Origin of the sequence: Brevibacillus halotolerans, assembly GCF_026891775.1 — a bacterium.
Classification (GTDB): domain Bacteria; phylum Bacillota; class Bacilli; order Brevibacillales; family Brevibacillaceae; genus Brevibacillus_B; species Brevibacillus_B halotolerans.
Window position 1 is genome coordinate 1 of sequence record NZ_JAPTNK010000026.1, and the last position, 49,718, is coordinate 49,718.

General features: G+C 37.3%; 54 protein-coding genes and 3 pseudogenes. 13 read left to right on the top strand and 44 right to left on the bottom strand.

The features are described from left to right. Positions 1 to 619: 619 nt before the first annotated feature. The 3 genes from O0550_RS22240 to O0550_RS22250 form a co-directional block, all read right to left on the bottom strand. Positions 620 to 1,291 (bottom strand): hypothetical protein, encoded by a 672-nt coding sequence (locus O0550_RS22240; protein ID WP_258427238.1) that lies wholly within the window; start codon positions 1,289 to 1,291, stop codon positions 620 to 622. Positions 1,292 to 1,452: 161 nt separating this feature from the next. Beyond that, a complete protein-coding gene (locus tag O0550_RS22245; protein ID WP_258427239.1) occupies positions 1,453 to 1,641 on the bottom strand; it encodes a hypothetical protein in 189 nt (62 codons plus the stop codon). Between the two features lie 208 nt (positions 1,642 to 1,849). Continuing rightward, positions 1,850 to 2,170, bottom strand: a complete 321-nt coding sequence (locus O0550_RS22250) for a hypothetical protein (RefSeq protein ID WP_258427240.1) — start codon at positions 2,168 to 2,170, stop codon at positions 1,850 to 1,852. Positions 2,171 to 2,307: 137 nt separating this feature from the next. Here O0550_RS22250 and O0550_RS22255 point away from each other — a divergent pair, with 137 nt between their 5' ends. Continuing rightward, positions 2,308 to 3,204: a hypothetical protein gene (locus tag O0550_RS22255; protein ID WP_258427241.1), complete on the top strand. Its 897-nt coding sequence runs from the start codon at positions 2,308 to 2,310 to the stop codon at positions 3,202 to 3,204. Between the two features lie 25 nt (positions 3,205 to 3,229). Next, entirely contained in the window at positions 3,230 to 3,703 is a 474-nt protein-coding gene (locus O0550_RS22260) for a hypothetical protein (RefSeq protein ID WP_258427242.1), read from the top strand. 93 nt (positions 3,704 to 3,796) lie between these two features. On the opposite strand, the gene O0550_RS22265 is transcribed toward O0550_RS22260, so the two are convergent. Then, positions 3,797 to 4,963: a flagellin N-terminal helical domain-containing protein gene (locus O0550_RS22265; RefSeq protein ID WP_258427243.1), complete on the bottom strand. Its 1,167-nt coding sequence runs from the start codon at positions 4,961 to 4,963 to the stop codon at positions 3,797 to 3,799. A gap of 293 nt (positions 4,964 to 5,256) precedes the next feature. Here O0550_RS22265 and O0550_RS22270 point away from each other — a divergent pair, with 293 nt between their 5' ends. From O0550_RS22270 to O0550_RS22285, 4 genes are all read left to right on the top strand, one after another. Further along, the gene (locus O0550_RS22270; protein ID WP_258427244.1) at positions 5,257 to 5,856 is read left to right on the top strand and encodes a hypothetical protein; all 600 of its coding nucleotides are present in this window, start codon (positions 5,257 to 5,259) and stop codon (positions 5,854 to 5,856) included. Next, positions 5,857 to 6,519 (top strand): hypothetical protein, encoded by a 663-nt coding sequence (locus O0550_RS22275; protein ID WP_258427245.1) that lies wholly within the window; start codon positions 5,857 to 5,859, stop codon positions 6,517 to 6,519. It begins immediately after the preceding gene. A gap of 11 nt (positions 6,520 to 6,530) precedes the next feature. Next, positions 6,531 to 7,961 (top strand): RCC1 domain-containing protein, encoded by a 1,431-nt coding sequence (locus O0550_RS22280; RefSeq protein ID WP_258427246.1) that lies wholly within the window; start codon positions 6,531 to 6,533, stop codon positions 7,959 to 7,961. 460 nt (positions 7,962 to 8,421) lie between these two features. Then, positions 8,422 to 9,693: a DNRLRE domain-containing protein gene (locus tag O0550_RS22285; protein WP_258427247.1), complete on the top strand. Its 1,272-nt coding sequence runs from the start codon at positions 8,422 to 8,424 to the stop codon at positions 9,691 to 9,693. 532 nt (positions 9,694 to 10,225) lie between these two features. On the opposite strand, the gene O0550_RS22290 is transcribed toward O0550_RS22285, so the two are convergent. From O0550_RS22290 to O0550_RS22300, 3 genes are all read right to left on the bottom strand, one after another. Further along, entirely contained in the window at positions 10,226 to 10,465 is a 240-nt protein-coding gene (locus tag O0550_RS22290) for a hypothetical protein (RefSeq protein ID WP_003344663.1), read from the bottom strand. 80 nt (positions 10,466 to 10,545) lie between these two features. After that, positions 10,546 to 11,265, bottom strand: coding sequence for a hypothetical protein (locus O0550_RS22295; RefSeq protein WP_003344665.1), 720 nt, complete (start codon positions 11,263 to 11,265; stop codon positions 10,546 to 10,548). Between the two features lie 220 nt (positions 11,266 to 11,485). After that, on the bottom strand, positions 11,486 to 12,148 hold the full coding sequence (locus O0550_RS22300; RefSeq protein ID WP_003344667.1) for a polymorphic toxin type 44 domain-containing protein: 663 nt from the start codon (positions 12,146 to 12,148) through the stop codon (positions 11,486 to 11,488). A gap of 76 nt (positions 12,149 to 12,224) precedes the next feature. Here O0550_RS22300 and O0550_RS22305 point away from each other — a divergent pair, with 76 nt between their 5' ends. Continuing rightward, positions 12,225 to 12,578 carry a DUF5412 family protein gene (locus tag O0550_RS22305; protein ID WP_003344669.1) on the top strand — a complete coding sequence of 118 codons (354 nt, stop codon included), beginning with the start codon at positions 12,225 to 12,227 and terminating at the stop codon, positions 12,576 to 12,578. 331 nt (positions 12,579 to 12,909) lie between these two features. Here the strand turns inward: O0550_RS22305 and O0550_RS22310 are convergent, their stop codons facing one another. From O0550_RS22310 to O0550_RS22320, 3 genes and pseudogenes are all read right to left on the bottom strand, one after another. Continuing rightward, positions 12,910 to 13,083 carry an aspartyl-phosphate phosphatase Spo0E family protein gene (locus O0550_RS22310; RefSeq protein ID WP_003344670.1) on the bottom strand — a complete coding sequence of 58 codons (174 nt, stop codon included), beginning with the start codon at positions 13,081 to 13,083 and terminating at the stop codon, positions 12,910 to 12,912. Between the two features lie 271 nt (positions 13,084 to 13,354). Then, positions 13,355 to 13,480 carry a hypothetical protein gene (locus tag O0550_RS22315; protein WP_003344672.1) on the bottom strand — a complete coding sequence of 42 codons (126 nt, stop codon included), beginning with the start codon at positions 13,478 to 13,480 and terminating at the stop codon, positions 13,355 to 13,357. Positions 13,481 to 13,496: 16 nt separating this feature from the next. Next, positions 13,497 to 14,785 (bottom strand): annotated as a pseudogene (locus tag O0550_RS22320) (helix-turn-helix domain-containing protein). A gap of 258 nt (positions 14,786 to 15,043) precedes the next feature. Here O0550_RS22320 and O0550_RS22325 point away from each other — a divergent pair. Genes O0550_RS22325 through O0550_RS22335 form a run of 3 tightly spaced genes read left to right on the top strand, consistent with a single transcriptional unit; the run spans position 15,044 to position 16,570 of the window. Then, positions 15,044 to 15,430 (top strand): hypothetical protein, encoded by a 387-nt coding sequence (locus tag O0550_RS22325; RefSeq protein WP_003344676.1) that lies wholly within the window; start codon positions 15,044 to 15,046, stop codon positions 15,428 to 15,430. A 16-nt stretch (positions 15,431 to 15,446) separates the two neighbouring features. Further along, positions 15,447 to 16,223: an N-acetylmuramoyl-L-alanine amidase gene (locus O0550_RS22330; protein WP_258427248.1), complete on the top strand. Its 777-nt coding sequence runs from the start codon at positions 15,447 to 15,449 to the stop codon at positions 16,221 to 16,223. 32 nt (positions 16,224 to 16,255) lie between these two features. Beyond that, the gene (locus O0550_RS22335; RefSeq protein ID WP_022586231.1) at positions 16,256 to 16,570 is read left to right on the top strand and encodes a phage holin, LLH family; all 315 of its coding nucleotides are present in this window, start codon (positions 16,256 to 16,258) and stop codon (positions 16,568 to 16,570) included. Between the two features lie 132 nt (positions 16,571 to 16,702). Here the strand turns inward: O0550_RS22335 and O0550_RS22340 are convergent. From O0550_RS22340 to O0550_RS22380, 9 genes and pseudogenes are all read right to left on the bottom strand, one after another. Then, positions 16,703 to 16,966, bottom strand: a pseudogene (locus O0550_RS22340) (peptidylprolyl isomerase); the annotation flags it as partial. Between the two features lie 188 nt (positions 16,967 to 17,154). After that, positions 17,155 to 18,390: an SH3 domain-containing protein gene (locus O0550_RS22345; protein ID WP_258427249.1), complete on the bottom strand. Its 1,236-nt coding sequence runs from the start codon at positions 18,388 to 18,390 to the stop codon at positions 17,155 to 17,157. A gap of 8 nt (positions 18,391 to 18,398) precedes the next feature. Further along, a complete protein-coding gene (locus tag O0550_RS22350) occupies positions 18,399 to 18,569 on the bottom strand; it encodes a hypothetical protein (RefSeq protein ID WP_258427250.1) in 171 nt (56 codons plus the stop codon). A gap of 46 nt (positions 18,570 to 18,615) precedes the next feature. After that, the gene (locus O0550_RS22355) at positions 18,616 to 19,134 is read right to left on the bottom strand and encodes a hypothetical protein (RefSeq protein ID WP_258427251.1); all 519 of its coding nucleotides are present in this window, start codon (positions 19,132 to 19,134) and stop codon (positions 18,616 to 18,618) included. Between the two features lie 900 nt (positions 19,135 to 20,034). After that, a complete protein-coding gene (locus tag O0550_RS22360; protein WP_258427252.1) occupies positions 20,035 to 20,346 on the bottom strand; it encodes a hypothetical protein in 312 nt (103 codons plus the stop codon). A 523-nt stretch (positions 20,347 to 20,869) separates the two neighbouring features. Continuing rightward, entirely contained in the window at positions 20,870 to 21,037 is a 168-nt protein-coding gene (locus O0550_RS22365; RefSeq protein WP_258427253.1) for a hypothetical protein, read from the bottom strand. 329 nt (positions 21,038 to 21,366) lie between these two features. Further along, the gene (locus tag O0550_RS22370; RefSeq protein WP_258427254.1) at positions 21,367 to 22,257 is read right to left on the bottom strand and encodes a hypothetical protein; all 891 of its coding nucleotides are present in this window, start codon (positions 22,255 to 22,257) and stop codon (positions 21,367 to 21,369) included. Between the two features lie 164 nt (positions 22,258 to 22,421). Further along, entirely contained in the window at positions 22,422 to 22,595 is a 174-nt protein-coding gene (locus O0550_RS22375) for an aspartyl-phosphate phosphatase Spo0E family protein (protein ID WP_258427255.1), read from the bottom strand. Positions 22,596 to 23,041: 446 nt separating this feature from the next. After that, the gene (locus O0550_RS22380; protein WP_396125775.1) at positions 23,042 to 24,334 is read right to left on the bottom strand and encodes a helix-turn-helix domain-containing protein; all 1,293 of its coding nucleotides are present in this window, start codon (positions 24,332 to 24,334) and stop codon (positions 23,042 to 23,044) included. Between the two features lie 208 nt (positions 24,335 to 24,542). Between O0550_RS22380 and O0550_RS22385 the strand changes: the two genes are divergently transcribed. After that, entirely contained in the window at positions 24,543 to 24,701 is a 159-nt protein-coding gene (locus O0550_RS22385) for an S-layer homology domain-containing protein (protein ID WP_233882732.1), read from the top strand. Between the two features lie 32 nt (positions 24,702 to 24,733). Then, positions 24,734 to 25,048 carry a phage holin family protein gene (locus O0550_RS22390; protein WP_258427257.1) on the top strand — a complete coding sequence of 105 codons (315 nt, stop codon included), beginning with the start codon at positions 24,734 to 24,736 and terminating at the stop codon, positions 25,046 to 25,048. A gap of 130 nt (positions 25,049 to 25,178) precedes the next feature. On the opposite strand, the gene O0550_RS22395 is transcribed toward O0550_RS22390, so the two are convergent. The 25 genes and pseudogenes from O0550_RS22395 to O0550_RS22515 all read right to left on the bottom strand — a co-directional run bounded on the left by O0550_RS22395 (position 25,179) and on the right by O0550_RS22515 (position 48,593). Further along, positions 25,179 to 25,613: a peptidylprolyl isomerase gene (locus O0550_RS22395; protein WP_003344681.1), complete on the bottom strand. Its 435-nt coding sequence runs from the start codon at positions 25,611 to 25,613 to the stop codon at positions 25,179 to 25,181. 72 nt (positions 25,614 to 25,685) lie between these two features. After that, positions 25,686 to 25,868: pseudogene (locus tag O0550_RS22400) on the bottom strand (peptidylprolyl isomerase); the annotation flags it as partial. A 193-nt stretch (positions 25,869 to 26,061) separates the two neighbouring features. Next, entirely contained in the window at positions 26,062 to 27,378 is a 1,317-nt protein-coding gene (gene lysA / locus O0550_RS22405; protein WP_003344685.1) for a diaminopimelate decarboxylase, read from the bottom strand. A 212-nt stretch (positions 27,379 to 27,590) separates the two neighbouring features. After that, positions 27,591 to 29,060 carry a spore germination protein gene (locus O0550_RS22410; RefSeq protein WP_258427258.1) on the bottom strand — a complete coding sequence of 490 codons (1,470 nt, stop codon included), beginning with the start codon at positions 29,058 to 29,060 and terminating at the stop codon, positions 27,591 to 27,593. Next, positions 29,047 to 29,628, bottom strand: coding sequence for a stage V sporulation protein SpoVABEA (gene spoVAEA, locus O0550_RS22415; protein WP_096887393.1), 582 nt, complete (start codon positions 29,626 to 29,628; stop codon positions 29,047 to 29,049). Before spoVAEA ends, O0550_RS22410 begins: the two co-directional genes overlap by 14 nt. A gap of 26 nt (positions 29,629 to 29,654) precedes the next feature. After that, positions 29,655 to 30,005, bottom strand: coding sequence for a stage V sporulation protein AE (gene spoVAE, locus O0550_RS22420; RefSeq protein WP_003344690.1), 351 nt, complete (start codon positions 30,003 to 30,005; stop codon positions 29,655 to 29,657). Between the two features lie 2 nt (positions 30,006 to 30,007). After that, a complete protein-coding gene (spoVAD, locus tag O0550_RS22425) occupies positions 30,008 to 31,036 on the bottom strand; it encodes a stage V sporulation protein AD (RefSeq protein ID WP_003344692.1) in 1,029 nt (342 codons plus the stop codon). Between the two features lie 15 nt (positions 31,037 to 31,051). Next, complete coding sequence (gene spoVAC, locus O0550_RS22430) at positions 31,052 to 31,537, bottom strand: stage V sporulation protein AC (protein WP_003337795.1); 486 nt, start codon at positions 31,535 to 31,537, stop codon at positions 31,052 to 31,054. Positions 31,538 to 31,680: 143 nt separating this feature from the next. Next, positions 31,681 to 32,097: a stage V sporulation protein AB gene (locus tag O0550_RS22435; protein WP_003337796.1), complete on the bottom strand. Its 417-nt coding sequence runs from the start codon at positions 32,095 to 32,097 to the stop codon at positions 31,681 to 31,683. Then, positions 32,094 to 32,708, bottom strand: a complete 615-nt coding sequence (locus tag O0550_RS22440; RefSeq protein ID WP_003337798.1) for a stage V sporulation protein AA — start codon at positions 32,706 to 32,708, stop codon at positions 32,094 to 32,096. Before O0550_RS22440 ends, O0550_RS22435 begins: the two co-directional genes overlap by 4 nt. Positions 32,709 to 32,788: 80 nt before the next feature. Further along, the gene (gene sigF / locus O0550_RS22445; RefSeq protein ID WP_003337799.1) at positions 32,789 to 33,544 is read right to left on the bottom strand and encodes an RNA polymerase sporulation sigma factor SigF; all 756 of its coding nucleotides are present in this window, start codon (positions 33,542 to 33,544) and stop codon (positions 32,789 to 32,791) included. Between the two features lie 10 nt (positions 33,545 to 33,554). Continuing rightward, entirely contained in the window at positions 33,555 to 33,995 is a 441-nt protein-coding gene (gene spoIIAB / locus O0550_RS22450) for an anti-sigma F factor (RefSeq protein ID WP_035319027.1), read from the bottom strand. A gap of 2 nt (positions 33,996 to 33,997) precedes the next feature. Further along, positions 33,998 to 34,348 (bottom strand): anti-sigma F factor antagonist, encoded by a 351-nt coding sequence (gene spoIIAA, locus O0550_RS22455; RefSeq protein ID WP_003337801.1) that lies wholly within the window; start codon positions 34,346 to 34,348, stop codon positions 33,998 to 34,000. Between the two features lie 136 nt (positions 34,349 to 34,484). Then, a complete protein-coding gene (locus O0550_RS22460; RefSeq protein ID WP_035319029.1) occupies positions 34,485 to 35,654 on the bottom strand; it encodes a D-alanyl-D-alanine carboxypeptidase family protein in 1,170 nt (389 codons plus the stop codon). Between the two features lie 157 nt (positions 35,655 to 35,811). Further along, positions 35,812 to 37,863 (bottom strand): methyl-accepting chemotaxis protein, encoded by a 2,052-nt coding sequence (locus O0550_RS22465; protein ID WP_258427259.1) that lies wholly within the window; start codon positions 37,861 to 37,863, stop codon positions 35,812 to 35,814. A gap of 329 nt (positions 37,864 to 38,192) precedes the next feature. Continuing rightward, entirely contained in the window at positions 38,193 to 39,152 is a 960-nt protein-coding gene (locus O0550_RS22470; protein WP_031308890.1) for an ABC transporter ATP-binding protein, read from the bottom strand. A gap of 31 nt (positions 39,153 to 39,183) precedes the next feature. Beyond that, positions 39,184 to 40,179: an ABC transporter ATP-binding protein gene (locus O0550_RS22475; protein WP_003337805.1), complete on the bottom strand. Its 996-nt coding sequence runs from the start codon at positions 40,177 to 40,179 to the stop codon at positions 39,184 to 39,186. A gap of 11 nt (positions 40,180 to 40,190) precedes the next feature. After that, positions 40,191 to 41,105 (bottom strand): ABC transporter permease, encoded by a 915-nt coding sequence (locus O0550_RS22480; protein WP_003337806.1) that lies wholly within the window; start codon positions 41,103 to 41,105, stop codon positions 40,191 to 40,193. A 7-nt stretch (positions 41,106 to 41,112) separates the two neighbouring features. Then, positions 41,113 to 42,045 (bottom strand): ABC transporter permease, encoded by a 933-nt coding sequence (locus O0550_RS22485; protein ID WP_003337807.1) that lies wholly within the window; start codon positions 42,043 to 42,045, stop codon positions 41,113 to 41,115. A gap of 506 nt (positions 42,046 to 42,551) precedes the next feature. Continuing rightward, positions 42,552 to 43,031, bottom strand: a complete 480-nt coding sequence (locus O0550_RS22490; protein WP_003337808.1) for an Lrp/AsnC family transcriptional regulator — start codon at positions 43,029 to 43,031, stop codon at positions 42,552 to 42,554. Between the two features lie 551 nt (positions 43,032 to 43,582). Continuing rightward, positions 43,583 to 44,719, bottom strand: coding sequence for a M20 family metallopeptidase (locus O0550_RS22495; protein WP_258427260.1), 1,137 nt, complete (start codon positions 44,717 to 44,719; stop codon positions 43,583 to 43,585). A gap of 18 nt (positions 44,720 to 44,737) precedes the next feature. Then, positions 44,738 to 45,544, bottom strand: a complete 807-nt coding sequence (locus O0550_RS22500; RefSeq protein WP_003344711.1) for an ABC transporter permease — start codon at positions 45,542 to 45,544, stop codon at positions 44,738 to 44,740. Continuing rightward, positions 45,541 to 46,383 carry an ABC transporter permease gene (locus tag O0550_RS22505; protein ID WP_258427261.1) on the bottom strand — a complete coding sequence of 281 codons (843 nt, stop codon included), beginning with the start codon at positions 46,381 to 46,383 and terminating at the stop codon, positions 45,541 to 45,543. The genes O0550_RS22500 and O0550_RS22505 overlap by 4 nt, the downstream gene beginning before the upstream one ends. A 2-nt stretch (positions 46,384 to 46,385) precedes the next feature. Further along, a complete protein-coding gene (locus O0550_RS22510; protein ID WP_031308891.1) occupies positions 46,386 to 47,495 on the bottom strand; it encodes an ABC transporter ATP-binding protein in 1,110 nt (369 codons plus the stop codon). A 9-nt stretch (positions 47,496 to 47,504) separates the two neighbouring features. Continuing rightward, complete coding sequence (locus tag O0550_RS22515; protein ID WP_258427262.1) at positions 47,505 to 48,593, bottom strand: ABC transporter substrate-binding protein; 1,089 nt, start codon at positions 48,591 to 48,593, stop codon at positions 47,505 to 47,507. A gap of 216 nt (positions 48,594 to 48,809) precedes the next feature. Here O0550_RS22515 and O0550_RS22520 point away from each other — a divergent pair, with 216 nt between their 5' ends. Continuing rightward, on the top strand, positions 48,810 to 49,565 hold the full coding sequence (locus tag O0550_RS22520; protein WP_258427263.1) for an IclR family transcriptional regulator: 756 nt from the start codon (positions 48,810 to 48,812) through the stop codon (positions 49,563 to 49,565). Positions 49,566 to 49,718 lie beyond the last annotated feature (153 nt).

Below are 49,718 nucleotides of genomic sequence, written 5' to 3' on the forward strand. Positions count from 1 at the left end.
ATTATGAATCTGCAAAGCTTGCGCTTTTTACATATATAGAAGGTTGGTATAACCGAACCCGAATACATGGTAGTCTAGGCTACAAAACACCTCAAGAAGTAGAAGACTTGCAAAGAAAAGCATCCTAATACTTAACTTAATTGTGTCCAAGATATTGACTCAAATCCAGTTATTTAAAAAATAAGGAAAATATGTTATTATGTTGTAAAGTGGTTAAGGGAGGGGTTTACGTGTATTTGCGACTGATGCAAAAGCTAACCATTTTCATTATAGTCTTTTTTGCAGTAATAATACTTGTCGGTTTGTTACTTCCAAAGGGAGCTATAATCACTCAAATTATTATGACTGTAATTTTATTTATGCTAGTAGCATATTTATTTTATTATAAGAGAAAAAAGGCTAGATAATATAACCTAGCCTTTTTTGATACTACAGTTCATTTTTCCCACCGTAAGTACTTCCCTTAATACCCTCTTCTCTTAGTCTTGTGTATACTGCGCAGTAGTCATTGTTTCCTTCAGAGAAGTTTCTTACTTTCCCCAAAGCTCTTTCATCAACAGTTAGTACCGTACAGCTTAATTGTTTATAGCGTAGCTTGTAGTATTATCATAACTATAAATTAATCTAAGTCAATTATATCACTAATGAAATAATTATCCTTTTCTTTAACAAGACTGAATTGAATCTTTACCATATCCTTTTGTTTTTCTTTGAAATCAAAGTAATCGTATCCAAAGCCTTCAAACAAAACACTTGTATTTGATTCACTCTTCTTTTGAATATTTACCTTTAAGTCTTCCTGAATACCTTGTAAGGTTCTTGGGAATCGTTCAGTCTCAATGGACTCATAAGTCCCATCATCTTTCTTTTTAAAGTAAAAAGAAAAGATATCTTCTGCTTTAGAGGTGGTATAGTATTTCTTTAATGCTGATACAATAACGTCTTTAGAATCGTTATCAATGAACTGTCTTGAGCCAGTTAGCCGTATAAATTCGTCTGTCCATGTTTGGAGATTATCAAACCAGATCCATTTAGATATATCTCCTTTGCTGGCTAAGATTTCATCGTTCAATACAGGAGGGGCAGATTTTTCTATAAGAGATACTATAAAAGTTGTGTTTTGTTTTGTAAGTAAATCATCCCTTTGGACAGGCGTATTATTCGTTGTTTCAACTTTATTTGGAGAACAAGCTGAAATTGAAATGATGGCAAAGATAGAAACCAGTAAGGAAAGGTAAGCTTTTGTCATCTTCAAACTCTCCATTCTGTATTTATTTTCCCTTTTATACATAAGAATCCCCCTTATTATAAAGGGGGATAAAGAAATTGTAAATTTATCCCAATATCATACCTGATTCTGTATGTCTCAGATTTCATTTGTACGAGAAAACGTCCGAATCTCCCACGTATTCGGACGTTTCACATAATGATTTCTTAGTTTAAGAGAAAAAGCTATTCCTCTTTATCTTTGTATATTTTAGATAATAGGATAGAAACAACGATACCTACTACTAAAACAATTAAGAAACGAATAAACTCGGTAATAAACCAATTATTAGCTATATTCATTTCTTTTGTAACTTGCAAAGTAGCATATATAGAAAAAATAGTTAGAATGAACTTTAAAGTCTTTAGGTTCATTTTATCTCCTTTCTGTTTTTAAATTAGAGCGTACACGATACCTTGTGCAATAATCCCGCAAGACTTTGCAACCCATCCCCAAACATATGGTTCCAAAGCTTTCGTTACAGTTTCTTTTACTTCTTCTAATGGCCCCATTAAAATATAGGTGTTCCAAATTCCAATCCACATGTCTTCGGACATTTTTTCTTTAACTATGTCTGGGAATTTAGTATATATTTTTTTTGGTAGCTCCTTTTTTACATAAGACTTTCCAAAATATTTCATCAGCTTTGTTTTCAAGAGAAACAAAACCCTGTGCTTCAAGTTGTGTAGGCTCTTTTACTACTACTCTTGGTGCAGTTTCTAAAATTTCCTTAGCTGTTTCTTGGATGATCTTATCCATTTCTTGTTGTGACATTGGAGTTTGGTAAGAAACTGATTGTGACACTTTTTCTTGGGCAAACGCGCTGGTCGCTGGAGCTATAGCAGTCCCTAGAAAGCCAACAGTAGATAAAATTGCAATTCCTTTAATAATCTTTTTGTTCATCATAAAGTATCTTTTACTAATATTTTCAATAAAGGTATATTTTTACATTTAAACCTACATACATTCCTTATTCTCGATCAATGTAATTGCCTATAAGGAATAACTGAATCACGGCTTTATTTTGTTATACAATACAAATGATTCAATATCCTGCATCACGTATCTATGCTCACAATCCCAATAGTGATGTAGTAGAAAATTTACAACATATTATCGATACAGCTCTCATTAAGATAATTGAAGTCGGAGATTCTATTGAGAAAGCTCTTGATGCTGCCCGAAATGCTAACATGGCTGCCGAAGGAGCTTTTTTTGCTACCAGTCGTGCTAATCAGGTAACTGAAATGGCATTGTCAGCCTCAGATAAAGCAATTAAAGCTAGTAATAATGCTGATGAAAAAGCGGATTTAGCCTATAAAGCTGCTATGACTACTCGCTTAATCTGGTTAAAGCCAGTTGATAAATATGACGATATTGCTTTAGCCTACCCTAATCCTGAAATCGGTTCTACAACAATGGTTTTGAGTACAGGTAGTCGCTATCGTTTTGAAGGTGATGGAATTTGGAAAGAGATTGATAACTATACCCGTGGCTCTATCCCATTAGCAAGCGAAAAAATAGATGGTCTTATGTCTTCAGACGATTTTAATTTAATGCATAATAAACTTCAATACAGATCAATTCATTTTGTTATTCCTACAATTACAATGGATGGAGTTCAAAAGGTTATTACTTCTGTACCTTTCGATTGCAAGATTAAATCTATTAAAGCAATATGCAATAAGCCTTCCAGTGCCTCCCCTACTCATATATTTATTGAAAAAATATCAGGTAATAGTTTTGGTACGCATAGCGAATGGGAGAAAATAACCGATTCACCTATTCAATTTAAAGCAGATCACTATTCCGCTTTTATTCCTCCTTTATTGATAAGCGAGATAAAAAAAGACGATGTATTACGTTTAATTGTAGAGGTTGATAAATTTGATCCCCTACAGGAAGGGATTTCAATACAAATTGATGTTGTTTTATAAAATATTTTAATGGAGGTTTACATATATGGCAGAACCATTAATTAACTGGTATTCACAGGACAATACACTAGATTTAGCTGCTAATGGCGGTCGGAAGATAGGAACTATTAATGCAGGAGATACTTCTCCACAGTTAGGAGTGCTACTTTGGAATAACAGAGGTGGCACATCTGCTGTTTCAGATATGAATGATTGTACTCTTACTACAGTAGATACTCAGGGTGGTTCTAATAGTCCAGTTGTTACGGGTAAATGGGTTTCTACTAAAGTAGTATCCATGTCCGAAGTTAATTTCACTGCAATTGGCGGTAATCAATCAACTAAAAAAATCAAGGCGAGCGGTCAGGAGGATGGTACTATTGCTGGAGCTGTAAACGATGGAACTAAAGAGAATTCAAAAGCGAATTTTGCTGAATTTATTCTTCAAGCCACTCCCCCATTAAATGCCCCTGCTGGTAATTTTAATTTTAATATTCGAGTTTCTTATACGTTCACCTAATAAAAAAGATATTTTATTTGATTGGTTGGGATACAGAAAAGACCCAACTCTTTAGTCAGGTCTTTTCTCATTTCTAATTATTCTAATGTTAAATTAACGAAGTAATTGAAGTACGCCTTGAGGCTGTTGGTTAGCTTGTGCAAGCATTGCTTGAGCTGCTTGAGTAAGAATGTTATTTTTTGTGAAGTCCATCATTTCTTTCGCCATATCAACGTCACGGATACGGGATTCTGCAGCTGTTAGGTTCTCTGCAGTTGCTCCCAAGTTGTTGATAGTGTGTTCTAGACGGTTTTGGTTTGCACCTAGTTTAGAGCGCTCTTCGGATACTTTGTTAAGAGCGTTGTTGATGGTTGTGATTGCTTTGTCTGCTGCTTTTTGTGTGGAGATGTTAACACCTCTTGTATTATCTACCTCACTCGCCACTGCAATAGTGTCTTTGGTAGGAGCAGTTTTACCAGTTAGCGCTTTTGTGCTTAAATCCACACCAGCTTTTGCTGTAGCATCGATCCCTGCTTCCTTAAGTGCGTTCAAAACATCTGCTTTTGTTGCATTGATGTCACCTACGACACCACCGGTTCCTTCTTTTTGTGCTAGTGTAACAGTTACATTCCCATCTTTATCCACCTTGGCAGTTGTTTTGTCTACTTCTGGTTTATCTGCACCATTGATAGAATATGTGATTTCAAATTTATCGCCTTTATTATTGACAATAATATCCCCACCAAGAACATTGGATTCTTTTTTCAATCCATTTACACCAAGCTTCTCATTACTCATATCATTAATGCTCAGCTTAATATTTTGTCCTTGGTTAGCACCGATATGGAATGTTTTGTTTTCAAAAGATCCATCCAATACTTTTTGGTTGTTGAATTCTGTGTCTGTAGAAATACGGTTGATTTCTTTAGACAATTCATCAACCTCTGCTTGAAGCTTTTGACGGTCAACACCTTCATTAGTGTCAGAAGATGCTTGAACGGCTAGTTCGCGCATACGTTGTAGGATGCTGTGTGTTTCAGTTAATGCACCCTCTGCTGTTTGGATCAAGGAAATACCATCTTGCGCATTTTTAGAAGCCATTTCTAGACCGCGGATTTGGCCACGCATTTTTTCGGAGATTGCTAGACCTGCTGCGTCATCACCTGCACGGTTGATGCGAAGACCAGAAGACAATTTCTCTAGGTTTTTACCAGATGCTCCAGTGTTTACACCTAGTTGACGGTGTGTGTTTAGTGCTGATACGTTGTGATTGATTCTCATGATTCCTACCTCCGTGTTTTTACTTCTTGAAACATCCATTTGTTCAAGATGATATTGTGTTGCTTTATTTTGAAATAAAGTTATTTCAAAATGACAACTGCTTCTGTCTCCCAATCGGTTAATAGTAGTGGCTACCCTTAGCATGGATGACCCAGATAAAAACCAAGATTTAGGTGACTATTATTAGTATCGGATTCTACCATAGAAAACTTTATAGCTTTATAAAACAAAGATTGAGAGTTAATATTTCTTCTTTTAGTTTACATTTATAAATTTATTTGGAGGTCAATACAATGTTATCTCACATTAATCTCTACTCCCCTGTGCCACAAAGGGAGTTCATTTGGTTGGCAGAATACATAGATGGTACTCATCTATCAGAATTTGATTTTAGTACAAAACAAGAAAATAATTTTTACTCGATAGACAAAAAAACTGTTGTTCGTTTTGGATTAATCGGTCATGGACATAAGCTTTACTATGAAGTATTTGGTGGTCATCTTAAATTAGGAAATGGACAAATTGATCTTGTTTATAAGGCTGGAGATAAAGAATACTTTTTAACAGGACAAAATGAGTTTTATCAAGATTTGATCACTTTTAAACGTGCTGAAGCAGAGATAAATTTGTTAAATAACTTTGGAGAATTAAGCCCTATTATCACAGAATATGTATTTGGGTATAAGCATAAATTGAAATTTGAAGATATTTCTTTTCATATAAAAGTTTTAATTGGATTATCTGAAAAATCCCCTACTCTCACTCTTCGACTAGTTGCAGATGAAAATATTCAAGGAAGCCTTGGAATTAAGCTTAATGGGGAAATAGTAAGCGAATCGGTAGTAAACCTCATAAAAGAAACTAGTCATGAATTTAATTGGGAGATGAATTAAATGATAAAAATTGGGGAACAACTTTTAAAACCTGAAAATGGTTGGAAAAGAATTGATGATACTAATCCGAATATCCATTACCTACCAAATTCCAACTACTGGAGTTCTGATAACATCGATGAATATTACAATTCGACATATAGGTTTTCTTCTAATAATGGTGTATCTTATGCTTTTATACTCAGAGGAGATAAATTCCGTATAATTTCTAGAGTCGGTAATGACCTCTCTGAAGAGTGTCTAGTGAAGATTAACGGAAAATTCATTGATTCTTTTTCAATGTCTAGTTCCGTAACCCAGTATCAGACACTTGTATATGAAAAAAATAATTTAGGTTCAGGAGTTCATGTAATTGAAATTTTCAACAATACATCTGCAAATATTGGTCTAGATTCTATTGATGTAGGTTTTGATGGAGATATTATTCTTCCTAATTCTACTGTTAAAGCATCTGCAAATTTTAAAGAAAAAGATTTATTGATGCCAAGAAATACCAAATATGATTACGAATTTAAAATTTTACCTTCTCAGTCAATTCAAATGTCTCAAAAAAGACAGATGGTTCCCTCAGATAAAAGTCAAATAAAAACTGGGATTGTTTACAAATCAACAATTGACTTGGAAAATTGGGAAAATATTAATGCAATCAATTTTAGCTATTGAGGTGAAACAATATGAGTCTTCATTCTGGTAGTTTTACAATAAAAAATGATAATACGCTATGGTGCTATGGTGGATTTGTAGGAAATGATTCTCCTGTTAAGATAATGAATGATGTTAAATATTATAATTATAGTAACTATGGAATCTCAGTCGCTATTAAAACCGATGACTCTCTTTGGGTACAAGGATATAATAACTATGGACAATTAGGAATACCCAATGAAACATATATTACTCTCCATAAGAAGATAATGGACGATATTAAACATGTTTCAGCTCTTGAATACCATACAATGGTCATAAAGAAAGACAATACACTTTGGGGGTTTGGTAGAAATACACATGGAGAATTAGGGCATTCTACAAACTTAAAGACAAATAATGCAAATGCAACTCCCACAAAAATCATGGACGATGTACGATATGTATCGTGTGGCTCAGATCATACAAATGTTATCAAAAGAGATGGAACCCTTTGGGGTTTTGGGAACAACAGTTCAGGACAGCTAGGTAACCCCCGAAATGATAAAGGCATACCCTACCCTGTTAAACTTTTTGATGACGCTCTATTTTTGGCAGAACAACCTCCTCTTCAAGAAAAAATATTGCTTATAGATCAGGATAATATACTGACATTTAACAGAGATAAATGGGTTGTTGCTGGTAAAACACCTTATTCTGAACAAGATTTCATCCAGTATGGTGTTGAATATTTAAATGTTTATATGATAGAAGCTTTAAAGTCCTTTTCAAATATTGATATAGCTTGTTGGGTACAAGATTCTACTAACGATGAAGATTTAAATATCGTTTTATGTGGAGATTATACAGCACCATATCGTTATAAAATCGAAATGCTTGAGCCATATGTTTTATTAAAAGAATGGACTCCTATTTTAACAGGGGAGACTCATAGTACGGTTCCATTAAACTCTGATATGTTTCAACAAGCAACTAATCCATACACAATAAAAATAACTGTTGAACAACCAGATGGGACTGTAATAACTGAAGAAGGTAAGATTTTACTATATGATACTGAACCAAAGTTGTTAGTAAAATTAGAAGGAAAGAATTTAAAAATAGAAATCGGAGACAACGAGCAAGATAAAATTAAGTTTAAAGTTAATTTAAATGGTAAGCAAATTTACCCCTCTGAAGGATTTACAGACTTTCTTCCAACTCCTCATATTCAAACAATCTATCTTAACACAAAAGATATTAATATCGATTCTTCAAATATTATTGAGACAATTGCCTTTGATTCATACGGGAAAGAAAGTAGAGATGTAACTAGTTTCATTGGTGACTATATTGGTCTGATCTTCTCAGATGAAAAAGGAAAATATTACTCAACTGATGCTGGTGAAGTACTCCAATATCTTAGTTTTGGTTCTATCATTGCAGGACAAACAACCCCCTACCAGTTAAAGTTAACTTAACAAACAAAGTAGGGATAGACGTTAAGAATTTAAAAGTTGAAGTGCACGCCCCTATTATCAAACTCAAATTCAAATATCCAAAACAGAAAATCCTTTTCTTCCTGAGCAAGTACTTACCTTCGCAGATATTCAAAAGAAAGATGAGAACATATCTTTTTATGTACGGATTGTGACTAATACAGATGATATTGCTCATTCTGGTGAATTTGATATTTATGCAAAAGCTGAACCTGCCTCTGATAGTTAACTCTCAATACAATGAGAAGGTGTGATTATATTTGAACAATACGATGAAGGGGAAATTTACTGTATGGGGATTTAGACAGCCCACCATGCCTGCTTCAATAAGCATCCCCTTTTTAAATCATTTTCCAGCAGCTATTGCAATTACTCCAAAAATAAAATGACATGTCGTTTTGAAACGATTGAGCGACCATTAGAAATTCATGAGTTGACTTCCATGAAAGATAGTACAATTCGTGAAGATATCCCTACTCTTAGCTATGGCTCAGACCCTAGCATGTTAATTGGTAGGGCTAATTCAGAGCGTTTTCGTGGATTGGTTGAATTTGATTTGTCTAAACTCCCCAAAGAGAAAGAGTTAAAGCGAGCCAAGTTAAAACTATACTGTGGATACCTAGATTCACCCATTAATCTTTCTTTGTTTGAAATTCTCGATGATTGGCGCGAACATGACGCAACATGGAGTAATCAACCACCTCAAGGCAGAAAGATAGCTGAGAAGTACATTACTCATGCTGATGGATATATTGAAATTGATGTCTTTACGTTAGTTAAAGAATGGTATGAAGGTAAAACACCTAATCATGGTGTTTTTTTATTTGCAGAAGAACAAAATGAGCAGTCAACTATTCAATTACAGACCAAAGAATCATCCACTCCCCCTATATTAGAAGTAGGGTTTTATAAGCTAATTTCTAGTTTAGCTTTAGGCAAGCTGCCAGCAACTTTGTCTATTCGTGCTAACGGTGAGGACTCCCTAACAGCTTCCATCAATGTAAACAGCAAATACAAAGCAAAAGACTTAGCTGCACAGTTATCTATCTTAAGAAAATCAGTAGATACCGATTTAAGTTGCTCAATGGATGTAGTAGGCAAGAGAAGTAATGCAATGTCTGCTTTCATGTCTATTGAGAAGAAATCCAGAGAATCTATAATTTCTGCTGAACTTATTGTAAGACGATTAGAGGGCACATCATTACTAAGCTCTATGACAATTGAGAAAAAGTCACGTATGAGTCAGTTAGATGCTTCATTAACTGTACGTGTAGCTGAGCATCAACAGTTATTCTCTAATCTGAGCATTGAGAAAAAAGAACGATATAAACAGCTACGTGCAAACATTAAAGTTGCTTATGTAAAGAGTTTACCAGCTACCTTGAGTATTGAGAAAAAGGAAAGAAATCGTGATCTTGCATGTTCATTAATTGTTCGACAACGAGAAAGTGATGCACTCAGTGGCTCAGTTGTTATTCCATTAAGGAAGTTTTTCACTAGCCAAATGTTTGTTCGACATGTTAGAGATTTCCCTTGTAGTATTCAAGTTAACTCAGGATTTTTACATGCAGAAATTAAGGTTAGAGGATATCGAGATGTAAAAATTCCAGCTACTGTTACAGTAAGAGTACGAAGGATTAGTGACATACATGCGAGGATTACAGTGAGGAACCTAAAATATGATGCAGATGCTGGCTATGTATTTATTTTGTAAGGTGGAACAAAAAGAAATAGACCTCCCTTGAGCGCGTAAACTGAGGGGAGAGTCTATTCTTCGGTTAACCTGTGAGCCAACCCTTTTGAAGGGACAGTGTTTGTACAAACCGTGGGTGCTACCAACACCTGCGGTCTTTTTTGAACCCATGTTAGTATATTATCTATTGTATAATACATATTGGAAAAAATGCAATTCCAATGCTGATATTATTAGCTAAGTCTTTTGTTAGCTAGAAGTTTAGTTAGCTCTCTTAATACGTCTGTTAATTCAATCAACTGTAAATAAACCAATAAGAACAAAAGCACAGATGCAAACAAAAGAAATATTTTAAATTTCCCCATTTACTCCTCCTTGTTCCTTACTGTTTACGTTCATCGACATAAACACGCATAGAGTGCTTATACATATTTCCTTTATATATAACATTTGCTGTGAGATACTGATTTAGCTCAAACCACTTATCAGATTTAGGAGCAGAGATGGCTATTCCCGGTTGAATACTAACTGTACTATAAAAATTTAACATCATTTACAAAAATAAAAAGGTATAGCTTAATAAAATAAAAATACAAAGCATAAGAAAAGACAGGATTTTTTCGTTCCTTTTATAGTAGCTGCTCATTGCTAATAGAGCGGTTACTATTAAGAATACATTAAATAAAAAAGAATCAGACTTAATAAGAAATTGGTTCGACAAGATACCATATGAAATCCCAATTACACTAATCGCCAATAAAACCATAAGCACTACTCTGGAAATCATACTCATATTTTAGATAACTCCTTTCTGTTATTTAATTATGAAAGTAAATACCATGTCAAATTGACATGGTATTCCCTCCTAATATTTTACTCATCTTTTGATGCAACATTAAAATATGGTTTTTCAGCATAAAACCAATCTCCTACATCATTAAACTGATGATCGAACGGTTTAAAATTGAAAAGTTTAAAATAAACTGAAGTATCTTGGAAGCGATACTGATAGAGTTCTTTCCCACCCATTCCTGTTTGAACTTTTCCATTAGTTCTATATTGATTAAATTGAATATATCCATCCATTGCTTTCCCTGCTATTAGAGTGACGAAGCCAACTCCAGTAGCCCAGTCTGAAACTTTGCCAAGTATCTTTTCATATGGAATTTTAATTGCTAATTTGCTTAAAACTTTAGCTCCAGCAAAAATGCCTCCACCAATGGCTGTAGCTATTTCCCCTATGGTAGTTACCTGTTCATCTAAGTCAATTTTGAATGACATATAATAAACAGGATCATAAATACCCTTTGCCGAAACGCCTTGAGCTTTATCGTCATTTCTCAATGTTTCATCAAAAAATGGTGTTATTTTAACTTCTTTTCCATCCAGAGTAGCAGTATTGGCGGTTGTATCAATAATTAAAGTATGTTCCTCATTGCCAATTGTAACGGTTTCAACATGTATATTATTCTTATCAGATTGTTCCGTACTAATATTATTCTTTTCTGCATGGACATAGCTAGCAGGTGCTGACAGCATTAATACTGGTACTGTTAAAGCTAACACGCTATTTAAAAATTTTTTTGAGAACATACAAGAACCTCATTTCACTGTATTTTTTTAAATCAAAAAACATAGCTTCTTTTTGGTAAATACCCTTTCCAAGATGTCCTCATTTTCAATCCAAGCAGTGTGTTGCAGTAACCCCCCTAGGAGGTCTTTAATGAATTGCTGAAAAACGGCTTTATTTTGTTATACAAGGTTTTCCGTACAGCTTATTCCTATGTGACAATTACTAAGGGCAATTGAAACATTACATCCAGTTTCTTTTTTCTTTTCTTATTTCTTCAACATCTTTCTTTACTTCCTCTTCAATTGCCTTTTTTTCTTCATCCGATAAAGTTTCAACTAAACTTCTTACCGTAGGCAATGAATTATCGTCAAACATATCAATCCCGAAAATGATCCACTCTTGATCGTCTGGATCATCAAAATAAGAGTCATACCACCCTATATAAGATGTACCGGAATAAATCTGAACAGCACCAGCGGCAACCTGTAGAATCTTTTTACTGAAGCCTGCGGCTCGTCCTACAAAACCATAATGCATATTCCCAAGGTCTTCACCATACAGAAAATGGTCATCAAAATAATAGCTAGTTCTTGTTCCGTATTCTCTCTTATAATCCCATTCGCCTCTGGATTTAACTTTTGATGCAAATTTTTTGCCAGTAGCCAAAGGATACGTTCCTTGTTTTTCTTCATTCATTGCGTAATAAGCCATATACGCGGCGTTATCTCTCATTTTTTTAGCAAATTCTGTAGTGATATCTTCCGTAGGCTCTCGATATGGTTCGACTGCATTGGTAGCCCGACTTTCAGATATCAATCTGTTATCTGAATTATCAGCCATAACAGTAGTACCTAAAGAAAATACTAAAGATGTTGACAATAATGAAGCTGTAATTTTTTTCATTTTAATTCCTCACTTTACATTATATTCTATATAATAAGGTATCTACTTTCTTAGATGTTAATTAGGAGGGGTATTTGTGAACAAATGGAAGTGGGCGATTAGTATATTGCTTTTAATACTCTTAGTGATTGGAGCTTTGTTCTATCATTTCTTTTATGCAATGTATAATCTTCCAGAAGGAAAATTAATTCATACAGTAACATCACCTGATAAAAAGTACAGCGTAAATGCCTACATAGTTGAAGGTGGAGCCACAGTACCCGATTCGATCCGAGCTGAGGTTGTGACAAATAGTTCTGGGGAAAAAAACAATATCTACTGGGATTCTAAAATGGATACTGTTTCAATCAATTGGCTGGATAACAAAACAGTCATAATCAATGGACATGAACTAGATGTAACAACGGATGTTTATGATTGGAGAAGATAAAGTATTTTCTCTTCTCAATTGTTTCCACCTCGCTTTTAAAGCATTAGAGTTGTAATTGCTATATTGGAGTAGCATCTTTTTTGCCAGCATCGCCTATCTCTAATCGAAATACGAATTTTGTTTGCAGGTGATTCTTGGTCGAAGTCTGGTATTGATTCCTTTTCGTTTTCTTTAGGGATTTCATTTTCAACTAAAGGAAATGAATTGTCTCATATTAACATGTTGTAACCTCCTAGGAGGTCTTCAATGAATAGCTGAAAAACGGCTTTATAATTATTCCCCCTACTGGGCTTTGTAAAGTTTCCCGTACAGCTTCTTCATATTCGACCAACTAGTGTCTAATCTTCTCGAACATTACAATGTATTCATCTAGTTGTTGGCTCATTTGAAGTACGATTGGGTGTAAAAATGAGCCTTTTTTGTAATACAACATTTCTAATTCTTGACGGAGGAGTTCAATAAGTTTTTGTAAATCATCTTTGGATTTGAAATTTTCTGTTTTCACATTCTGTAAGCGAGTGGTAAAATGAACTTGAGTAACATTTATTGTTGCTCAAGGTGGGGGCGTTCCGATTGTCTGCAAACTAACGGGAACGCTCCTTTTAGTTATTAAGTGATTGAAAGTGACACCTCCTTTCTTCCTCCTGAGTATTATTTTACCATTCCGTTCTATATTTTACTAAAAAATCTATTAAATTGAAACGTTTTACAAATTACGACAAAAAACACACAAAAAAAAGAACGCTCATAAATAGCGCTCATAAAAATTATAAGTGTCAATAGCCCGGATCATACGCATACTGTATTATCTTAGCTTCTGCAACATGAGAGGAAGAATCAATAGAACCTATAGAAATTACCATTGCTAAAGTCATGAAAATCGTTATAATTGCCTTTTTCATCTCAATCCCTCCTATGCTAACTAATTATCTTATCCTGCGTAATTCCATTATATACCTTTTGGAGCTTATGTAGCATTTGTAAATCAAGATTTTTGTTTTTGGATATATAAAAATCAAGTATGCTTTCCATACACTGATTAATATCTTGATAAGCATTGATTTTCCCGTATGCAGACATGCTGCTAAGGTAACTATCCAATCCTTCTTCAAATAATTTAATTAAAATTTGGTAATTTGCTTTATATTGAAAATACAATCCCATCGAATAATATTTATAAGGTGTTTTTGATTCAATCTTCAAGAAGTTGTCTTCTTGTGCAATTAATTCTGCAATGGAATCAAATTTCCCCATCTCTAAATATAGTTCAAATAATTCATTAACTGCATGAATTTTTGAACCCTTGCTGATGTTTTGTAGGCACTCAAGTAACAGTGGGATGGCTGTTTCGTATTCCTTTCTTTTCGCCTTGACCATTGCTTGAGTCAATGTAGCTGATTCATTGACAAAATGATAATCAAATTTTTTATAAACAGTCAGATGCTTCTCAATTTCATCATAAAAACCTAAAAAATAGAGCGAGTTAATCATTGCTAAATATGCTCTAGCTTTTAGCTCTGTATCATTTTTTTCTAATGTAATCCCTGCTTCGGATAGTTCAATACAAGCCTTATATTTCTTTATAGCATAAGCTTGAAGAGCCATTCTGAAATATAAAATTATTTTTTTTCTTCCTCAGATAAAAAATCTACATAATGAATAACTTCTTCGCCAATCTTAAAAGACTCCTCCATAGTCTTAAAATCTTGTCTTTCAATTAGGTATTTTTGTAGGGACGATTTGGCTATGTACATGGGAATTCCGTGTACCCTTGCATATTTAATAATTGTATTGTAAAGCGACAGTCTAACTTCATTGTTTGCAGTATTATTAGCAAGACAAAAGACATGCTCTAATAGTACGTATGTTTCTTCTTTAGAATTTTCAAGGAATTTCGTTGCCACCTTAGTCATCAAAGAAGGGCTTGAGACCTCAATGCACAACTGTAATATATCATCCAAAACCTCGATTCGATGTTCTATTTCAACATAGCGTTCAATTATCTCTTCATAAGGGATTTCTAAAACATCTGCAATTGGTTTTAATGTCCGAAGCTCTGGACGTTTCGTATCTCCAGATTCAATCTTCGATAAAACCCCCTTACTAATCCCTGTCATTCTGGACACTTCTGACAAACTAATGCCTATTTCCACTCTTTTTCCCTTTATGAGTTCCCCCAATGTTGTGAAAGTTAGACTGTCAACCATGTCAATCCCCTTCCTTAATTTATAAATAAACCCATTAATCCTTTATCAACCTTAACTTAATTCTAACTTTATTGTATTTTTTTGTAAATAACAATAAAAAATATTGGATTAAATAATTTTTTTATTTTTTTAAAACAAGAAAGGCGGTTTTTTAAATTATAGATTCAAGACCTCATAAATCTACTCCTATTCGATGGAAAGGGGGCTAGTCAATATGTACAAGTTGCATATAACTCTACGTTGAAAGGAACTGTTACTATGTCCAGTAATCAAGTTTTAGAAGTAAAAATTGAAAATCTACACAGAGAACTTAATTCATTTAAAGAAGAGACAAAAGAAGATATTCGAGATATCAACTTGAGCATTAAACAAAGCGAGAAGCTTTTTAATGATGCTATTGTGACCATGACTGAAAACATTACCAAGCTAACTACAATTGCTGACCAGCAACGTGAAGAGATGCGTCAACAGCGTGAAGAAATTAGATTAATTCGAGAATCTAAGTCTTCAGAAACAAAAGTTTCTCAAGGTAATGATGAAAAGAAATGGTATCAAGAAACCACTAATAAGTTGATTATGCTGATTGGTTTAATCCTCTGTGTATTACTCGGATTGAATGCATCTGCTGTGAATTTTTTGCAATAACTGGAGGCGATTATATTTGAAAATTAGTGAAAAACTACTTACCCCTAACAACTACTCCAGACCTCGTGTGAAAGTAAAAACGATCAAAGGAATTGTCATTCACTGGGTAGCTGCACCCATGCAGAAGGCAATCAATACATGGGGATTTTTTGAGAATCGTAAATTTGGAAAAACAAACTATGGATCAGCTCACTACATTATTGATTTAAATGGTGATATTTTGAGGTGTATTCCTGAAAATGAAATGGCATATCACGTAGGATCAAAAAAATACACTGATTCTGCTCTGGAGCGTTTAAGTACATATCCGAATAACTGCACGATTGGAATTGAATGCAACCATATAGATATGAGTGGGAAGATGACTTCTGAAACATATCAATCTCTCTTAGAATTTTGTGTGCAGCTATTGAAACGTTACAACCTTACTGAAAATGATTTGTGGTTACATAAGGAAGTTGTTGGCTGGAAGGATTGTCATAGATGGTTTGTAAACAATCCTGATGAGTGGGCTTTGTTTAAAGAGAAAGTTGGAAAAGCATTGCATGGTAACACTTCTAAAAATACAACAACTATAACAAAAGAAAAGGTGGTATATATCATGTCAAAATACTTTAAAGACATTCCTGAAAAGATGAAGTGGGTTTTTGATCCGGCTGATCGTTTGTATGAGAAAGGCATTGTACTTGGAGATGAGAAAGGCAATTTACATCCAGATCAACCTGCTACTCGTGCAGAAGTAATCACTTTTATTGATCGAGCAGTTGAATACGTTCTGAAAGAAGTTAAATAAGAAGGCAATAATTTAAAAAGGAGTATGATGAAATGAGTATTTTATTAGGTAAAATTGTTTTAGATGTAGCTCATCTTCTACTGTTAGCGGTAGGAACATGGGCTATTTTTTATTTAGTTAAGTTTCTCAAAGGTAAGATTAAAAAAGAACATGCATTACGGGCTGTGCAATATGCGGAACAAGCCTTTGTTCATTTAAAAGGATCAGAGAAGTATAATGAAGCTGTTAAGTACTTTGTTGCAAGTATGACTCGAAATAAAATTAAAGTAACCGATGAAGAAATTAAAGCATTGATTGAATCTACTCTTCGTGAATGGAAAGATGAATTGAATAAACAAATGAAGTAAAATAATTACCCCCCTTCTGGCTAATATGCTGGAAGGGGATTTTTTGTTTATATGGGGGGTATCCTTTGAAAATAAAAACCCCCTAGTGGAGCTAATGCTTCACTAGAGGAATCATTTTTGACTATTTAGGAACTATTCTTCCCAAACCTTCACTTCAGTCATTTTATTGCCTTGCTGAATTTTGTCCACATGCTCCATGCCTTCGATAATTTGTCCGAATACAGTATGAACGCCGTCTAGATGCGGGAATGCATCATAGCCGATAAAGAATTGGCTGCCGCCTGTATCTTTACCTGCATGTGCCATCGACAATGCACCACGAACGTGTTTGTGTGGGTTACCTTGTGTTTCACATTTGATTGTGTATCCAGGGCCGCCAGTTCCTGTTCCATACGGGTTATACATACGCCCTTATAAATTTTATACGATCAAAATTTTGATTTTTTAAATCAACGTGTAAAAGATACTATTAATAATAAAATTTACGATGTAATTGAGGACTTTTATTTCAACTCAGGGATAATTATATTCCATCATTTCTTGCTCATATCCATAATAAAATTCCTATCAAAATATTATAAATGTTATTTTCTTTCCAAGTATCTTGATAGAACCCATCCACTTTTTCTTTCGTTTTTGTATTTAAATTCCACATAAGACCAATCTTTTCGTTTTCTCATGAAAACAACCTCTTGCTCCTTTTCAAGATAAGCAATCGTCTTTGAACGATGCCACGGGTTTTCCTTTACTTCGAGCTTGTCTTTTTTTGAATATCGAAAAGGCTTTTGCCATAGTAAAGTAATGAACATAGCAGAATCTATTGATGGAACTGCTGCACTAAAGCTGCCAGAAATAGAACTGCTAATTATTAAGAGTATTAAATAATTAACAATATGAATTGTAAACCATAACAAAACTTGATTTACCCATTCTGGTCTTTCAGTAGGACTTTGCAATTTTTGGTCTAATGCTTCTAACTTCTCTTCTGCTGATAATTTAGACTCAAAGAATCCTGAGTCTTCCAATTCAGTATCTAAAGTTGAATGTATTAATTCCTTTTCAGGGAAGCTATCTTCATCAAAATCATCAAAATTTAGATATGATCTAAAATGATGAGCATATGTTTCTAAAGATGATAAACTAAAAGCAGATTTTCTCGCTGTTTCCAAAATAGTATTATTTATCCTGCTATTTTCTACTAGATAATCCAAGTTGTTTTTTATACTATTGTAAATATCAAAATTATATCTTAATGAAGTTGCTCTGCTTATCTCACTACTTGACTTAAATGCTTCTAAAGCAACTCTTGTAATATTGTAAGCCTTATTAAAATCAGGAAATTTTCGCAATTCTACATTTGGAATTTGCATTGCCTTGGTAGCCAATGACCCATAATATAATGTATCCTTAATATTTTTACCGAGAGACATTACTCTTGAAAAATCATTAAATGTCTTTTCATATTGACTTATATGCTTTAATAGGTGCATTTCAGGATAAACAACATTTAGATCACGAATACTTGAATAGGGGCTAGATACTTGCTGTGCAAGTTTTGTAATAGTATCCAGCCCTTTCAATCTCTGAACCCCTAGAATTTTTTCCACCTTTTGAATGTGTAAATCATTTTCTACCTTTTTATAGCTATCCAATGCTAGTTTAAACCGTATGAAAAAATCATCTTGATCATTTATTTCTTCAAAATAACCTTTAAACTTTGCATTTCCATTAACATACAGATACCCTAGTTCTATTAAATTTTTATCTTGGAGTAAACTTAATCTTTGAAATATGTCTTCATCCTCGTTTGGACTTATCACTTTGTCCGCTATGAATTGAAGAAAAATTCTCTATCTGTTGTGTACTTTTGATGTTTGTCAAAAAATATATCTGCTGCTGATATGTAATTTCTAAATCTAAACTCGTCCCCTCCTTCTTGGATAATAAATGCTTTTTGCTCTATAGACTTTATGAAATCTTCTGTAGTGTTCTTTGCCATATTTATTCCTCCAAATCCATAATAGTTAAAATACCAATGTCATTTCTTATCTCCCGTAATTATTCGTGTTATAATATAAACCCTTCATCATTTCAGCTGTTTTCGTTTTGGAATAGCCATATCTCAAAAGAACATTCTTCTTAATTTTAATAATATCGATTAAATATTTGATATTATCTAAATACGCATCATCTGCAAATCTCTTTTCAACGTCATCAACCTCATTTTTTATTTTGCGGGTGTGTTCTTCTATCAAATATAATGCATCTATTATTTCCATTGCTGTTTTCAAACTAATATCCTTTATTTCTTGGAAGTTGTTAATGAAATAATAATGTTTCGTATATTTATAACCAGTTTCGTTAAAAAAATCATCGCCATGCTCAAACCAATCTTCTGAAACCAGATGTTCATCTATGCAATGTTTTAAATCAAGCTCTTCTTCTAAATACAAATATTTAGCTACTTCCATTACACTATTAAAACCTATTTTAGGAAGAGGTTCTTTTTCAAGAATTTTCTTTTTATCGTTGGAATAAGTCACAACTTGTATTAGCTCTAACATAAAAATCTCTCCTCTCTTTGGTTACATTCTACTTATATTATAATTTCGTTACGCTTCTTTAAGTATCCTATCTTCTCTACCTAAAATCTTACATTCAATGCATACACAATTTCTAGATTTTTCTCTGTTAAGTACTATATAAAATTTAGCTTTCGGAATATATATTTATTTTAAGTTTTTTGATCTGCTAATTACTAATATCGAACTTTCCCTAAACTGCCTAAATGTAATTCTATATTCTTAGAGAATGGATTATAAAAACTATTTTTATTAGGAAATTTCCCCCTTCTTCTGCTAACTGATAATATGGTTACATTAATTACCACAAAAAAATGATCACAACTACTCCAGTGTTGTAAATCCTTATAAGTAATTCAGCACTAACGAATGAAAATCCACCCAAAAACAAAGTTAGAGGATATAAAAATTCCAGCTAGGATTACAGTAAGAGTAAGAAGAATTAGTGACATACATCGAGGATTACTGTGAGGAATTTAACATAAGATGCAATACTGGCTATGTATTTATTTTGTAGGGATACCTAGGTTCGGCAAACAACTCATACCCTTGTAGTTTAGACGGCCGGAGGTTGTTTATTTTAAAAATTAGGAAAATATGTTATTATATTGCAAAGTATTAGGGGAGGGGTTTAAGTGTATTTGCGACTGATGCAAAAGCTAACCATTATCATTATAGCCTTTTTTGCAGTAATAGTACTTGTCGGTTTGTTACTTCCAAAAGGAGCTATAATCACTCAAATTATTATGACAGTAATTTTATTTATGCTAATAGCATATTTATTTTATTATAAGAGAAAAAAGGCTAGATAATATAACCTAGTCTTTTTTTGTTACTACAGTTCGTTTATCCCACCGTAAGTACTTCCCTTAACTGTAGACCCTACATATACACTAATTCATTATCTTTCTTGTTATAATCAATAAAATGACCATAACCAGATGGACTATTGTGTTTTTCCATAAAATTTCCTACAGAAAATTTATTATTATTCTTAGCATTATATAGTTTTATTGCTTTTCGCTTTTCTTGGAAAATATCTTCAAGACTTAGAGAAGAATCATTCATCTCTCGTGGCGCTAGGAGTTTTTTGCAATGTTCCTCAATAACTTTTTCAATTTCTCCTGAGTTTTCTATCTCCTTCGATTTCAATTTTCCCAAATCATGTATAAGTTCAGGAACGTGTTTATCCATATATAATCGCAAGTAATTACGATGTTATTTTATTTTTTAAGTAATTATAGAGATCATCGAACCGTATAAGTAAAGAGTAAATTAACGCTAGTATTACAATTCCCATTGTTGAAATAGAAATGCCAGAATTGATGCTTTCTAAAAAAGATACTGAGAAATAATAGAGTACGAAAGATACCACTGTTTCTAAAAGCCTTAATTTTATGCCACTTACAACCAATTTTGTATTGATCGAAGAAGTTATAAAGCTGGATAAAAAAGATGGTATTATCAGCAAATACACGATTGTGGAAAAGGCAACCGCAGAAAAAAAGGATTCAATTTTAATTTGAAAAATTAAAGACATGACATATAAAAATAAAGTGTGAATGAAGGTTCCAGCTACGACACCAGCTACCACGATTCCAAGAATGTAAAAGAAAACAGAAGCATTCAACCAAGGGCACTTCTTCATTTTCATCTCACCTTTCTTGTTACAATTGAATTATAACCTAGACCATACATGATCTAGGTTATGATTATATTAGATGAACCAGAAAATGATATCAGTAATGTCCTTTGCTACATCCTCTGGCACTTTAAATCTCTTTAACGCTTTTATCAAAGCATTTTTGGTACCTGTTTCCAGCATCTCGCAAGCATCTGCAATTTTATTTCCAATACCAATATTTTGATTATAAATTCGTATCATGACTATTGAGATTGTTATATGTGTTACATGTAGCTTAGGTATAGTAGAGGGATGGCAATTAGAGCAACCATGATAATACCTTGTAATATTACACGATACCTATAATTTCTATAGTGGCTTTTTTTTCTGTTAAAAAGGAAATCAAGTGATAATACAATAATTAGAACATGAATACTCACAGTCCAAGTAATGCTTGTATTTTGCTTGATATAAAATAACCAGATCAATTCTGCTAATGCCACTAACATAAAGGTTATTAGCAAAGATTTACTCCTCATTGTTTCACCCTCTTAAAGCTCCCCAACAAAACGTCAGGGAGCAATTTTTAATCACATTTTTTTCCAGACTTTATATGCATATTCGGCACATTCAGAATCAGTCCAGTCATTGAATTTTTGTTTATACCCACCAGTATCATATGGCTCTTTACTTTGAAGTCCAAATTCCTTCATTAAAAGATAACTTGTCCAAGATTTTGTTCTTATTACAAAACCTTTATCAACGTAGAAATATCTTTCGTAAGAATATTTTTGAACCCAAACAGTTGGATCCATTGCTCTTTGTATAGCACCTGATACTACAGCTACCCCTATGCCTCTTATGACGCCAATAATGATACTAGCCTCAATACCACCGGGAATAAAAGCAGCTAGTGCACCAACAATGACAGATATAGTAGTGTCTCTATCGAAAGAAAATTTCTTAGGAGCTTTTACTTCTTCATTGTAGCCTTTATAATACATATGAACAGCAGGTTCGTATTTATCAAAGCTTCTTAAGTCCCAACCTCTATCTTTGGGACCCGGAATATAATCAGATGATTGAATCGATTTAGGTATTACTGGACTATTTTTTTCAATAGCCTGTCCGTCATTTAACGCCATAAATTCTTCAGGGACATTGTTATCTGTAGCATCTAAAATAGCATTGTGATCCACTACGAAATCATTTGCATCATACGACTTCACTCCACCATTCTTGTCAGTTACGGTGAATTTTTTAGTTTCTTTATTCACCTCCACAAGTTCTTTGCCTAAAGCAGATGTGACTTCATACGTTACAAGATTTTCTTCATCTTTGAGAATATTGAGTTTTATATTGTTTAATTCATCTTGTGATGGAAGATTCTCTTTAGCAAAAATTTGAGTGGGGAGATAGCAAGCTGAAGTTGTTAAAATAGATGCTATTAGAAGTGTAGATACTAAATTTTTTTTTTTCACTTCATACCCTCTTTTCTGAGTTAATTTTTTAAGTGAATTGTCTCATATTAACATGTTGTAAACCTTCTAGGAGGTCTTTAGTGAATAGCTGAACCACGGCTTAATAATTATTTCCCCTTCTGGGCTTTGTAAAGTTTCCCGTACAGCTTATTCATATCGACCAACTAGCGTCTAATCTTCTCAAACATAACGATGTACTCATCTAGTTGTTGGCTCATTTGTAGTACGGTTGGTTGTACAAATGAGCCTTCTTTGTAATACAACATCTCTAACTCTTGACGGAGGATTTCAATGAGCTTCTGTAAATCATCTTTAGATTTGCAATTTTCTGTTTTCATTTTTTGTAAGTGAGTGGTAAAATGAACTTGAGTAACATTTTTTGTTTCTCAAGGTGGGGGCGTTCCGATTGTCTGCAAACTAACGGGAACGCTCCTTTTAGTTGTTAAGTTATATTTTTTGAAGATGACACCTCCTTTCTTCCTCCTGAGTATTATTTTACCAATCGTATTGTTTTTTCTGCAAAATAAAAAAAATCGAAACGTTCAATAAAATTTGACAAATTATTACATAACCCACACTTTGTTATAAATAAAAAGAACACCACTGTAAAAAAGTGTGGTGTCCACTAGAAAAATTTCAAATGATTAATGTCCGGGGTCTTCGTTATAAACTTTTGAAGCTGAATACTTCTCTGGATAAACTTCCGTAAATTTATCACATGCAAGAAATGTAAGTGATAAGAAGGTTGAAAAGATAATAGTAGAAATTACAATTTTCTTCATCATTATTCCCTCTTTTCTCCCATGGTAATTTCATTATACAATTCGTTTAACTTACCTGCAATTTCAATTTTAGTATGTTTCTTGAAAAGGGCATGATAATAAAAAATCTCCTTCGAACATTCAATAATATCCTTATAAGAGCCTATCATAGCATAATAGGATATGCTCTGAAGAAGTTGTTCTATACCCAAATCGAATTGCCCATTTTCAATAAGAAAATTGCCTGTAAATTTATAGTACATACCTATCTGGGCATATTGATGTGGTGTCACTGGATTAAATGAAAAATGGTTTTCTTCAGACTGTATTATTTCTCTGATTAGTTCGATATTTCTTGCTTTAGATAGAGCTTCTAACAGCCTGTTTAATCGATACAAGCGTCTAATGCCTTTAACCTCTTCTAAACATTCCTGCAACAAAGGAATGGCTTTTTCATAATCACCTCTTTGTGAAAGAATAATTGCTCGATAATAATTTATACATTCAATAATAAAACGATATTCCTTTTTTTCACATTCATCTAAATGTAGATGGAGACTGGCATGGTCTTTGAATTCTACAAAAGAATTACACATTGCCAATGCTACACTTTCTTTAAGATCATTTTTTGTTTCATCTTCTTGTATCCCCATTTTGCCTAACTCTACACATTTGTCGTACTTTTTAATATTATGTGCGTGAAGTGCCATTCTATAGTAAAGAGTGATTTTTTCTTCTTGGGAAAGAAAATCCACATAATGCAGAGCCTCTTCCCCAACTTTGAAAGATTCCTCTAAATGTTTAAGCTCTTCTATCTCGATCATATACTTTTGATATAACCCTTTGGCTATGTATTGCGACTCCCCATGCGCTCTAGCATACTTAATAATGGTATTGTAAAGTGACACTCTCACTTCATTGTTTTTAAGAGAAGCTGTTAGGTTATATAATTCTTCTAATAAGGTATACGTATCTTTCTTTGGGTTTTCAAGGAATTTTTTAGCTACTTTTGTGAGCAATGAAATATTTGCAATTTCAATAGCTTCTGCTAAAAAACCCTCTAAGACATCATCACGTAATTGCATATCAACATAAAGATCAATAATTTCTTCATAAGTAATTTCTAAAACATCTGCGATTGGTTTTAAAGTTCGTAGCTCTGGGCGCTTAGTCTCACCACTTTCTATTTTGGAAATAACCCCCTTACTAACCCCAGTCACTCTTCCTAAATCTGATAGGCTCATTTCTAAAGATAACCTTTTCCCCTTTATCAGTTCCCCCAATGTTGTGAAAGTCAGATTTACACTCATGTTAATCCCCTTTCATAATTTATAAATAATTTCAACGATTCTTTTATTAACTTTAACTTAATTCTAACTTTATTGTATTTTTTTGTAAATAACAATAAAAAATATTGGATTAAATAATTTTTTTATTTTTTTAAAAAAGAAAGGTGGTCTTTTAAATTTTAACTCTAAAGTCTCATAAATCCATTCCTATTCGTTGGAAAGGAGGTTAGTCAATATGTACATGTTTCATATAACTCTACGTTGTAAGTATGAGAAAGGTATTGTACTAGGAGATGAGAAAGGCAATTTACATCCAGATCAACCTGCTACTCGTGCAGAAGTAATCACTTTTATTGATCGAGCAGTTGAATACGTTCTGAAAGAAGTTAAATAAGAAGGCAATAATTTAAAAAGGAGTATGATCAAATGAGTATTTTATTAGGTGAAATTGTTTTAGATGTAGCTCATCTTCTACTGTTAGCGGTAGGAACATGGGCTATTTTTTATTTAGTTAAGTTTCTCAAAGGTAAAATTAAAAAAGAACATGCATTACGTGCTGTGCATTATGCAGAGCAAGCCTTTGTTCATTTAAAAGGATCAGAGAAGTATAATGAAGCTGTTAAGTACTTTGTTACAAGTATGACTCGAAATAAAATTAAAGTAACCGATGAAGAAGTTAAGGCATTGATTGAATCTACTCATCGTGAATGGAAAGATGAATTGAATAAACAAATGAAGTAAAATAGTTACCCCCTTCTGGCTATATGCTGGAAGGGGATTTTTTGTTTATATGGGGGGTATCCTTTGAAAATAAAAACCCCCTAGTGGAGCTAATGCTTCACTAGAGGAATCATTTTTGACTATTTAGGGATTACTCTTCCCAAACTTTTACTTCTTCCATTTTGTCGCCTTGCTGAATTTTGTCCACATGCTCCATACCTTCGATAACTTGTCCGAATACAGTATGAACGCCATCTAGATGTGGGAATGCATCATAGCAAATAAAGAATTGGGAGCTACCTGTGTCTTTACCTGCATGTGCCATAGAAAGAGCGCCTTTAACATGCTTGTGTGGATTGCCTTGTGTTTCACATTTGATTGTGTAACCAGCACCGCCAGTACCAGTTCCGTGTGGGCATCCACCTTGAGCTACAAAGCCCGGTATAACACGGTGGAAATTTAGTCCATTATAGTACCCTTCACTTGCTAGTTTTTCGAAGTTTGCAACTGTATTTGGCGCTTCTTTATCGAAGAATTCAATAACAACCTTATTACCATCTTTTAAAGTGATTTGACCTTTTTTCATTTTAGTTCCTCCATAAATATAATTGATTTTTTGAGGTATATACATATAAGGGCGTATTACAGGAACTTATGCAGTTCCGTGCGGGCAACCGCCTTGTGCAACAAATCCTGGAATAACACGGTGGAAGGTTAGGCCATTGTAAAAGCCTTCATTTGCTAGCTTTTCAAAGTTTGCAACGGTGCCAGGAGCTTCTTTATCAAAGAATTCAATAACAACCTTATTGCCGTTTTCTAGGGTAATTTGACCTTTTTTCATATGTATATACCTCCAATATTTCCATTCCCTTACAAGAGGGTAAATAAGTAGCCACCCGCTCAAAGAACGTAGCAGTCTTTATCCCTTTTATCTTATCTTGTTCAATTCCTAATAGCAAGTTATCATTGTACAAAGCAAAAAAAGAGATTCAATAACTGATATCTCTTTTCCTTGAGGTACTTTGTCATCCTTTTTATAGAGAGACCTTCGTATACAGGCGATCATTTCGAATCAGATCCATTAATGATTCACGCTGGACCACCAATTCCGCCTCTCCGTCCTTAACAAATACAACAGCAGGGCGGGTGATTCGATTATAGTTATTTGCCATTGCATATCCATAAGCACCGGTACTAGAAACTGCTAAAATATCTCCTGGCTGATGTGCGGATAGACAAATGTCCCAGATCAGCATATCGCCTGATTCACAGCATTTACCTGCTATCGAAACCAATTCTGTAGCAGGCTCATGTAAGCGATTAGCGACACAGGCCTCATATTTAGCCTGATACAAGGCCGGACGCAGGTTATCAGTCATTCCCCCATCAATTGCAACATATTTTCGGACATTAGGAATTTCCTTCGTTGCCCCAATCGTATATAAGGTTGTCCCAGCATCTCCAATAATGCTTCGTCCAGGTTCAATCCAAATTTCTGGGAAGGGCAGGTTATGCTTGATAAATTCTGTACGAACGCTATTTGCAATTGCTTCAATATAATCTTTTGCTACAAGGGGTGTATCTCCTTCCACATAGCGAATCCCAAAACCACCTCCGACATTAAATACCTGACAGGTAAAGCCTAGCTCCTGTCTAACATCTGCTAAAAATTCCGTCAGCCGCTGAATAGCCAATAAAAAACCATCCGTTTCAAAAATTTGCGAGCCTATATGACAATGGATACCAAGTAAATGCAAAGCTTGGCTTTCCTGCGCTACTTCAATCGCCTTCATCGCTTGATTGCTTATCATATCAAATCCAAATTTAGAGTCCTGCTGTCCAGTGGATATATATTCATGTGTGTGTGCTTCTACGCCTGGTGTAAGACGCAACAACACATTAGCTGTCAATCCACGTTCTTTGGCAAGGTCATGCAGCATCTCTAATTCATAAAAATTATCAGCCACAAAACAGCCAATATTGGCTTCTAGAGCCATAATTAACTCCTGCATGGTTTTATTATTCCCGTGGAAATGAATTCGTTCTGCCGGAAACCCTGCTGCCAATGCCGTATATAATTCTCCAGCAGAAACTACATCCAGAGATAATCCTTCCTCTTCTATCAACTTGCACATTGCCATCGTACAAAAAGCTTTACTGGCATAGGCTACTTGGAAGGCAAACCCGCTTTGCTGAAAGGCCTCTACAAAAGCACGGCACTTTTCCCGAATTAATGTTTCATCATAGACGTACAATGGAGTCTGATATTGCTCTACTAGCTTGGTAGTATCACATCCCCCAATTTCAAGATGCCCTTTTTCATTGATGCGACTTGTGCCATGCAAAAACATAACCTTTGCCCCCTCATCCACTTTCCCTATCATTGTATAAAGCTATTCTGTCTTTTCCATGTATTTTGACTCTTTTAGGAAGGATATAACGAAGCCACATTCTCATGGCTTGCTATATCCCCTGTAATTTTTATTCGTATATCTAATTTTTAAGCATTAATATACCACAGCAAGTAACCAAATCCAAGAGATATATAACTATGTCTACTTTGCTATTGTCTGTCTGGATTTTGGGAACGAACAACTTTCGGCCGTTTCTCCTGATACGGCACAGCCTTGCGTAGTACAATTTCCTTAAATCCTTCATAATTAAACGGAATTAATGGCCACAAATAAGGGGTATCAATCGATCTGGTCATCGCAAGGACAAGTAAGACAAAGGCACAGCTAAACATATATCCTTGCAATCCAAAAAGTCCAGTAGTTACCAGTAATAGTAACCGGACCAGCCGGTTGGCCATGCTGAGTTCATAGCTAGGAGTCGCATAGGTTCCAATTGCCGCAACAGCTAGATACAGGATTACTTCTGGCGAGAACAGGCCTACCTTAATGGCAATCTCACCAATTAAAATAGCTGCAATCAGTCCCATTGCAATAGAAAGCGGTGCAGGAGTATGGACCGCTGCCATCCTCATTAAATCGAGTCCAAGCTCAGCTAATAAAAACTGTATCATGATGGGAATGGAACCTTGATTCTTCACACCGAGAAATTCCAGATGAGGAGGGATATACTCCGTATGCATCACTAATAACAGCCATAAGGGCGGTAACAGTAAAGAGGCAATAATCCCTAGAAAACGTACCCAGCGTAGGTATGCTCCAACAACTGGTGTTTGCCTGTATTCCTCCGCATGCTGTACATGATGAAAGTAGGTAGCAGGAGTGATGATGACACTCGGTGATGTATCTACATAAATTAGGACATGTCCCTCAAGCAAATGAATGGCAGCTACGTCCGGACGTTCTGTATAACGTACCATAGGAAATGGATTAAACGATTTTCCAATAATAAACTCTTCAACGGTTTTCTCTGACATGGGAATTCCATCGATTTGGATCTCCTGAATCTTTGATTTTAATTTTTCCACTAACTGCGGATTAGCTACATCTGCCAGATAAGCGATCGCAACATCTGTTTTCGAGCGTTCCCCGACCTGCATAATTTCAAAACGCAAACGCTCATCACGTATACGGCGCCGAGTAAGCGAGGTATTGGAAACTAGACTTTCTGTAAAACCATCATGAGCTCCTCGTACAACACGTTCAGTATCTGGTTCCTCTGGTGTACGAGTCAAATAAATTTTTGCATCGATCATCAGAGCTGTATCCTCACCATCAATCAGCATCCCGATTTGACCAACCAAAACTTTATCCATGAATTCATTGCACGTTTTTATCTTGGATATTTGAAAGAAAGGGACATATTTCTGATAAAATATTTTCCAGCCATCCTCGCTCGTTTCCCGTTCTTTTACATTATTGAGGTCTTGTAAAATTAACGTTACGATTGTGCTATCCGCAAAGCCATTAATATAATACAGACTAACGCGAGTACGACCTACTTTTATATCATGGACGCCAATATCAAACGTTGTGCCTATCCCTAGCTTGTCATCAAGAAACGCCCTATTTTCTTCAAGGCTAGAGACTATAGGCTGCTTGTCCTGTTTATCCTCCGACACGATATCCACTCCTTTCCATAATCCACTCGATTGCTTTTTTAGTAATCGGACAGCCTTTATTAATGTGGTCCCTGCCGTCCATTTTTCCGATGTCGCCAATCCCAATTATGTGGGTAATATCACATGCATTTAGAATATCAACCGTATCGCCGTAAATTCGATGCTGAAGTTCCTTGTGGACGACCCCATCCTTGTCGACAGCATCCTCCACCACTATTCCTTGTTTCGTAACCGAATATTTCACTTTAGTACCTGTTACCCATTTCGTATTGGAGGCAACTGCTACTGCCCCTAACACTTCAATGTCTGGATGCTTCGCCACAAAACAAATAGCCCTTTCTCCACGTCCAAAACCGTAATTCCCATTGTCATCAAACATTACTAGCACTGGATCATAAGGTGTCTGCTTAATAAGGGTTACCATCTGCTCTCCTGACAGTGGTGTTGGATTTCCCGCGGATAATGAAATGCATCTACCTCCGATTTGTCGGGCTACTTCTTCTATTACCCTCTGAGCGATGTGGTCACCGTCTGTGATGATGATAACGCGGCGTCGAGCCTGATTCATCGAACCGCCTCCTCCGCCAAAAATTCCTATCCTTTTGGTTTGAACACCAGAGAAGCAAGAAAACTAAAAGCAATGGCCGCAGTAATACCAGCCGCTGGTACCTCAAACATCCCGCTCGCTACTCCCATGGCACCGGTTTGATTTAACTCCTGTAAGGCACCGTGGTACAGTGAATGTCCGAAGCTGATAATTGGCACAGTAGCACCTGCACCTGCAAATTTAATAAAACCATCGTAGATTCCAATAAAATCAAGCACCACACCTGAGACTACTAATGTAACCATGACATGGGCAGGTGTTATTTTAGCTACATCTAACATGATCTGCCCAACCACACAGATTATACCTCCTATGATAAAGGCAATAAGGTATTCCACGATTACTCTCCTCCTTCAAATGCTACTGCGTGAGCGATACACGGGATTGAATTTCCCTGTTGTGTACTGGTGGGACTAAGTAATGCACCGGTTGCGCACACAAGCACCTTTTTTAATTCGCCAGATTGAAGCTGCTTCATAATATAGCTGTAGGTTACGCTGGCACTTGAGGCGCATCCACTCGCCCCTGCAAACACTTCCTCGTCAGGTGGATAAATCATAAGGCCGCAGTCATTGTACACACCTTCAACGTTATAGCCTTCTTTCGCTAGCATATCTTTGCAAATGGCATAGCCTATGCTCCCCAAATCTCCTGTGACAATGAGATCATAATCAGATGGGCTACGTCCCGTATCAATAAAATGAGTAGCGATCGTAGAAACAGCGGCAGGCGCCATCGCGGCTCCCATTGCAAAAGGGTCTGTAATTCCCATATCTATTACTTTGCCGACTGTAGAATAGGTGATCCGAGGTCCCTTTCCCCCTATCCCTACAACTGCTGCGCCTGCTCCGGTAACTGTAACTTGTGAATGAGGAGGCTTTTGTCCACCATATTCAGTCGGATAACGGAATTGCCGTTCGGCTGTTGCGTTATGGCTACTGCACGCGGCTACTATATAGTTAGAATATCTTGCATTGACTAGGGCGGTAGCGGTTGAGAGTGTTAGCATCGAGGAGGAACATGCCCCGTACATGCCAAGTGTAGGAAATTGCATTTTTTCAGCCGTAAAGCTAACGGTGATATTTTGATTAAGCAGATCACCTGCGATAATCTGATCGATTTGATTTTTTTTCAAATTAGCTTTCTTAATTGCAAAAGTAATGGCGTCCTCCATTAGCTTTTTTTCGGCTTTTTCCCAGGAATCCTGACCTGCGTACATATCGTCATAACTTTTATCAAATAAATCTTTTAATGGTCCTTCTGCTTCCTTAGGCCCTACAACCACCGCACTTCCCTGAATCCGAACATCCTCGTTGAATCTCCACGTTTGCTGACTAACTCTATTTTTACCTTTCGTTGCCGTACTCACTGTTTTCACCTCGTTTTAGTAGAACATATTTAATATCACTCGCAGCATTCCAAAAATAAAAGCTGCTGTAACTCCATAAACGATAACAGCACCTGCCAGTTTAAACATGTTGCCAGCTACACCAAGCACATAGCCTTCACTGCGATGTTCAATGGCAGCAGATGACATAGAATTAGCAAAACCTGTAATGGGAACTGCTGAACCAGCCCCGGCATATTGACCGATATTGTCATAAATACCAAATCCAGTTAATAAAACAGAGATAAAAATAAGAGTAATGGAGGTTGGTCCGGCAGCCTTTTCTGCGTCCAGATGCATGAAAGCGATATAGAGATTCTGAATGATTTGCCCTAGCAAACAAATTGCTCCACCTACCCAGAAAGCACGAAAGCAGTTTAGCAAAATATTTCGTTTGGGCTCATATTTTTGAGCTTGCTCCTGATAGACTTGCTTATTCATTTGTAGTTTAAAGCCCTGTTTTTGTTTTTGCTTTGTTGCCATCTAACTTGTCCCCTTTATTTCCATTATGAAGTGCCATTGTAATGTCTAATTCCTCCTGCTTATTTTTGCTATGTCAGTGCTATTCTATGAATGGTTCGATTTACCAGGCTTATTTCTGGTTCCTTCCCAGCCTCTCATGGGCTTTATAAGGAGAAAGTCCATTGCAGCAAAGAACCTACTATCTTCCCTAACACCATCGCCATCAAAAAATTTCTCATATAATCATGGAGCCCTAATCGCTTGGTTAGAATAGGAAACACATTTAATACCTCTGTAAGACCAGCCGCTAGCATTCCTACGAATATACCAGCGAAGCTTCCTACCACCGCGGTTAGCACTGCTGGGAGCTGCACTGAAATCGCCAAGTAATCACACCATGTAAACCAAAGCGCACCTAAGACGATGGCCCATTCATAGCTGCGAGTAAAAGAATGAGAAGAAGAGAGCTGTGTAAGGCGTGGAATGATATCTAGAACGCTTAAAAAAGCGACCAGACCACTTCCTACAGCAAGACCCCAGCCTAGTCCCATTACGATGACAAACAAATATAGCAGCATCATGTCTTATCTCGTTGATTTTCCTCGTTCTCATTTTCTAAATAATATTGATCCAGGTTCTGTTGATATAAAAATAATTCAACGTCAAGTGGACTGGGCTCTTCGTTGAATCGTTTACGAAAAATATGATTAAAAAACAAAACCATCCCAAGACCGATTCCTAATGAGTAAGGGATTTGGAGTAGTAGAGGACGTTTTTCATATTGTCCCGTGATTAGCTGATATAGACGTCGCTGTACCTCTAACATGCTGACATCAGCGTGAAAGTTCATTAGGGCTAAACCAGATCCTATAAACAGAAGAAGCCAAACAAATGATACAAGAAAAAAATTAGCACGTTTGGCGGGATTCTCTACCTCAACGATAATTTGAGTCGAACCCTGTACCTTAAGGTGGATCTCTGGATACATCTGACGCAGTTTACGGATTACCTGCATAATGTCGATGATAATTAAATTCCCATCCTCTTTTTTTACTTGATAGAGCGGAATACGACGTAATTTCTCCTCGCGCTCCCCATCTAAATAAAGCTGACAGATATCACCGAGCAGAATAACATCTTTCTGTCTTATCACCAGTCGCTTACGTAAGCGTAAAAATAAAATCTGCTCCATATTCACTGCCTCCTTCCTGCCTAATGCAAGCAGTGCGGTGTTTTTATGTAGTATCTGCAAAAAGAAAGAGACCATTCGAGCTATTGCTCGATTTGGTCTCTTATCGTTTGAAGTATCCTCTTTTCCAATCGCGACACCTGTACCTGTGAGATTCCTAATCTCTCAGCTACCTCAGATTGAGTTTGATCTTTATAGTAACGAAGAAGAACGATCAATTGTTCCCGTTCTGTCAACTTACTTATGGCATCACGCAAGGCAATCTGATCAAACCATTTGCTTAAGCTTTCATCGGCTATTTGATCAATCAAGGTGATCGGATCACCATCATTTTCAAAAACCGTTTCATGAATCGATGATGGCGCTCGACTAGCCTCCTGAGCGAATACGACATCCTCATTAGACAAACCCAACGTCTCTGCAACTTCGCTGATGGTAGGGGAACGCCCGAATTTCTTATACAATTCGTCCCGCGTTCTTCGCACTTTGTTTGCCGTTTCCTTCAACGAACGGCTTACTTTGACCGTACCATCATCCCGCAGAAAGCGTTGAATTTCTCCGATGATCATTGGAACAGCATACGTTGAGAATTTGACATCATAGTTTAAATCGAATTTGTCGACTGCCTTTAATAATCCAATACATCCAATTTGAAACAAATCATCTGCTTCATAGCCACGGTTCATAAAACGTTGGACAACAGACCATACTAAACGAATATTACTACTTACCAGTTGGTCACGTGCAGACGTATCTCCCGTTTGGCTTTTAGCAATGAGCTCTTTTACTTGTTCGTTAGTAAGAAACGGCTGACTAGCGTTTTTAATATCGGCTCCCATGGCATTACCCCTAGCTTTGTAAAGCTTTTGCATAAGCGAGACGTTTAACTAAGCGAATCCTTGTACCCTGATCAATGGCCGTAACAACTTCTAATGAATCCATGAAATTTTCCATAATCGTAAAACCCATTCCTGAGCGTTCCAGCTCTGGCTTAGAAGTAAACAATGGTTGCATCGCCTCTTCCACATCAACAATTCCTTTTCCATAATCCTCAATGACAAGCTCAACTACTCCATCCTCTAAAGAAGCTTCAATATGAACCACTCCAAGCGGGTTTTCCTCATAGGCATGGATAATCGCATTTGTCACTGCTTCTGATACGACAGTTTTGATTTCCTCTAATTCTTCCATTGTGACATCGAGCTGCGAGATAAAAGATGCCACTGCAACGCGAGCAAATGCTTCGTTTTGACTGAGGGCAGAGAATTGTAGTTGCATGTGATTTCTCATCGTTATGCCACCCCCAGTACGTCCAAAGCATCTGATACATGCTCTTTATACTTTAATACCTTAAACAAACCTGACATTTCAAAAATGCGATAAATGGTTGGATTAATGGAACAGACAAATACCTCACCAGAACGAGCTGTAATTTGTTTGTATCTCCCTAAAATCACACCGATTCCTGAGCTATCCATGAAGGTCAAGTCCTCCAAGTCGAGGACCACATGACGAATCTGCTCATCCTTGATAGCGGTGTCTAAACGGTTCCTCAAAGTTTCCGCTGTGTGATGATCCAGCTCCCCTTGCAGGCGGACCAACAGGACCTCACGTAAGGTCTCCATTTCAATGTGCAAGCTCATAACTTGGAACAACTCCTTCTCCCGTTGATGTCTCTCTTTTTCTCTATTCAATAAACCAAATCCTCCCAGCCGACAAAAGAACAAAAAAGTCGAGAAGCCTCTACAAAAGTGGACATTCTCGACATTTTTCGTAATTTCAGCGATAGGTAAACATTACCTTCTGGGTTGTTCTTTTGAGTATGTCCCACATATTGGCTCGTTCAACGGTTTTCTCTGGATACAAATCAATTCGGGCTACTTCTTTACCATTTTTTTTGATAAAAATATGGCCCACTACATTTGACTTTTTAATCGGAGCTTTTGCCTCACTAGCAAGTGTAATCTCTTTTACAAATGCATTAGGATTTTCTCCCTTTTTCAAAAGAAGACTAACAGGCTGTTCGGTCACAACGTTTACCTTCGTTTCTTCTCCCTTATCCAAAGAAAGCTGTTGAATAACATCCCCTTTTTTATATATGGGATGTACTTGATAATGATTAAAGGCATAATCAAACATGCCAGTAATTTCTTTATTTCTTACCTTGGTATCGGGTTCACCCAATACAACAGCAATTACGCGCATATTTTTACGTTTTGCTGTGGCTGTAATACAAAATTTGGCTTCCGAGGTGTAACCCGTCTTCAAGCCATCTACTCCGTCATAAAATCGAACAAGTCGATTCGTGTTAACTAACCAGAATGGGCTGGCACTGTCTTTTCGTAGATAATCTTGATAGATGCCGGTATATTTAGTAATTATTTCATGTTTTAACAGCTCACGCGACATGATTGCAATGTCAGAGGCAGTTGTGTAATGATCTGGGGAGGGTAATCCGTTGCAGTTAATAAAGTGTGTATTTTTTAAACCTAATTGGGCAGCTCGTTCATTCATCTTCTTGATAAACGCTTCTTCTGTTCCTCCGATATGCTCAGCCATAGCAACTGCAGCATCATTTCCAGAAGCAATAGCAATCCCTTTCACCATATCCTCCACTGTCATCTCTTCACCAGGCTGCAAGAAAATCTGAGATCCGCCCATGGAAGCAGCTCGTTCGCTGGTACGAACTTTGTCGGTTAGCTTTACTTCTCCTCGTTCCATCGCCTCAAAAATCAATAACAAGGTCATTACCTTAGTGATACTTGCAGGCGGTAGTTTCTCATGCGCATTTTTTTCAAACAGAATGGTTCCGGAATCTGCCTCCATTAGGATCGCTGATTTTGCATGCGGAGCCATATTAGGTTTTGACTCTTCTGCATAAGCTAGCCCTGGAGTAAGCATGGTTATGCAAGTAACCAAACAGAGAAAAACATGAAGTAATCTTTTCATTTCAATCTCGTACCTCCATTCGTATTTCTAGCTTCTCCTTTTCTCAGGAAAATATTCACACTTTGATCGAAATAAAAAATAAAGAGATTCGAGAGGTTGCTTACTGTACTGACAAAAAAGCTTGCCGTCCCTGCTAAGGAGAACGGCAAGCTTGTACTTATACTTGGAATTTAGCCACATGGGCTTCTAAATCATTTGATAATTCTTGCATACTTTGGACGTTTTTATTTATCTCTGCAATCGCTTTTAACTGCCCTTCGATAGTAGTAACTGCTTCAATCAGTGATTGATCAATCTCCCCAGACCTTTGTGACAAGTTTTGCATGGAGCTACTAACAACTTGATTACCGGCTGCCATCTCTTCTGAAATAGCAGTCATAGATTCACTCTGTTCAGCAGCCGCCTGAATCTCCTGTAAGATATGGGAAAAGGATTGGCCTACCATTTCCACGGATGTAAGTCCAGCATCCGCTTGTTTTACTACCTCATCCATGTTTTGCGTCATCTCTTTTGCTTCATAGTTAATCGATCCCGCGATTGCTGCAATTTTTTCCGAGAAGCTACTGCTTTCCTCTGCTAACTTGCGAACCTCGCTTGCTACAACCGAGAATCCTTTACCTGCTTCTCCCGCTCGTGCTGCTTCTATAGCTGCATTTAAAGCAAGCAGATTGGTTTGAGATGCGATTCCCGTTATCATTTTAACAATTTCTGCAATTTCATTTGAGCGTTGACGTAACGAATGCATCCGATTCGCATTTTGTCCGATTTCTTTCGTAACACCACGAACAACCTCTACTACATCTTGAACCTGCTTCATGCCGACCTGTGCCCGTTCTAATGTTTTCGATGTAGCATGAGAGGTAGCTTCTGCTGATATCGCAACCTGCTCCACCCCCTCGGAGATCTCCGAAACAGTAGTAACTGTATTCTGCACCTCTCGATTTTGCATGGATATGCGTTCTGATATCCCAGTTAACGTACCTGAAATCTGATGCAAGGACACGGTATTTGCTTCAGAATGTTTCTGCAACTCACCAGATGCCACATTTAGGACAACTGCTTGACTTTGTACACGGGTGATTAAATCCTTCAGTTCCCCCACCATCTGGTTAAGTGCTTGTCCGACTTGAGCAATTTCGTCTTTACCCCGCACCTCAATTTTTGTCGTGAAGTCTCCACTGCCAACTCGCTGCATTTGTGTTGTTACAGATAATAATTGCCGTTTCATCGCATTTGCATACCACCAAATAGCTACACCTGCCAGCACAGTGACCGGAATACTGACTAAGAAGATAATCCAGCCCATGCTGTTAACTTCTCCGTAGACTTCCGACAGGCTTGTGCTTAATACCAAGCTCCATGGTAACGTTTTTAATGGAGCAATGGATGCGAATGATTCGATTCCATTATCATTGTAAATAACATTGGAACTTGAGCGATCGACTACTTTTTGCATCAATTCTTTATAAGCCGGATTACTACCTACCTCTAAATTGTTCGTGTATTCCTCATTTTTATGAGCCACGACCAGACCATTCTCGTTTAATACATAGCCGTAGCCATTTTCCATGAACTGAACTCCTGCTACGCTGTCTAGCAATTTTTGCATAGAAAAGGCAACGATCAGGATACGGCTTGTATCGCTATTAGATGGGCCAATTGGTGTTGCGATGTAGCCATAGCTTTTTTCTACATGAGGCTGAATATCTTCACCCGAAATAACCATTTGTTTTTTAGAAACTGCCTCTTTAAAAAAGAATTTATCATTAAAATTCGTAAAATTCATAGTAGTTAATGAATACTCTTCGATTCCTGTATTTCCATTCACTAGATGAATCTTTTTAATTTCCGGAAAACTCTGTCGCAACAATTTAAATTCATCTTTTATGAGGGTATCAATGTTGGTGCGCATTACATTCTTTGAAGCAGAGCTTTTTACTTTTGTTCCAATTGAATTTATCCAATCATCAACACTGGCTGTGTATTGCTCTGTCAACATTTTAGATTGTTTGGTTGTAATGTTGATTAACGTATTTTTGGAGAAAGACAATACGATCGTTTCTAAGGTTCCAAAGATCAATAGAACCAGGATGATTCCCCAGATAATCATTTTAGTTGCTATGGAGTTACCCATATGAAGTCTTACTTTTCTTATGTTTGTTAAAGAGGGCCTCCAGTTATCCTTTAACCCCCTAACTCCCTTGATCATTATATCATCCTCCTTACATGTTAAAAGACCCGGCACATATCGAGCCTATAGTACCACAAATTATTCATATGTATAAAAGAAACATGAAACTTATTATCTATATCGGATAAACAGAGGGACTTAATTACTAAAAAACTGTAAAATTTCACAAAATAATAACTTTACAAATGATTACCACACCATTTTACAAAATAAGATTCTCTGCAATTTTCGGATATTTTTAAATAAATGGAAATACCATGCTTTACCGGATAAAAGAACAACGGCGCCCTGCTGTACTGCAAGGCGCCGTTTTCTTTTATACTCGTTTTTCGCAGAGAATAACGAATTTAGTTGAACAAGTGACAAGCTACGAAATGACCTGATTCAATCTCTTTCCAAGCTGGCTCCTTCGCTGCACACTCCGGCATTGCTTTCGGGCAACGTGTACGGAAATGACAACCGCTTGGTGGATTCATTGGACTCGGTACATCGCCTTGCAGGACGATACGCTCACGAGTACGCTCGATTTCAGGATCTGGAATCGGAATCGCAGATAATAAAGCTTGTGTATACGGATGGAGCGGTTTTTCATACAGCTTTTCACTATCTGCTAGCTCTACCATTTTTCCTAAATACATAACGCCAACTCGATCAGAAATGTATTTTACCATGGACAAGTCATGGGCGATAAACATATACGTTAAGCCCATTTTTTCTTGCAATTGCTCCAATAGGTTAACAACCTGAGCTTGAACGGATACATCCAATGCTGAAATCGGTTCGTCACACACGATAAATTTCGGTTCAACAGCTAGAGCGCGTGCAATCCCAATACGTTGACGCTGACCACCAGAAAACTCATGTGGAAAACGGTTCATATGTTCAGGATTCAAGCTTACTAACGACAACAATTCTTGGATGCGTTCTTTACGTTTTGAACCACTAGCCAGACCATGAATATCTAATGCTTCACCGATAATATCGCCAACTGTCATACGCGGGTTAAGAGAAGCGTATGGATCTTGGAAAATCATCTGGATGTTACGACGCATTGCTTTCATTTCAGCAGGGCTTAATTTCGCCAAATCTTTACCCTCAAAAATTACTTGTCCTTCAGTTGGATCGTATAAGCGAAGCATTGTACGACCAGCAGTAGACTTCCCACAGCCAGACTCGCCTACGATCCCTAGAGTTTCACCGCGTTTGATCGTAAAGGATACGTCATTGACTGCCTTTAATGTATTTTCACCGATCTTAAAGTATTTCTTTAAATTGCGTACCTCAACCAATGTATCATCGTTTGACATAGCTTTGTTTGACATCTGTGCTCCTCCTCCCTTACGAACCTGTGCGAGCTTGTGCTAACGGATGCTGTAACCAGCAGGCGGCGCGTTGACTGTCGCTAATTGTAGTCAATTCTGGATCGTATTCCATGCATACCTTCATTGTGCACTCACAGCGTGCAGCAAAGCCACATCCCACTGGAGGTTTTAACAAATCCGGCGGAGTACCGAAGATTGGAGTAAGCGGCTCATCACGATTTAAATCGAGTCGTGGTACAGAGCGCAGCAAGCCTTTTGTATAAGGATGCTGAGGATTGTAGAATACTTCGTCTACCGTACCCTCTTCAATAACCTTACCAGCATACATAACGACTACACGATCGCACATTTCAGCAACTACACCCAAATCATGCGTGATCATGATAATAGAAGTTCCCATTTTCTTTTGCAAATCTTTCATCAAGTCAAGAATTTGCGCTTGAATGGTTACATCAAGAGCTGTTGTTGGCTCGTCGGCAATTAACAGCTTTGGCGAACATGAAAGAGAGATTGCGATCATGCCGCGTTGGCGCATACCACCGGAAAATTCATGCGGGTATTGGTTCACACGACGATCTGGTTGTGGAATACCTACAATGCTTAATAGTTCAATAGCACGCTCTTTAGCAGCGGCTTTGCTCATGTTTTGATGTTTAATTAAGCCCTCCATGATCTGATTACCGATCGTCATGGTTGGATTAAGGGAAGTCATCGGGTCTTGGAAAATCATTCCGATTTCTTTACCGCGAATAGATTCCATCTCTTTATTTGTCTTTTTAATAATATCCTGACCATTAAACAGAATCTGGCCCTGCTTATATTCACCCGGAGGCGTCGGAATTAGCTTCATCAAAGATTGAGCTGTTACCGACTTTCCACAGCCGGACTCACCTACAATTGCTACTGCTTCCCCTTTATTTACATGAAAGTTTACGCCACGCACAGCTTTCACTTCACCAGCATAGGTGTGGAAGGAAACATGCAAATCTTTTACTTCCAAAATTCGTTCCATCCTAATCCCTCCTATTTACGTAAGCGTGGGTCTACTGCATCTCGAATACCGTCACCCAACAGGTTTAAGGCCAAAATGGTTAAACTGATAAAAATAGCTGGGAACATTAAACGCCATGGGTAATACTTCATAGCCGGTAATCCCTCTGATGCCATGGTTCCCCATGAAGCAACTGGTGCAGAAACCCCTAGACCAAGGAAGGATAAGAATGCTTCAGCAAAAATTGCACTTGGAATCGACAAACTCAACGTTACGATGATCGGACCCAGAGCATTTGGAATCAAGTGCTTAAAGATAATGCGTTTGCTATCAGCACCAAGCGATTTCGCAGCTAATACATATTCCTGCTGCTTAAGCTGTAGCATCTGTCCCCTTACAATCCTGGCCATCCCGATCCAGCCCGTTATGGTAAGGGCTAAAATAATAGTCGTAACACCAGGCTTTAAAACAACCAAAAGTAAGATAACTACTAATAGATAAGGAATAGCAAACAGGATATCAGCAATGCGCATCATAACCTCGTCCACTTTACCACCATAGAAACCTGCGATACCACCCCAAAGTACTCCAACGATCAAATCAATAAAGGCAGCGGCAAAACCTACTTCAAGGGAGATACGTGCACCGTACCAAATACGAACGAACATATCACGTCCTAGATCATCCGTTCCAAAAAAGTGTTCCATGGATGGCTTTTTGTTTTTACCAGTTAAATCTGTAGAGAAGTAGTCATTAGAACTAATCATTGGCATAGCGATAGCACAGACAATTAGGGCTACCAAAAAGATAAGTGAAACCATGGCTACTTTATTTTGTTTAAGACGACGCCATGCGTCTTGCCAAAAGGATAAACTTGGACGCTTAATTTGTTCAGCCTGACTAGCATCTACAGAGACAGGCTCAAAGTGTTTTTCTGTTAATTGCATTCTGTCACTACTCCCTTCCAACATCGCCAAGCTTAATGCGTGGGTCAATCAATGTATAGGCAATATCCACAATCAAAACCATGACTACAAGTATCATCGCATAGAAGACGGTTGTACCCATGATAACCGTATAATCACGATTCGTAATGGATATAACAAATTCTCTACCAAGACCAGGAATACCAAAAATTCTTTCAACTACGAAAGCCCCAGTCAAAATGCTAGCAGACAAAGGTCCTAAGTAAGTAATAACAGGTAAAAGTGCATTTCGGATCGCATGTTTTACTGTGATAACGAAAGTACTTAATCCTTTAGATTTAGCTGTTTTAATATAATCTTGTCCCATAATTTCAATCATATTAGAACGAGTCAGACGCGCGATAAAGGCTAGCGGACTTGCTGCCAACGCGAATGTTGGTAAGACAGTATGCTTCCAAGTTTCCCATTTTGCAATCGGGAACCATCCAAGCTCAATCGAGAAGAAATATTGATAAAAACTTGCAAGGATAAAGCTAGGTACCGAAAGTCCAAGCACAGCAATCAGCATGGCACTATAATCCTGCCATTTATTATGATAGAGAGCTGCAATTACACCCAAGGAAATTCCGCCAAAAATAGCGACTAATAAAGCCTGTAGACCTAAATGTGCTGATACAGGAAATCCACGATTGATCATATCATTAACCGTTGATGATTTCTCAGTAAAGGATGGACCCAAATCCCAAGTAGCAATCCCTTTCAAGTACAACAGGTACTGCTGACTAATCGGTAGGTCCAGATTGTACTTTGCTTCCAGCGCTTTTTGAATTTCTGGTGGTACATTACGTTCACCGGTGAATGGTCCACCCGGAATTGAATGCATCAGGAAAAAAGTCGCGGTAACAATTAAAAACAAAGAAACAAACATAAAAATAATACGTTTACCAAGGTAACGGAGCAAACCTCATTCCCCCTTAAAAAGATTTCTACTATCTCTACACAATCCACCTTGGTGCATCTTAGATGACCATATGTGAATATATGATTGTGCTACTGTACAAGCGATCATCATTTTTTAAGCAAACATTTTACAATATTCGACAGTTTTCGAGCATACACTGTCCATGTCTGCATGAAAGCTATTATCCAATCTTAGTTATCTATTCACATGAAATGAACCAATTGTTTCTTTCCCTAAATCTTATGCGTTATTGTACTACTTAGGTAAAGTAAACCAAATAGGTTATTCATTCTGAATATTCTAGATAAAATCCAAGAGACTGTATAATGTCTTTCTAATCAGTGCAATTCAGAAGGTTGGTCATACATCAAAACAGAGGGCAAATAGTTCACTAAACCATGCCCTATCTATACCTGATAGATGCATGATTCATAGTACAATGCTCTCATTGTATGTTTTTTCTGAAAAATCTAGCATCGGGAGATACGGTTCTAAAGCCGGCTTGTTTAACCCCCTTCTGATGTCGTAATATCCTCTTCACGTACATACGAAAAAGATTCTTTATACTGCTTTAGCTCCAAAGAGACATCGGCAGCGAGTATGCCATCGATTCGCGAGAGTTGCTCATTAACGAAGATAATCAGCTCGTCATTACTGTAAAAACAGGCTTGTATGATTAAATCGTGCTTACCACTAAAAGCCCCCACAAATGTAACCTGAGGTAGTTCCGTTAACTCCGCAGCTACTTGTTTCTGTTTGCCCAATTTCGTGGTTAGACCGATAAACGCCAACACATTAAGCCCTAGCTTTTCCGGATCGGTGCGAATGACGAATTGAAAAACTCCATCATGCAATAGACGAGATATCCTCGAGCGAATCGTGCCTTCACTCACTTTTAATTGGTGAGCAATCTCTGTATAAGGAGTTCGGCCATCTTCTTGGAGGATCTGCAAGATTTGCCTATCCACATGGTCGATTTTCCTCAATCTTACCACTCCATTTTACTCTTATTTCTGTTTGATCTCATCTACTCTACGAATTCACTTTCGTACTTTTCCATTTCATTACGAATTTCGCAAAATAACGAAACAAACTGTCTGTTACATATAAAAATATTACGAATTTATTACGGTGTCAACGAATTACAGCCCCTACAAACATAAAATATTATAAACAAAGTGAATAGAACTAGCATGAATTTCCTACAAATGTATGCTGCAAACTGAACGAGCCGGTCAATTTTCATAAACTTTTCGTTTTAAATCAAAATAGTCTTGGTAATAAAGCGATGATAACGCTTTCATTTTGTCTCTTGTTTGAAATATCCCATTCTTTGTCTTTCATTATTATAATTTATTTATTTTATATTTTTTTATGTTCAGCTGACAGAATTATCTTACATATGTAACATAACGCATACATTTTTGACCTTGCATCGTAACATGTAAAGGAAAGACTCTCTAACCTGCCCCACCCATTTATCCATAAAAGCAATCCTGGCCTAGGTTTGGATCAAGAGAGTCTTATCCTATCCTTTTTAACATTCTTCTAACAAACGAGCTAATAGTGTCGTTCGTTTTGGAATATCTTTTATCCAGATGAACTCACGTGGGGAATGGGCATAATCGCCACTTGCCCCTAATCCATCTAACGTGGGAACCCCGCAAGCGGCGACAAAGTTACCATCGCTAACACCACCTGTTCCCTCTTCTGTTAAGGAGCAGGAGAACTCCTGTTCACAAATATACTTCGCTAACGCAAAAAGTGCATAGCTTTTCTCCGTTTTTTCCATCGGCGGACGGTTGATACCTCCCTTCACAACTAGCTTTGTTCCAGGAAGAACTGGCTGTAAAGACATCATGATCTGGTGAATTCGTTCCGCCTCTTCTTGAGATTGCACTCGCACATCTACCTCGGCTTCAGCATAATCGGCTACTACATTTCGCCCTACCCCGCCTGTAATTGTCCCCACATTAACCGTTGTTCCATTTGCATAATTGGTCAGCGAGTGCAAATGTTGAATATGATAGGTTATTTCTTGAATAGCTGAAATTCCTTTATCGTGATCAACTCCAGCATGAGCCGAAACCCCCGATACCTGAATGGTGTACTGCAAGCTACCCTTGCGCCACGTCTTTAATGCCCCATGAGGAGCTACCGGCGGTTCTAATATGAACGCTACCTCTGCTTTTTTCGCCTCCTCTTCCAAAATCAATCGAGAAGTCGGGCTACCGATTTCCTCATCTCCTGTAAGAAGAAGCACAATCGTTTTATCCTTTGGAAGGCGATCAAATCTATTCAGAGCTTGAATGGCAAAAATAGCTTGAAGAATCCCTGCTTTCATATCATAGACTCCGGGTCCGTATGCCTTTCCATCCTGGCAACGAAATGGTCGCTTTATACTCTCCTGTAGTGGCCATACTGTATCATAATGACCGACTAATAAGATTCTTTTCCTTCCTGTCCCTACCTCCCAGCGCAATTGGTCGCCATAGGTGGGGTTCATATAACGGTGAACCCTTCCACCCGTTAATTTATGCATGACTTTTATATACCAAGCAATCATTTTTTCGCTCTGTGATTTATGTTTAGAAGGAGAATCAATATTGACACTCTCCTCTAAGTGTTGCATAAAGCTAGGCATTTGTTCTTGCAAATAAGTATATAGGGCCATAGGTAGATGACATCTCCATTAATGTTGTTGTGCGTTTAGTCCAAATAATCGATCTAAACCATATACCTTTTCCAATAAAAAGATAAAAAATAAACTAATCAGAATCACAACCGATGATATAGAAGCCACCATTGGATCAAGTGATTCCTGCATGTAGGTAAAAATGGCGAGCGGTAACGTTGTTGTATCTGGAGCAACGAGGAATAAGGATACTGTCACATTATCAAAGGAAGTCAGGAACGAAAAAATAAAGCCTGACAAGATCGCGGGACGCAACATCGGTAATGTAATATCCCAAAACACATGCACCGGTCTTGCCCCTAGCATATATGCCGCCTTTTCTAAGGTGTAATCAAAGGTAGTTAACCCCGTCAAAACAAGTCGTACGACATAAGGAATTGAAATTAATATGTGTGCTAGTAGCAAGCCCAAGAATGTTCCCCCAAGCCCAAGACGGGTAAAGAACAACAGCGCCGCGATACCAATAATCAGTGATGGCACGGTTAAAGGTGATAAGAGCAAGCCACTAATAAAATTTTTACCCTTAAATTGATATTTAGAGATTGCGATGGCAGCCATTGTTCCAATCAAGGTCGAAAGGATGGCCGTGATAGCTGCTAACTGGAGGCTAAACCAGAAGGCTTCTATAAACTCAGGACGATCAAGGATTTGCTTATACCAATCCAAGGAAAACCCTTCTGGGGGAAACGATAGGTAGCCGGCAGCAGTAAATGAGCTTGGAACAATAATCAAAAAAGGCGCATTTACAAAAATCAAAATGGCAACGGTGATAACACCTAGCCAAGAAAATCTTCCTTGTCTCATGATGTAAACACCTCTTTATACCGTTTTGTTTCTACTAATCGACTAAACAAAGTGACCAGCACAACCGTACTTGAAAGCAATAAGATAGCGAGAGCTGCTCCTAATGGCCAGTTAAGGGTCGACATGATTTGTTCAAAGGCTAGTACAGGAATAACCTTAACCGACGTTCCTCCCATTAGGGCTGGTGTAACATAGGCACTCATCGACAAACTAAAAACCAGTGTAATGCCGGCAATCACACCAGGCATGCTCAGAGGTAAGGTTATGTGAAAAAAAGATTGAAGGCGTGTTGCTCCTAAGATAGAAGCCGCTTTATACAAGGAAGCATCAATGGTATATAGACTAGTCGCAATTGCCAATACCATATAAGCAATAAACGCATCCGTTAAGCCTATAACAATACCTAATTCGTTGTATAACAAGCGGAGTGGCGTTTCAATAATCCCTACTTTTAGTAGCATGGTATTCAGCCAGCCTGTATCTCCCAAAATGACTACCCAGCCGAAATTTCGTATCACAACACTTATAAGATGTGGACACAAAATTAACATCGTGACGAGCCCACGCAGCTTTCCCTGTGTACGGGCCATAAACATCGCTACAGGATAGGCTAGTAGTAATGTGCAGGCAACGGTGTATAAGCTTAGAGAGATTGTTCGTCCTAGTATCTCTAGATAATAGGTATCCTGAAAAAACATGAGATAATTGGACCAACTAAACTGCCCCTCTGCTCCTTCCAAACTTAAAAGAAGAATGAAAAGCATAGGGATAAGAAAGACACCAAATAAAATAATCATGGCCGGTAAAAGTAATAACAGATAGCCGAGTCGTTTTGACATCTTTACTCCCTCCTCTCCGCCATTACAAAAACATCTTCCTTTTCCCATTGACAAATGATCGTTGCTTCCTGCTTCATTTCTGTAAGCACACTCGATTCTTGCACGCGTACATCAAGCTGAGCTCCTCCAATCTGCACCCTACATTCCGTATAGGCACCAAGGAATGAGGAGAACGTCAGTTGACCGTATACTTTATTATCCATAGAGGATTTATCGCTTGATCGATCATGTAACGAAAATAGTTTGATTTTCTCTGGACGGACATAGGCTATCACTCGCTGATCTATCTGTAGATTTTTGTTAGTCACAACAGCTTGTATCTCCCAATCTCCATCTGTTTTAATCGTCATGATCTGACCGTTTATAGCGGTAATACGACCAGGTATTCGATTTGACTTGCCAATAAACGTATGAACAAATTCTGTTGCTGGATGATGATAAATTTCGTGAGGTCGACCGATTTGCTCTACACGTCCATAATTCATGACTACTATTCGATCAGATAGGGATAAAGCTTCTTCCTGATCATGCGTAACAAAAATGGTCGTAACTCCAATTTCCTGATGTAGCCGTTTCAACTCATCACGTAATTCTTCACGTAATTTCGCATCTAGGTTGCTTAATGGCTCGTCAAGAAGTAACAATGACGGCTCTACAACTAATGCTCTGGCAATGGCAATACGTTGACGCTGTCCACCTGAAAGCTGCTTGGGGTATCGATCTGCTACATGTGGTAGCTTTACCAGCTCTAGGACCTTTTGGATTCGCTCCTTCTGTTCCGCTTTAGATATTTTGCGTAATTTTAACCCATAGCCAATGTTCTCCCCTACCGTCATGTGCGGGAATAAGGAATAGGTTTGAAATACCATACCCAATTCTCTCTTATAGGGGGGAACTCCATTCATCCTCTTGCCTTTAATGAGCAAATCACCCTGGTCAGGATCTAAAAAACCGGCAATCATATTTAACGTTGTTGTTTTGCCACAACCAGAAGGACCTAGCAAGGAAATGAACTCGCCTTGCTCAATTTGAAGCTGGAAGTCATCAACAATAATCTGATTTTGGAATCTTTTCTGAATATTTATCAACTCTACATCCGGCACTCTTGTCAATGTGGACACCTACTTTCCTACTTTGGGCGCAATTTCCTTGTTGAAATGATTAATCCACTCTCCCGTTTTACTTCCTAAAACGGCATAATCAAAGTTCACAACTTTGGTCCGATCAAAATCAAGCTGTTTTGCTACATCACCCGGCAAGTCCACTTTGGTAGCAGGATTGTAATATAATTTTGAAGCATACATGCTCTGCACCTCATCTGTTAGTAAGAAATTCATAAATTCCTTAGCTACCTCAGGATGCTTTACCCCTTTAACCATAACCGCTACGTTTGGTACTATATTAGCCCCTTCTTTGGGAAAGACGAATTCAAGTGGTAATCCTGCTTTTTTTTGTGTAATGCTCCGCGCCATTGTCCACGCTGTGTAGGCAGAGGTCTTACTTTGCAAATTCTGTTGGAGCTGTGCAGCAGACTTTGCAAATGTAGGCATATATCCGGCAATCATCTCTAGCTTTTTGAAGCCCTCCTCCATTTCTTTTTCCGAACCACCATTGGCATACGCCAACATGATTAACGCACTACGCCCGAAGTTGCTAGTAATATCCGTTAAAATCAAATTTCCTTTCATTTCAGGACGAGCTAGATCATTCCAGGATTCTGGCACAGGTAACCCCTTTTCCTTAATGAGGTCAGTATTATAGGAGATGCCCATAGGTGTGAAATTAACCGTAACTCCTGAATTTTCTAACACTTTTAAGTCATCAGCTACGTTAGCCGCATTGGGGATATCTGTTGCTGTAATCGGTTGCCATAATCCTTCTGTACGGCCTTTTTCTTGCTCACCGCCCTCTATGATGGCTACGTCTATTTGTGGAGAGTTTTTCTGTGCCTTTATCTTGGCTACAATTTCCGTAGAAACACCTGATACATAGGAGAGCTTTACATTCGGATGTTTTTCATTAAATTTTTTAAAAATCTCGTCTTTCATCAATTTTTCTACGGTAGCGCCATTTCCAGCAATAACGAGCTTGTCTTCGAATTGAGATTTTGCCTCATTGCTTCCCGCTGGTTGTGCTGAGCTTCCACAGCCTGCCACCAATACTGCCGAAAGTGCAATAACCGATAAAACTGACCACGCTTGTTTCTTCATCATAAGCACCCCATACTCTCTTTTATTGTTCTCTTATAGTGAACTTTGTTATCCATATAGGAACGATATGTGAATTTTAGCATTAATATTTTCAAAAATCAATTATTTGTGAAAATTATGTGTCCATGATACAATACCGTTACATCAGGGCTTTTCCCCTATTTTTTGGAATATCAGTCAATCGTGTATGACTTTTCATAGGAAAGGAATAATCGGATGGACAACTTCTTATCTTCCGTTAAAAAAAGCTGTCATCTTATGCAACTCTTTTTAGATTCTCCTAGAGAATTGGGTGTAACAGAAATAAGTAAAAAATTGGCAATATCCAAAAGCGCCGCACATAAATTACTAACCACACTTGAGAGCGAGGGCTTTATTCGCCAAAACCAAAAAACCAAGCAATATGCGCTTGGTTATACCTTACTTGAATTAGGTTCAAAGGTATTACGTGATCACAATACCGTAGAATATACAAAAACCCATCTTGTAGAACTGGCAGGCCAGACCAAAGAATTGGTATGTCTTTGTATTATGGATGGTAAAGATGCTATTTACGTGGACAAAATCGACTCTGAATATCCTATTCGCTTTACCGTTGATGCCTATCGGCGGTTTCCTTTATATGCGACAAGTAGTGCTCGGTGTTTGCTTGCTTATCAATCCGAGACTTTTATTGATGAAGTTCTTGCATCTGGGCTAAAAGCATACACACCTCAATCCCTTACTTCTTCTGAGGAAATGAAACAGCGTCTGACGACGATTAGGAGAAACGGCTATGAAGTTAGCTCTAATCTGCGCAATGTTGGTGTAACGGCTATTGCTGCCCCTATTTTTGATGCAACCGGACAAGCCATCGCTTCCATCAGTCTAATCGGTCCATCTGAACGTATGCTTCCTCATATGAATGATTTTCAGCAGAAAGTATTACGAACCGTTTCCCAATTATCACTTGGTTTAGGGTATCACCACTAGCATAAAAAACCCCTTTGGACAGAAAAGGGACTGACCCCATAACGTGAGACAAATCAAAACACCTTCAAGAGAATGCAACCATGTCGTAAGATATGGAAGTAACCTGGAGGTGTTTTTTCTTTGGCAACGAGAGTGAGTTACCCTATGGAAATT

Coding starts and splice junctions, on each gene's coding strand:
- sigF (WP_003337799.1), bottom strand. CDS start 33,544: ATGGGAGCCGATATTAAAAACGCTAGTCAGCCGTTTCTTACTAACGAA.
- O0550_RS22325 (WP_003344676.1), top strand. CDS start 15,044: ATGTCCAGTAATCAAGTTTTAGAAGTAAAAATTGAAAATCTACACAGA.
- O0550_RS22390 (WP_258427257.1), top strand. CDS start 24,734: ATGAGTATTTTATTAGGTGAAATTGTTTTAGATGTAGCTCATCTTCTA.
- O0550_RS22515 (WP_258427262.1), bottom strand. CDS start 48,593: ATGAAGAAACAAGCGTGGTCAGTTTTATCGGTTATTGCACTTTCGGCA.
- spoVAEA (WP_096887393.1), bottom strand. CDS start 29,628: ATGAATCAGGCTCGACGCCGCGTTATCATCATCACAGACGGTGACCAC.
- O0550_RS22505 (WP_258427261.1), bottom strand. CDS start 46,383: ATGTCAAAACGACTCGGCTATCTGTTATTACTTTTACCGGCCATGATT.
- O0550_RS22285 (WP_258427247.1), top strand. CDS start 8,422: ATGAAAGATAGTACAATTCGTGAAGATATCCCTACTCTTAGCTATGGC.
- O0550_RS22475 (WP_003337805.1), bottom strand. CDS start 40,179: ATGGAACGAATTTTGGAAGTAAAAGATTTGCATGTTTCCTTCCACACC.
- O0550_RS22365 (WP_258427253.1), bottom strand. CDS start 21,037: ATGATACGAATTTATAATCAAAATATTGGTATTGGAAATAAAATTGCA.
- O0550_RS22290 (WP_003344663.1), bottom strand. CDS start 10,465: ATGAGTATGATTTCCAGAGTAGTGCTTATGGTTTTATTGGCGATTAGT.
- O0550_RS22435 (WP_003337796.1), bottom strand. CDS start 32,097: ATGATGCTGCTATATTTGTTTGTCATCGTAATGGGACTAGGCTGGGGT.
- O0550_RS22500 (WP_003344711.1), bottom strand. CDS start 45,544: ATGAGACAAGGAAGATTTTCTTGGCTAGGTGTTATCACCGTTGCCATT.
- spoIIAB (WP_035319027.1), bottom strand. CDS start 33,995: ATGAGAAATCACATGCAACTACAATTCTCTGCCCTCAGTCAAAACGAA.
- O0550_RS22360 (WP_258427252.1), bottom strand. CDS start 20,346: ATGGATAAACACGTTCCTGAACTTATACATGATTTGGGAAAATTGAAA.
- O0550_RS22265 (WP_258427243.1), bottom strand. CDS start 4,963: ATGAGAATCAATCACAACGTATCAGCACTAAACACACACCGTCAACTA.
- O0550_RS22295 (WP_003344665.1), bottom strand. CDS start 11,265: ATGTTCTCAAAAAAATTTTTAAATAGCGTGTTAGCTTTAACAGTACCA.
- spoIIAA (WP_003337801.1), bottom strand. CDS start 34,348: ATGAGCTTGCACATTGAAATGGAGACCTTACGTGAGGTCCTGTTGGTC.
- O0550_RS22260 (WP_258427242.1), top strand. CDS start 3,230: ATGGCAGAACCATTAATTAACTGGTATTCACAGGACAATACACTAGAT.
- O0550_RS22315 (WP_003344672.1), bottom strand. CDS start 13,480: ATGAAAAAGGCAATTATAACGATTTTCATGACTTTAGCAATGGTAATT.
- O0550_RS22350 (WP_258427250.1), bottom strand. CDS start 18,569: ATGGCAAAGAACACTACAGAAGATTTCATAAAGTCTATAGAGCAAAAA.
- O0550_RS22300 (WP_003344667.1), bottom strand. CDS start 12,148: ATGAAAAAAATTACAGCTTCATTATTGTCAACATCTTTAGTATTTTCT.
- O0550_RS22250 (WP_258427240.1), bottom strand. CDS start 2,170: ATGAACAAAAAGATTATTAAAGGAATTGCAATTTTATCTACTGTTGGC.
- O0550_RS22280 (WP_258427246.1), top strand. CDS start 6,531: ATGAGTCTTCATTCTGGTAGTTTTACAATAAAAAATGATAATACGCTA.
- O0550_RS22255 (WP_258427241.1), top strand. CDS start 2,308: ATGATTCAATATCCTGCATCACGTATCTATGCTCACAATCCCAATAGT.
- O0550_RS22335 (WP_022586231.1), top strand. CDS start 16,256: ATGAGTATTTTATTAGGTAAAATTGTTTTAGATGTAGCTCATCTTCTA.
- O0550_RS22520 (WP_258427263.1), top strand. CDS start 48,810: ATGGACAACTTCTTATCTTCCGTTAAAAAAAGCTGTCATCTTATGCAA.
- lysA (WP_003344685.1), bottom strand. CDS start 27,378: ATGTTTTTGCATGGCACAAGTCGCATCAATGAAAAAGGGCATCTTGAA.
- O0550_RS22495 (WP_258427260.1), bottom strand. CDS start 44,719: ATGGCCCTATATACTTATTTGCAAGAACAAATGCCTAGCTTTATGCAA.
- O0550_RS22465 (WP_258427259.1), bottom strand. CDS start 37,863: ATGATCAAGGGAGTTAGGGGGTTAAAGGATAACTGGAGGCCCTCTTTA.
- O0550_RS22355 (WP_258427251.1), bottom strand. CDS start 19,134: ATGTTAGAGCTAATACAAGTTGTGACTTATTCCAACGATAAAAAGAAA.
- O0550_RS22395 (WP_003344681.1), bottom strand. CDS start 25,613: ATGAAAAAAGGTCAAATCACTTTAAAAGATGGTAATAAGGTTGTTATT.
- O0550_RS22245 (WP_258427239.1), bottom strand. CDS start 1,641: ATGAACCTAAAGACTTTAAAGTTCATTCTAACTATTTTTTCTATATAT.
- O0550_RS22270 (WP_258427244.1), top strand. CDS start 5,257: ATGTTATCTCACATTAATCTCTACTCCCCTGTGCCACAAAGGGAGTTC.
- O0550_RS22480 (WP_003337806.1), bottom strand. CDS start 41,105: ATGCAATTAACAGAAAAACACTTTGAGCCTGTCTCTGTAGATGCTAGT.
- O0550_RS22470 (WP_031308890.1), bottom strand. CDS start 39,152: ATGTCAAACGATGATACATTGGTTGAGGTACGCAATTTAAAGAAATAC.
- O0550_RS22460 (WP_035319029.1), bottom strand. CDS start 35,654: ATGAAAAGATTACTTCATGTTTTTCTCTGTTTGGTTACTTGCATAACC.
- O0550_RS22375 (WP_258427255.1), bottom strand. CDS start 22,595: ATGAAAACAGAAAATTGCAAATCTAAAGATGATTTACAGAAGCTCATT.
- spoVAC (WP_003337795.1), bottom strand. CDS start 31,537: ATGGCAACAAAGCAAAAACAAAAACAGGGCTTTAAACTACAAATGAAT.
- O0550_RS22275 (WP_258427245.1), top strand. CDS start 5,857: ATGATAAAAATTGGGGAACAACTTTTAAAACCTGAAAATGGTTGGAAA.
- O0550_RS22440 (WP_003337798.1), bottom strand. CDS start 32,708: ATGGAGCAGATTTTATTTTTACGCTTACGTAAGCGACTGGTGATAAGA.
- O0550_RS22385 (WP_233882732.1), top strand. CDS start 24,543: ATGTACATGTTTCATATAACTCTACGTTGTAAGTATGAGAAAGGTATT.
- O0550_RS22240 (WP_258427238.1), bottom strand. CDS start 1,291: ATGTATAAAAGGGAAAATAAATACAGAATGGAGAGTTTGAAGATGACA.